The organism is Duganella sp. S19_KUP01_CR8, from assembly GCF_036688705.1.
Classification (GTDB): Bacteria; Pseudomonadota; Gammaproteobacteria; order Burkholderiales; family Burkholderiaceae_D; genus Rugamonas.
Genome location: NZ_JAQQPR010000015.1, coordinates 1 through 54,781, shown reverse-complemented (window position 1 = coordinate 54,781; position 54,781 = coordinate 1). Strand labels below are relative to the sequence as shown.

The following is a 54,781-nucleotide window of genomic DNA, read 5'->3' as shown; positions in this document are numbered from 1 at the left end:
AGCAAACCCAGCAGCAAGTATCGCAACTCCTGGCCCAGAACCGTCTGGGCGAAGTGCTGCTCAAACGCTACAGCAAGGCGCACGACCTGCGCACCGACAAGGCACTCTACCAGTATGTGCAAGATTTGAAAAATGAACATTTGCGCAACGCCGAGCCGATCAACAAGGTCGAGTACGACAGCAAGATCCACGTGATCAATCACGCGCTGGGCCTGCACACCTCCATCTCGCGCGTACAGGGCGGCAAGCTGAAGGCCAAGCATGAAATCCGCGTGGCGACCATGTTCAAGGAAGTGCCGCAGGAGTTCCTGACCATGATCGCGGTCCACGAACTGGCCCACGTGAAGGAAAAGCAGCACGACAAGGCGTTCTACAAGCTGTGCACCTACATGGAGCCGAACTACCACCAGTACGAGTTCGACCTGCGCCTCTACCTGACCCACCTGGACACCGGCGCGCCCCGCCTGTGGACCTAACGCATCCAGTCGTGCAGGCCGTAGGCCTTCATGATGCGCTCCAGTTGGCCGGACTCATGCAGCTTGGCCATGCCTTCATCGAACGCCTTGGCCAGCGCCCTGGACTCCGGCAGCGCCGGCGACAAGGCGAAATAGGAATAGCTGACCGGCGCACAGCCGGCCTGGCGTAGCCGCACATCGGCATGCATGGCCATGGTGTAGCTGACCAGGTTTTCATCCTCGACAAAGCTGTCCAGGCGCCCCAGCAGCAGCTTGCGCGCCAGCCGGTAGGTCAGGTCCTCGCCGTAGTTGAGCTCGAATGCCGCCGTTTTTTGCGCGACGGCCTGGTCGATTTCCTTGCCATAGGTATAGCCCTGGACGATGCCCACCCGCTGCCCCGTCAGCGAGGCGGCGTTCTTGTAGAGCCAATGACTGTCCGGCGCCGTATAAAAACAGTAGCGGTTGCGCGAGATCGGCGTGGCGGGATAGATGAAGTCCGGCGCCTCGTCCTTGTAGGTCGGCGAGGTCGCGGTGTAGCGGCCGGTGCGCACGCCGAGCAGCGCGCGCGCATAGTTCAGGTTCTCGTAGTTGACCTGCCGGCCCAGCGGGGTGAAGATGGCCCGCAGAATATCGATGGTGAAACCCTCATGCGCGGCGCCCGCCTTGCAGCTGAACGGACACCAGTAGTCCGGCGCCACCACGACGATGGCCTCCGCCCCGCCCGCAGGCTGCGCCGCGCAGGCCGCGCCCATCGCGGCGAGCCATACACGGCGGCGCACTGGGGACGGGAGCATGATCCTAACCGTCCCGGGCGCCGGGACTAAGCCTTCAACAGCTGCAGCAAGGCCTGGGGTTCCGGCGCGGACATCATCAACGCCGCGTGCTGCGGACGGATGAAGCCCTGCGCGCTGGCGTGCTCGATGAAGCCGGTCAAGCCGTCATAGAAGCCGTCCACATTCAGCAGGCCGATCGGCTTGGCGTGAATACCCAGCTGCGACCAGGTCAGCATTTCAAACAATTCTTCCAGCGTGCCCATGCCGCCCGGCATGGCGATGAAGCCGTCGGCCAGCTCGGCCATCATGGCTTTGCGCTCGTGCATGTCCTTGACGATGAACTGGCGCGTCAGGCCGGTGTGGCCCACTTCCCGCTCGACCAGCGCGGTCGGGATCACGCCCGTCACCTCGCCGCCCATGCGCAGCACTTCATCGGCGATGATGCCCATCAGGCCCACATTGCCGCCGCCGTACACCAGCGACAGGTTGTCCGCCACCAGGGCCCGGCCCAGGGCGCGGGCCGCTTCGGCATACACAGGATTGACGCCGGCGTTGGCGCCGCAATACACACAAATGGCTTTCACTACTGTTTTTCCTCTTCCAGTTCACGTTTGGCCGCGTCCGAATCGAGCCGTTCCATCGCATCGTGGATGGCGCCGCGGGCGGCTTGCTCGCACAGGCCGATCGCTTCGGCCTGCTTCCTTTTACCTTCCAGCATCATCATCGCGCGCGCATAGCGGACCTTGGCGATCGCCGAATCCGGCGTCAGCGCCAGCGCGGCCTGAAACTGTTTATAACATTCTTCTTTTTTCACGCCGTAGGTCAGGCCGCCGATCATGGCGCCCACCTTGTCGAGGATCTCGGCGTGGTAGACGCCCAGCGCGATGTGGGCGTCGGAGCGTTGCGGCGCCAGGCGGATCGCCGTGTCCAGGCTGTTGCGCACCTTGGCGCCCAGGCCCTGCGCCAGCGCCTTGACCACCGAAATCCCTTGCGAATACTGGCCCAGCGCATACGCATGCCAGTAGTAGCCGGACGAATTATTGGGTTGCTCCAGCTGCTGGCGTTCGCAGCGCTCGGCCACGCATTCGAAGGTGGCCAGCTTTTTTTGCGGACTGCGCTCCAGGTAATGGGCGTAGATGCAGATGGCCTTGTGCGCCACCGAGTAGCCGTTCACGCCGACGTCCAGGCCCAGCCGGGCGGCCCGTTCGAACTCGCCGGCATGGAAGGCGATCCAGGCCTGCACCAGCAGCGGGTTGACCGGGAACGGCTCCTGGTCGCCGCCATGCAGTACCGGCCAGGCTGCCTCCAGGCTGGCCGGCGTGTACAGGTATGCGGGATCAGGGTACGGAAAGGGGTTCCATGCCATTGCAGTCTCCGTCAGCTTACTTGAGCTTCTTCAGATATTCTTCGGACAGTTTCTGGAACAGCAAACTGGTTTCGTTGCGCAGGTAGGGACCGATCTGCGACAGCACCTGGTAGCAGCCGCGCGCCAGCGCGTCGGCCATCGATTGCTGCTCGCTGTATTTGCGCGGGTTGCGCACGTATTCGTACGACAGCCAGTACGTCGCCACCACCACCATATTGGTGGCCATGGCGTCGATGGCGGTGTCGGAGGCTTCCAGCGATTTTTCGCTGCGCAGGTCTTCGCACAGCTGTTTGGCGACCTTGATCTTGTGCGCCAGGATCTGCTTGAAGTGCAGCTCCAGCTTGCGGTTGCGCGACAGCAGGTCGTTGAGGTCGCGGTAGAAGAAGCGGTAGCGCCAGATCAATTCGAACATCAGGTGCAGGTACAGCCAGACGTCCTCGATGTTGGAGCGGCGGCCGTTGGGCACGGTCAGGATGCGCTCGATCTCGGCTTCAAACTGGACGAAGATCGAGTTGACGATGTCGTCTTTGTTGCGAAAATGGTAATACAGATTCCCCGGCGAGATATTCATCTCTTCAGCGATCACCGTGGTGGTGATGTTCGGTTCGCCGAATTCATTAAACAAGCGCAGCGACAGTTCAAGTATGCGTTCGCGGGTACGGCGGGGTGCTTTTTGTAGCATAGCAAGGAAACCTCTGTTTATTCTCCTGCAAGCATAACACCGATGAGACTATCTTAGAAACATCCGTGCGTGCTTTTACGCGGACATGCCGGGCTGATGCCGCAAGATGCGGCCAAACGCGAGCGTTTTCTAATGCTCGGGCGGCGTGGCCATCCACTTGCGCTGGATTTTCAGCAGGCCGCCGTCCCGTTTCAGCTCGCGCAGCGCGCCGGCCCAGGCCTCGACCAGTTCTTTCGGCGTGCCGTTGGAAAAGGCGAAATACACCTCGGCCGTGCCCAGCCGCAGCGCCACCTCGATCTCGTCCGGCCGGTGGCCGGCCCGCTCCATGGCGCCGGGCATCAGTTCCTCGCCGTCGAACCACAGGTCGAAGCGGCCGCTCATCAGCATCTTGGCGGCGATCTCGGAGGTATTGGTTTCGTCGGTGACGTTGAAGCCCAGCCCGCGCGCCGTGTTGACGAAGATGCTGCCGCGGCGCGCGCCGGCGTGCGACTTGTACAGGCCGGGGTCGCGCCGCTGCAATTCGGCCAGCCGCCCCTTGACCGCGTAGGCCACCACGCGGGAGGTGAAGATCGGGCCGACGAACTGCATCTGGCGCTCGCGCTCCGGGGTGCGCACCACCGTCAGCAACATCACGTTAGGGCCGGCCTCGGCCAGCGTCTGGGCCCGCGCCCACGGCACGATGTCGATCACGTCATGCCGGCCCAGCTTGTCCTGGATGCGGCGCGCCAGCTCGACCGCCATGCCGGCCGGCTGGCCGGTGTCGGTGTAGCTGATCGGCTTGCTGTCCATGCCATAGATTTTCAGCGCAGGCGTGTCCGCTGCGGCGGACGCCATACCGGCGACCAGCAGCAATATGGACAAACTGGACATCATGCGCATCATCAACCCCGGACTCAACCATCACCAAACTTGATAGTAAGCCAGATTTATTGCTGATGCGCTAGCCTATGTGTTGTTCCTGCCTGACGTCGCGGCTCAGAACTCGCGCGCCGTCAGGGCGTCGAACTGGTCCTGGCTGGGGAAGTTGCGCAGGCGGTAGCGGGCCGGGTAGCCCTCCACGCTGTGCGTCAGCTCCTGGATGCTGGCGCGCAGGTCGTCCCAGGCCACCAGCTTGGGGGCGCCGACGCCGTGTTCGCGGCTGTCGTCCGGCCGCACCAGCGCCACCAGGTCCACCTCCGGCAGCAGCGTGTCGACGCCCTCGGTCCAGACCCCGTAGCTGATCAGGTGTCCGCTATCCTTCCTCTGCACCAGCTGGCAGGTGGCGACGAAGATGTCGACCTCGTTCTGCTCGTTGGCTTTGTCCAGCAGCTGCTTTTGCGAGGCGTAATCGTCGGCCAGGTAGATTTTTTTCAGCTGCGCCAGCTGGGCCTGCACCTCCTCGTGCGCCGGCAGGTACTCGACCGCCCTGCCCTGCTCGAAGCGGTACATCAGCGCGGAAATACTGCGGCCCTCGTCGCTGGCGAAGCTGCGCGACAAGGCCAGCATGGTCAGCTGCGCCGCGCTGTCGTTGGACGAGGCCACCAGCAGCCGGTTGCGGGTCGGGATCATGACCACCGGATCGCCGCCCACCTCCAGCCGGAAAAACAGGTCGGCCAGCAGGATGCGCGAGGCTTCATACGAATCGTCCCAGGCCGCCAGCAGCAGGCCGGGCGCCACCTGCACGAAGTTCGCCACCGTCATGTCGCGCAGATTGTCGAGCGCGGCCGACAGCGCCACCTCGAACGAAACGCCCCAGTCCGTCAGCGCGGTCTGCGACAAGGTCTGGATCGAATGCGGGCTGTCGTAGGCCAGCATCAGCACGCTGTCCGCGCTGAACGGCGCCGAGCCGTCCTTGAACGGCTGCGTTGTGGGCAGGCCGGCCTGCATCAGCCGCATGTACTCGAGGATGGAGCGCCCGCGCAGCACCGGGCGCAGGCCGGCGCGCGCCTCGGCAAAGGTGGCCGGCATGGTCGGCGCCTGCATGCTGCGGATGTAGTGGGCCAGCACTTCGGGCCGCTGCTTGCGGCCGGCCTCGCAGTAATCGCGGTAGGCGTTGTGCAGGTTGTAGATCTCGGCACTGCCGCTGTCGCCGACCAGCCGGAATTCGCTGGCGTCATAGCTGAGCGGTCCGGCGTGGCCGCTGTCGGCGAAGGCCTTCAGGGCCAGTCGGGCAAATTTCTCTTCGGTTGGCGTGGACTTGAAAAAATCGAATAGGCCCAAACTCACTCCTTGATGTCTGCGGCAACCGGCTGCACCGGCTGCAGCGGCAGCGCCGGCGCGTGGCCGCCGTGCACCTGCGCATGCAGGCGGAAGCCTTCGCGGATGTTCTCGCGCAGCACCGCACCCTTCCACGGCTTGGTGTAGAAGCGGTCGATGGCGCCGTGGTTGATGGCGGCCATGATAGGCGTCAGGTCGGCGTAGGCCGACAGCATGATGCGGAAGGTGTCCGGCGCCAGGTTCTTGACGCGCTCCATGAACTCGGTGCCGCTCATCAAAGGCATGCACTGGTCGCACAGGATCACCTGCACCCGGTTCTGCGCCAGGATGTCGAAGCCTTCGGCCGCGGTCTGCGCGGTCAGGATGCGGTAGCCGTCCTGCGACAGGAAATCGGTCAGCACGTCGAGCATGAAGGCGTCGTCGTCGACGATCAGCAGGGTCTGCTGCTCGACCACGTTTTCATCGGCCGGCGCCTGCAGGAAGCGGCCTTCGCGCAGCATCGCCTCGAAGTCGTCTTCCGGCAGCGGGCGGCTGAAGTAATAGCCCTGCATCTCGTCGCAGCCGTGGCGGCGCAGATAGGCCAGTTGCGCATCCTTCTCCACGCCCTCGGCGATCACTTCCAGCTTCATGCTGTGCGCCATGTTGATGATGGCCAGCACGATGGCGGCGTCGTCCGGATTGCTGGTCACCTCGCGCACGAAGGCGATGTCGATCTTCAGCTTGTCGATCGGGAAGCGCTTCAGGTAGGCCAGCGAGGAATAGCCGGTGCCGAAATCGTCGATCGAGATCTGGATCCCCAGCGCCTTCAGGTTCTGCAGCACGGTGATGGTCTCTTCCGCGTTGGACATCAGCGAGCTCTCGGTCAGCTCCAGCTCCAGCAGTTCCGGCGCGATGTCGTGTTCCTTGATCGCCTTCAGCACCTCTTCCTCCAGGCCGCCGACGAAGAACTGGATGCCCGAGACGTTGACCGACAGGTGCACCGCGCCCACGCCCGACTTGCCCCACAGCGCGATCTTGCGGCAAGCCTCGTGCAGCACCCAGGTGCCGACCCGCACGATCAGCCCGGTCTCTTCCAGGATGGGGATGAACAGCGCCGGCGACACCATGCCGTGGCCCGGCCGTTTCCAGCGTATCAGCGCCTCGGCGCCGCTGATGCGGCCGGTGCCGATGTGGACCTTGGGCTGGAAGTGCAGCACGAATTCCTCGTTGTCGATGGCCCGGCGCAGCGCGTTTTCCAGGTCCAGCCGCGCCAGCGATTGCGCGTTCATCTCCGAGGTGAAGAAGCGGAAGGCGTCGCGCCCCGCCTCCTTGGCGCGGTACATGGCGGTGTCGGCGTACTGGATCAACGTGTCGGGATCGGCGCCGTCGTCCGGGTAGACCGAGATGCCGATACTGGCCGTCACCGTCACTTCATGGCCCTTGAGGTCGAACGGCCGCCGCATCGATTCGCGGATCTTGTCGACCACGGCGATGGCGTTCTGCGCGCCCTCGGGCAGCATCAGGATGGCGGCGAATTCGTCGCCGCCGAAGCGGCCGATGGTGTCGCGCACCCGCAGGCAATCGACCAGCCGGCTCGAGAACTGCCGCAGCAGCTCGTCGCCGATGGTGTGGCCCAGCGTGTCGTTGACGTTCTTGAAGCGGTCGACGTCGAGGAACAGCACCGCCAGCGACCACTTGTGATCGTTGGCCTGGCGCAGCGAGTGGCTCAGCGAATCGTAGAACTGGCTGCGGTTGGGCAGGCCGGTCAGCGTGTCGAAGTGGGCCAGCTTGAGCAGGCGCTGCTCGGCCTCCTTGCGTTCGGTGATGTCGCGCGCCACCGCCACCAGGATCCAGCTGGGGCCGGAACGCAGGGTGCGGCGCTGCACTTCCACCGACAGCGGCGAGCCGTCCTTGCGGTACAGCAGCAGCTCGGTCATGGCGCCGCTCTGGTCGCCGGCCAGCAGCTTGTCGTACAGCTCTTCCAGGCGGTTCAGTTCGCCCTCGATGGACTTGTTGGGGCCGACCTTGAGGAAGTCCTCGCGCTCGTAGCCCAGCATGCGGCAGGCGGTGACGTTGACGTCGACAAAGCACATGCCGGCGCGGTCGACCAGGAAGATGGCGTCGGCGGTGGCGTCCATCGCCAGCCGGAAACGGCGCAAGTCTTCGTCGAGGCGGATGCGGGCGTTCATGTCCAGCGTCAACTGGGCGTGGTGGCGCTTGATCTCGTCGTACAGCAGCAGGTTTTCGTAGGCCACCGAAATCTGCGCGGCCACCGTGGCGGCGACCCGCTCGTCGACCTCGGAAAAGCCGTCGGCGCCCAGCTTGTCGACCAGGTACAGCCAGCCGTGGATGCGCTCGCGCGAGGCGATCGGCACGCCGAGGAAGGAATGCACCGGCGGATGGCTGGGCGGCAGGCCGATGCTGGCCGGGTCGCCGTTCAGGTCGTTGATGCGGCAGGCCTGGCGCTGTTCCAGCAGGCCGCGCAGCACGCCGGCGCGCGGCGCCAGCGCGATCTGCCGGGCCGGCACGCCGGCGCCGCAGCTGGCGAAGTAGGCCAGCTCGGCCGCGCCCGGCTCCAGCACGCCGATGCAGGCGTATTTGGAGACGCAGATGTTCTGCGCCACCCGGCAGCCGATCTCCACCAGCGCGCCCGGATCGCGTTCGGCGCCCAGCTCGATGCCCAGCTCGATCAGCGCGGTCAGCCGCAGGCTCACCGCCTGCAGGCTGGACAGTGAACTAGTCAAGCGCTGCGTCATGCGCGTCAGGTTTTCCGGCGCCGTCTCGTCGGTCTCGTGGGCGAACTTGGACAGCAGCTGGCTGCTCGATTCCAGTTCGCCCAGGTATTCGGCCACCTTGTCGTCGATGTTGTGGAAGCGCCCTTCCTGCGGCGGCTCCGGCGCGAACGACGGCATCTGCTCGTCCTCGGCCACTTCGGCCAGGCCCAGCGCCTCGTGCACGGTGCGCAGTATCACCTCGGGATCGGACGGCTTGGGCAGCACCCAGCGCACGCCGCAGGACTGCGCCACCGCCATCGCCTCGCGCTCGCGGTAGGTGGCGGTGTAGAAGATCACCGGCACGTCGGCCGTCTGCGGATCGCTGTGCAGGCGGGTGACGAACTCGTAGCCGTCCATGTTCGGCATCAGGATGTCGGAGATCACCAGGTCGGGTTTTTCGGCCCGCACCATGGTCAGGCCCTCGGCGCCGTTGGCCGCCTCCAGCAGCCGGTGGCCGCCGTAGCCCAGCAGGGTCATCAGGAATTCGCGGTTCAGCACGTGGTCGTCCACGATCAGGATCGTGGCGATGTCGGATTTAGCCGGGGCCGACACCGCCCCGGTCAAGAAAGACTCGATTTGCTTGACGAAGCTGTCCGGCTCGACCGGCTTGCCGATGTAGCCGTCGAAGCCGGCCTCCAGCAGTTTCTCGCGGTCGCCCGCCATCGCCAGCGCCGTCACCGCCAGCGTCGGGATGTGCTTGAGCGCGTCGTCGCCCTTGAGCGCGGCCACCACGCCGTAGCCATCCAGCTTGGGCAGGTGGACGTCGCAGATGATCAGGTCGGGAACTTCCCGCCGCGCCGCGGCCACGCCGGCCTCGCCATCGCTGGCCGACAAGGGCACGTAGCCGAAGGCGCGCAACAGGTACACCATCAACTCCATGTTGGTGGCATTGTCTTCTATGATCAGGATACGTGCCGACACGTTGAGCTCCCCTTATTCATCGTTCCAGCGGTAGCGCCAGGGTGAAGATACTCCCGGCGCCAGATTCACTTTCAAACACAATCTCGCCGTGCAGCAGGGCCGCCAGGCGCTGGCTCAGGTGCAGGCCCAGGCCTGTCCCCTCCAGCTGCCGCACCTTGCAGGCGTCGAGCTGGGAAAACGCCTGGAACAGCGTGGCCTGCTCGTCTTCACCGATGCCGATGCCGCTATCGCTGATGCTGATCGTCGCACAGGCGCGCTCATGAACCGTGCCCTGCTCCAGCCGCACCACGACGCGGCCCTGGTCGGTGAACTTAATCGCATTGTGGAGCAAATTCATCAGTATCTGTTGCAGCGCGCGGCGGTCGGCGACCACGGTCAGGTCGTCCGGCGCGCTGACGAATTCCAGTTCCAGCCCCTTGTGCCGTGCCTGTGGCTCAAACAGCAATAATATCTCGTCGATCACTGCGCGGCAGGGCATGGGCTTCAGGTCGAGCGCCAGGCTGCTGGTTTCAATCTGCGTCAGTTCCAGCAAGTCGTTGATCAAGGATAGCAGATGTCGAGCGCTGCTTTGCACGGTCCGCAACTGTTTTTCCTGGTCATCATTAATTGGTCCAGGCAACTTCATCAACATAGTACCCGTAAAACCGATGATCGCGTTCAACGGCGTGCGCAATTCATGCGACATGCCGGTCAGGAAGCGGTCCTTGGCGGCGTTGGCGCGCGCCAGTTCGGCGTTTTTTTCCTGCAGCGAGCGTTCGATCCGCTGGCGTTCGCTGGTGTCGCGGATCGCGCTCATCACCAGCGTGCCCTCCTCGGTGACGATCGGGCTCAGGCTGATCTCGATCGGGAATTCCACGCCGTCGCTGCGCAGGCCGTACAGCTCGCGGCCGCCGCCCATGGGGCGCGCCAGCGGCCGCTCATGGTAGGCGTTGCGGTGCGCCAGGTGGCCATGCCGGAAGCGCGCCGGCATCAACTGCTCCAGCACCAGGCCGCGCATGCCGCCGCTCGGATAGCCGAACAGCGCCTCGGCCTGCACATTGACCAGCACCACGCGGCCGCCGGCGTTGGCCATGATGATGGCGTCCGGCAGCAACTCCAGCAAGCCGGCGAAGCGCGCCTGCACCAGCTTGGCGTCGCGCAGCACTTTCAACGCGGTGACGTCTTTTTTACTCCACAAAATATATTCGGGCCGGCCCTGGTCGTCATGCACCAGTTTGGACGAGCTGTCGATGTACACCAGCGTGCCGTCCTTGGCGTGGCGCATCGATTCATAGTTGGCGGCGCCGCTCTGCAAGGTTGCCTGCAGCACGGCGCGCTCGTCGTCGAGCAGGCCGGCGGGCACGATCAGCTCGGCAAGCGTGCGGCCCTGCGCCTCGGCGGCGCTGTAGCCGAAGATGGCTTGCGCGCCATTGGTCCAGCAGACGACCTCTCCATCCAGCGACGTCAGCACGACAGCGTCTGGCGTTTCATTCAGGATGAGCGTGCCGAAGTCGGTTGCCATTGCGCCGCCTGTTGTTCATGGGTACACATCGATAAACATACAGTAACGAGCAACGCGAATATTCACACAAAATCACAATCGGGCCACGGAGGCGATTTCGTCCAGGGCGCAGCGCAGGATGACGGGGTGGCGACCCAGCGCCACATGGCCTATGGCGCCGAAAACCAGGTTGCGCGCGCCCGGCAGCGCGCTGGAATCCTGCGGCGCGACGATGTTGTCATGGACAGAATAGATGGAGCTGAACAGGCTGCGTTGCAAATTTGCCTCAGACGCCGCCAGCGCCGCCAGCCACTCGCTGCGGTAACGCATTTGCACGGCGTTGCCGCCCGGTCCGAAATGGGCCAGCGCGGTGCCGTGATGCGGCGTGCCCAGCGTGATCACGCGCGCCACGGCGGCCGCGCCGTAGCGTCGCAACCAGGCGCGCGCCACCAGCCCGCCCATGCTGTGGCCGACGATGATGACTTGCTTGCTGCCAGTCGCCGCGCACAGCCGCTCGATGGCGGCCTGCACCTGCGGCGCGTAGGCGTCGATCGAGGCGCCCGGCGGCTCCAGGTCGATGCCGTAGTGGCTGATGCCGGCCCGCGCCAGCTGCGCGCTCAGCGGCCGCCAGTAGCCGCTGTTGCAGGCGTAGCCGTGGATCAGCAGCACCGGCAGGCCGCGCGCCTGCGGCTGCAACTGCATGCCGAGCGGACGCAGCATGTAGTAGGTCGAGGTCAGCATCGAGGAGCTGAATTCATGCAGGAACAGGCTGGCGGCGCTGGCCGGATTGAGCGCATGCGCGGCCGGCGTCGGGTCGCCCTTGCCGGCGCGCGAACTGAGCAGGAAGTTGTTGACCGACAGCGCCACCCGCACCAGCAGCACCGCAGCCAGGCCGATGCCGACATAGGCCAGCGCCGTCAGCGGCGCATTGAGCGGAGCCTGCCAGGCCGGCCGCCACAGTTGGTACAGGCCGGCCGCCAGCGCCAGCGCGGCGCCGGCTTGCACTGCCAGCAACAGGATAATCCAGCGTTTGATCATGCCGCCATCATACCCTCGCCGCCGGCATCAGGCGCGCAGCGGCCGCGCCGCCGGCTTGCCGGTCAGCTGCTGCGCCAGGCCGCTGGCCAACCGCGCCACCACGCCGAAGATCGACAGCTGCGGATTGGCGCCGATCGAGGTCGGGAACAGCGAGCCGTCGTACACCGACAGGTTGGCCAGGCCGTGATAGCGGCCGTCGGCGCCGCACACGCCCTGGCGCTCGTCGTCCGACATGGTGCAGCCGCCCATCACGTGGGCCGACACCACCCGCGTCGCCAGCAGCTTGAGCGGCAGCGCGGCGATACCGGCCCTGGCCTGCGCCCAGCTGGTGTAGCGCGGCGCCGACTCGTGCACCGGCGACACATCCTGCGCGCCGGCGGCGAACTGGATCTCGGCCATCGTCAGGAAGGCGCGGCGCGCGCCGTCCCACAGGAAATCGCTGATCGGATAATCGAGCACCGGCGCGCCGCGGCTGTCGAGCGCCACGCTGCCGCCGGGCGCGTCGGCGTGGAAGCCGTCGCGCAGCAGCGCCAGGATCGCCTGCTTGTGCGGGAATTGCGCCATGTCGCCGGCGTGCTGGGCTCCGAAGCCGGCGGTGGTGGTGGCCAGCAGCAGCGGATGCAGCGGCGGCACTTCCAGCTTGTAGCCGATAGGGCCGTCGATCGGGCTGTTGTGCAGGAAGTGGTCGGAGTACACGGTCTGCGGCGCGCCGGCGTAGCCGTCCACGCGCTGCTCGAAGGTGCCGGCCGAGATCACCACCGGATGCAGGAAGGTGCGCTTGCCCAGCAGGCCGTGCGGATCGGGCGCGCCCGAGCGCAGCAGCAGCGCCGGCGAATTGATGGCGCCGCCGGCGACGATGTAGTGTTTGGCGCGCAAGGTGATGCGGCGCCCGGTCGCAAGCTTGCCGGCGTCGTCCAGCGCCACGCAATCGAGCTGCGCCACCTTGTCGCCCTGGATGACGAAGCGCTCGGCGCGGGCGCGCGTCAGCAGCGTCGCGCCCTGGGTCAGCGCGCCGGGGATGGTGGTGACCAGCATCGACTGCTTGGCGTTGGTCGGGCAACCCATGCCGCAGTAGCCCAGGTTCCAGCAGCCGTTGACGTTGCGGCGTATCAGCCCGGTCGGGATGCCGAGCTTGGCGGCGCCGCGGCGCAGCAGGTCGTTGTTCTCGTTGGGCGCGGCGGCCCAGTCGCTGATGTTGAGGCGCTGCTCCATCATGCCGAACCACGGCGCCAGTTTTTCCGGCGTGTAGTCCTTCAAGCCAAACTGCTTGGTCCAATACGCCAGCGTGATGTCGGGCGTGCGGAAGCTGCTGGTCCAGTTGACGGTGGTGGTGCCGCCGACGGTGCGGCCCTGCAGGATGTTGATGCCCTTGTCGCGCGTCTTGCGCGCCGCCGATTCCTGGTACAGCTGCGGGTAGGCTTCGGCCTCCTTCATGTTGAAGTCGGACGAGGAGCGCAGCGCGCCCTCCTCGACGATCAGCACGCGCAGGCCGGACAGCGCCAGGATCTCGGCGCTGACGCCGCCGCCGGCGCCGCTGCCGACGATGATCACGTCGGCTTCCAGCGTCAGGTCGGCGTCCAGCCGCGCGCAGTCGGTGACGCGCCAGCCGGCGGCCAGCCCGGCCCGTATCGGGTCGGGTATCGGACCTTTGGCGGCGGCGATCGGGATATTGGTGTTGGTCATTTCTGCAGCTCCTTCAGCGGACCGGGATAGCCGATCGCGGCCCACGAGGACGGCTCCGCATACCACGGGCCGAGGATCAGGTCATGCAAGGCCAGGTAGGCCGTTTGCAGCGCGTCGAGGCGGTGATGGCGCCAGCTTTCCAGGAAGGCCGCGACCTGCTGCGGCGCGGCCTGCTCCCAGCTGCCGGACACGCCGGCCAGCCAGCGCCGCGCGGGCGCCAGCGCCAGCAGGCCGAACAGGTCCTGCACTTCTTTTTGCGTGCCCAGCGGCAGGCCGTGGATGGCCGCCAGCGTGCGCGTCATGGCGGCCTCCAGCGCCGCCGCGCGCGCGGCCGTCTCGGCCGGCAGCACCGGGCCCAGCATCGCCGGCACGATGGCGGCCAGCACGGCCTTGGCGTCGCCGTCCAGCGTGAAGGGATGGGGCAGCGCCGGCGGGTTCGCCAGGCGATAGATGACGCCGCCGACTGCGAGGGTAATCGCAGCGGCCGCGCCGATCTTGAGGAAAGATCTGCGGGTAGTCATGTCTCCGTCCGTCTCGTTTTTTTAATCCAGCTAGTGTACGTGAACGGGCGGACAACCTTGCGCGCAAAAAATAGAGTAAGGCGTCTAGTCGGCGGCACGGCGCCAAGCGACGCCTCAGTCCTTGCGCTTGCCCACCATGTGGCGGGCGATGCCGCGCAGGATGTTGACTTCCTCGGTTTCCAGCTGGGCGCGGGCGAACATGCGCTTGAGGCGCGGCATCAGTTTGCGTGGGTTGCCGGCGTCGAGGAAGCCGATCTCCACCAGCGACTGCTCCAGGTGCTGGTACATGCCCTCGATCTGCGCGGCGCTGGCGGCCTCGCCCTGGAAGCCGATCTCGTTGGCGTCGCCGCTCGGCTGGCGCGTATTCATGGCCGGCGGCGCGCCGTCCAGCAGCGCCATCCGGCATTCGTAGGCCAACACCTGCGCCGCCTGCGACAGGTTCAGCGACGAGTAGTCCGGGTTGGCCGGAATATTGATCAAAACATTACATTTCTCGACGATCTGGTTCGGCAGGCCGAAGCGTTCGTTGCCGAAAATCAGGGCCGCGCGCAGCTCGGGCTGGGCCGCCAGCTGCCCCGCCACCTCGCGCGGGGTCAGCACCGGCGGCGAATATTCGCGCAGCCGGGCCGACACGGCGGCGGCGAAATTGATGCCGTCCAGCGCCTCGGCCATGCTGCCGACCACCCGCGCGCCGGCCAGGATGTCGCCGGCGCCGCTGGCGAAGGCCACCGCCTCAGGGTCTTCCAGCGCGTGCTCGAAACGGGGCGTCACCAGCACCAGGTCGCTGAAACCCATGGTTTTCATGGCCCGCGCCACGGCGCCGATATTGCCGGCGCGGCTGGTCTCGACCAGGATGAATCGCAGCTGTTTGAAAAGATTGGTGTTGATTTGAGGCAGGTTCATTTAAATGGCGTATGGTTCAATATCGATACACAAGGGATGGCGGCACGCCCCACAAGCCCGAATTCTAACCCGCCCCCTCCCCGGCGGCCTAACTCCCGGGCGCGCCAAACCGCATTTGTGCACGTATCCAGTTCAGGAAGGCCGATCGCCGCGGATCGGCCTCGAACGGCAGCATCGACAGCAAACAATATTCGGAGCCATCGCGCACAAAGCCGAACGGCGCCACCAGGCGCCCGCTGTCGATCTCCTCTTGCGCCATGAAGACCGAACCGATGGCGACCCCGAGTCCGGCGCCGGCCGCTTGCAGCGTCAGGTAGAAATGCTCGTAGGTCTGGCTGCCGGTGTGCGCGGCCGTGGTTTTGGTGACGGCGCGCCAGCTGGCCCAGGCGTTCTTGCGCGAGGACGTATGCAGGATTCTTTGCGCCGGCAACGACAGCTGCTTGCGCTTTAATAACGCAGGCGCGCAGAGCGGGCCCACCCATTCGTCGCACACCTTTTCCGCATGCACGCTGGCGTCCCACTTGAAGTCGTTCCTGCGCAAAGCCACATCGACGCCATCGCGCTGGAACGCCACCGGTCCTCCGGACGCGAAGATATGCAACTGGATGTCGGGATGCCGACGATAGAAATCGCCGAGCCTCGGTATCAGCCATTTCATCGAGATGGTCGGTTCGCAGGAGACCACCAGGGGCAGGTGGTGCACGGGTTTGCGCAACGACTCCAGCGCCGCGTTGAGGTGCTCGAAAGCGTACTGCGCGGCGGCCGACAATTGTTCGCCCTGCGGCGTCAAAAACACGCCGCGGTTGCGGCGCTCGAACAAGTCCACGCCCAGCGATTGCTCCAGCAGACGAATCTGCCGGCTGACCGCCCCGTGCGTGAGCCGCAGCTCGTCCCCGGCCTTCACAAAACTGCCCAGCCTGGCGGCGGCCTCAAAGAAACGCAAGGAATTCAAGGGCGGCTGTCTGCTCATTATCTGTCAGTTTTCCTCACATGTTATCGAAAGTATAAATCGCTTTTTTCTTATCATGAATATATCGATAATTAAAAGGCAATGCAAGCCTGTCGTCCGCCACCTGTGGTTGGTCGATGATTTTTCACTGATAACCCTGCGTCGAACGATGCATGACTGGAAACTACAAACATGACTATTCTATTGGATGAAGGCCATATTTCTGCGCCGGACATGGCCATTGACCATCTCTGCAATCTGCTCACCCGCAAGGACCGGAGTTTCATTCCGGCCGAGCGGATGAAGCAATACCTGTCCGACGGCGCCATCGAGCCCATGACGGATTTGGCGGCCTTCCAGGACAGCTGGAACAATCTGCCGTGCGACGAATACATGGCCGACGGCGGCCGCTACCGCTCGCGCCGGCATGCCACCTTGCGGGCCCTGCCGTCGAGCCACGTGGTCTATGTGGAGCCGCACCAGCCGCACTATCAGAGCCTGAGCTACAACAATCTGAACGGCGGCATCGCGCGCCACTACCAGCCGATCGAGCCGCATATCCTGCACGGCTCGACGATGACGGCGATCCTGCGGTTCTGCTGCGGCGTTTTCGGGCGCTTGTCGCCATACGCCCATTGGCACATCGAAGCACATCAGTTCCGCATCGACGCGAAACTGGCCGCCGAGGGCAAGCCTACGCCGGAGGGGATACATCGCGACGGCGTCAATTTCGTCCTGATGCTCATGGTCAACCGCAAGAACGTGGTCAACGGTTGCACGCAAATCTATGATCTGGACCGCCAGAGGATAGACAGTTTCACCCTGGCCGACACCTTCGACGCGGCCATCGTCAACGATCACCACGTGCTGCACGGCGTCACCCCGATTGTTCAGCTTGACGTCGATCAGCCCGGCAGTCGCGACGTGCTGGTCGTGACGTTCCGCAAAAAATAACTACCCCGCGTGTCGCGCGGCACCGTGTCCCGCGACCTCTCCCGCTTTCAGAAAGCAGAAAAACATGACTGAACTTATCGCCGTCGCCTTGATCACCATACTCGCCACCATCAGCCCGGGCCCGGATTTCGCGATGGTCACGCGGAACAGCTATCTCTATGGCCGCAACGCCGGCTTGCTGGCCGCGCTGGGCATCGCGCTCGGGGTACAGGTCCATGTGTTCTATACGATGTTCGGCGTGGCACTGGTCATCGCGCATTCGCCCGCGCTGTTCACCGCCATCAAAATTGCCGGCGCGCTGTATTTGATTGTCATCGGCTGGAAAACGTTCGCCAACAAGGCCAAGCTGACGATCGACCTGAGCCAGGAGCGCGCCGTCTCCCCGCTCGCCATGCTCGGCAATGGCTTCCTGACCAACGCACTGAATCCGAAAACGACGATGTTCGTGGTCAGCACCTACACCCAGGTGGTGCATCCGGCGACGCCGCTGTCGACCCAGTTTGGCTACGGCCTGTTCATGTCGTTCACCCACTTTTTCTGGTTTGGCCTGGTTGCGCTGTTCTTTTCGCGGCAGCTGCTGCGCTCGCGGATCGTCAATCTTCAAGGCGCGATCGACAAGTCCATCGGCTCGATTCTGATGGCATTGGGCGTTTCGCTGGCGTTTGCCAATCTCAGCCACTGAAAAGGAACAGCAGATGACGAACATCGCGTGTGTCGACCTGGAGGGCGTGCTGGCGCCGGAGATGTGGCCGTTCATCGGATCGGTCGCCGGCATCCCCGGCTTGAAAATTACGACAAGGGAAGAGCCGGATTACTACAGCCTCATGGTTCATCGCATCGCCCTGCTGCGCAAGCACGGCTTGAAACTGATGGATGTCCAGGCGATTGTCGCCGCGCTCCCGGCACTCGACGGGGCCGCCGATTTTCTGGCAACGTTGCGGTCGCGCTATCGCGTGCTGATTGTTTCGGACGCCTTTATCGAATTCGCGGCCCATTTTGCCTCCCTGCTGGGATCGCCCGAACTGCAATGCCACCGTTTGTCCGTCGATGCCGACGGCTTTATCGACAGCTGTCTGTTCCTCCCCAGGCGCGGCAAGGAGGAAACCGTCCAACGACTGCAGCAGGGCGGACACCGCGTCCTGGCCATCGGCGACGCCTTCAATGATCTGGCCATGCTGCGGGCCGCCGATCGGGGCTTCCTGTTCCGGCCATCGCGGCAAACCCTCGATTCGGCGCAAGACCTGTGCGTGGTGCGGCACTACGGCGATATTTTGCGGCAGCTGCGGCAAGACAGCGTTCCGCAGTGGATTTGCGAAGAAATAGCGAAATAAATCCGCCTGCCCGAAAAGATTCATGTTGATTTCGGGCAGGTTCATTTAAAATAGCGCTATTGCGCGGCATCGACACACAAATTCCCCGGGATTTTACCTGTCGTCGCCGCTCCGCTCTTTAATTCACTCTTGTACACTAATGTGCTGCCGGGCAGGCTGAGGCCCCCGGTGGGCGTTAGCGTTCTTTTAACGGAAAAGCTTACATGCACCCAATGCTCAACACGGCGATCAAAGCCGCCCGCCGCGCCGCCGCCGTCATCAACCGCGCGTCGTTCGACCTCGACCGCGTCATCGTCACCGAGAAAAACCACAAGGACTTCGTCACCGACGTCGACCAGGCGGCCGAACAGGCCATCGTTGAGGTGCTGTCCAAAGCTTATCCCGACCACGCCTTCCTGTGCGAAGAGTCGGGCCCGTCCAAGAACGCCAACGACGAGACTGAATTCACCTGGATCATCGACCCGCTCGATGGCACCACCAACTTCATGCACGGCTTCCCGCAATACTCGATCTCGATCGCGCTGTCGCAGCGCGGCGTGATCACCCAGGCCGTGATCTACGACCCGGTCCGCAACGACCTGTTCACCGCCACCAAGGGCGCCGGCGCCTACCTGAACGACAAGCGCATCCGCGTCACCAAGCTGGACCGCATCGCCAACGCGCTGCTGTCGACCGGCTACGTGGCCGGCAACGCCAAGGCGCTGGACGAATACCTGAAGATGTACGGCATCATGGCCGAACGCTGCCACGGCGTGCGCCGTCCGGGCAGCGCCGCGCTGGACCTGGCCTACGTGGCCGCCGGCCGCCTGGACGGTTTCTACGAAAAAGGCCTGAAGCCTTGGGATATCGCCGCCGGCGCCTTGATGGTGACGGAATCGGGCGGCATCGTCGGCGAGTTCAGCGGCGAATCCGATTACCTGTACAAGGGCGACATCATCGCCGCCAGCCCGAAGATCTTCAGCCAGATGGTTGGCTTGCTGTCGCCGTTCGGTGAGCAGCCGAAAGCCTGAGCAACAAAAAAATAGAATGTTTGTTACAAAAAAAAGGGGCCTTACGGCCCTTTTTCATTTCCTATATGAAACATGAGTTGACCTTAGCTGTTATACTCAGGCCTGCGGCGCTCTGACCAGTCCTTTAGCCGCAGTGTCATCCACTCTGATTGCCTGCGACTGGCGCTTCAAATGCGACAGGCCTATCTTAACAAAAAGTCATCATGTCATTCTCTTCCCTCGGTTTGTCCGACGCTATCGTCCGCGCTGTTACCGAAGCCGGCTACACCTCGCCCACTCCTATTCAACAGCAGGCGATCCCTGCCGTTCTGAATGGCGGCGACCTGCTGGCAGGCGCACAAACCGGCACCGGCAAGACCGCCGGCTTCACCCTGCCCATCCTGCACCGCCTGTCGACCGACGCCAAAGGCGCGGCGATCACCAGCAACACCACTGCCCGCCCGATCCGCGCGCTGATCCTGACCCCGACCCGCGAACTCGCGGCCCAGGTCGAGGAAAGCGTCCGCATCTACGGCAAGTACACCAAGCTGAACTCCACCGTGATCTTCGGCGGCGTCGGCATCAATCCGCAGATCAAGCAGCTCAAGCACGGCGTCGACATCCTGGTCGCCACCCCGGGCCGCCTGCTGGACCACATGGAACAGCGCACCGTCAACCTGTCGCACGTGGAAATCCTGATCCTGGACGAAGCCGACCGCATGCTGGACATGGGCTTCATCCGCGACATCAAGAAAGTGCTGGCCGCGCTGCCGCCCAAGCGCCAGAACCTGCTGTTCTCGGCCACCTTCTCGGACGAGATCAAGGCCCTGGCCGACGGCCTGCTGAACAAGCCGGCCATGATCGAAGTGGCGCGCCGCAATTCGGCGGTCGAAGTGATCGCCCAGTTGATCCACCCGGTCGACCGCGACAAGAAGCATCCGATGCTGTCGCACCTGATCAAATCGAACAACTGGTCGCAGGTGCTGGTATTCACCCGCACCAAGCACGGCGCCAACAAGCTGGTTGAACAGCTGGGCGGCGACGGCATCGGCGCGATGGCGATCCACGGCAACAAGAGCCAGTCGGCGCGCACCAAGGCGCTGTCCGAGTTCAAGGACAACAAGCTGCAAGTGCTGGTCGCCACCGACATCGCCGCGCGCGGTATCGACATCGACCAGCTGCCGCACGTGGTCAACTACGACCTGCCGAACATTCCTGAAGACTATGTGCACCGCATCGGCCGTACCGGCCGCGCCGGCGCCACCGGCGAAGCGGTATCGCTGGTCTGCGTGGACGAGCACGACATGCTGAAGGACATCGAGAAGCTGATCAAGCAAACCCTGCCGCGTGAAGTGATCCCTGGCTTCGAGCCGGACCTGAACGCGCGTCCACAGCCAGTGCAACTGCGCAGCGGCGGCCCTGGCCATCGCAACGGCGGTGGCGGCGGTGGCCGTAACGGCGGCGGCGGACGCGGCAAGCCTGCCGCAGCCGGCGCCAAGCCAGGTGGCGGCGGCGGCAACGGCGGCGGCAAGCCACGCGCGCCAGGCGCGCCGGCCGGCGGCGGTCCACGCACCGGCACCAGCGCCCCGCGCTCGGCAGCCCAGCACCGCTCCGGCGGCCGCGGCCGATAAGCTCCAGGAAAACCACCCTCGCGGTGGTTTTTTTTCGCCCCGCCACAGCGGGGTCTGACCCCGTACGGGGTCAGACCCCAGGCGGAGCGGCGTGCGGGGTGTCGGCATTTGCGGTTACGATAGCGGCTGCCAGCTATTTCCCCGGAGCCTGCCATGCCCAAATTCGCCGCCAACCTGTCCATGCTGTTCAACGAAGCGCCCTTCCTGGAACGCTTCGCGCTGGCCCGCGAGGCCTGCTTCGACGGCGTCGAATTCCTGTTCCCCTACGCCTACGAAGCCGAGCAACTGGCCGAGCGCCTGCGCCGCCACCAGCTGCAACTGGTGCTGTTCAACCTGCCCTGCGGCGACTGGAACGCGGGCGACCGCGGCATGGCCTGCGATCCGCGCCGCCAGGACGAATTCCGCGCCGGCGTGCAAAGCGCGCTGGAATACGCCACCGAACTGGGCGCCCCGCGCCTGCACTGCATGGCCGGCAAGCTCCCGGCCGGCGTGGCGCCGGAGCGCGCCCACGCCACCTACGTCGACAACCTGCGCTACGCCGCCGCCGCGCTGGCGCCGCACGGCATCGAACTGCTGATCGAGCCGATCAACCACTACGACATGCCGGGCTACTTCCTCAACCACAGCAAGCAGGCGCTGGACATCATCGCCGAGACCGGCAGCCCGAATCTGTTCCTGCAGTACGACATCTATCACATGCAGCGCATGGAGGGCGAACTGAGCAACACGATCCGCGCCCACCTGACTATGATCAAGCACATGCAGATCGCCGACACTCCCGGCCGCCACGAACCGGGCAGCGGCGAGATCAATTACCGCCACCTGTTCCGCCACATCGACGCCATCGGCTACGACGGCTGGCTGGGCTGCGAATACCTGCCGGCCGGCGACACCACGGCCGGCCTGGGCTGGCGCCAGGCACTGGCCACCTGATCTGCGCATTCGCAACACGGAGCTATTCAGCCGGGACAAAAATAGCTACACACTTTGTGGAGCGCGCCCATGAAACTCACCCGTGCATTGCTGATCCTCGGATTGCTGGCCCTGCTTGGCGGTTGCGCCAGCAGCACGCCCCGGATGGCGGAGGTACGCGCCTTCGCCGCCCAGTCGCCCAAGCTGGGCGCCTACCATGAACTGACCGAGCGCTACCGCCACACCTACCAGCGCGAACAACCCTTCCTGAATCCCGCCGCCGACGCCCGCGAGCGCCAGCTCGACAGCCAGCGCCAGGCCGCCTGCGACGACTTCGTCAAGCTGCAGGCCGGCGTGCAAGCCTATATGCAGGCGCTGGGCCAGCTGGCCGGCGACCACCAGTACGACCTCGAGGACCAGGTCAAGTCCATGAGCGGCGGCATCAAGGCCTGGCCGGACAACGGCATCGACGACCGCCACGTCAACGCCTACGCCGGCCTGACGCGGCTGCTGGCGCGCGCACTCACCCGGCCGGCGCAGGAAGCCGCCGTGCAGGAACTGATGCGCGACGGCCACCAGGCGATGCAGGAACTGCTGGGCGCCATGCGCACGCTGCTGCGCCTGTACGGCAAGACCAGCGACAACGAGGAAAAAATCGTGCTCGGCATGCTGGAGACCGAAATCCCCTTCCTCGACAGCCGCCGCGACCGCCTGCTGCTGGCGCTGGCCAAGGCCCAGCAGCACGACCGCCAGGCCGAATACCACCTGTTCGGCCTGCGCAACACGCTGGCGCAAAACAACCTGGCCGCCATCGAGCAAAGCCACCGCGCGCTGCTCGGCCAGATCCCGCAACAATAAACCCGGCAAGGAGTAGCCATGACCGATCAGCACGATATCGAAGCGCTGGGCGACAGCCTGTCCGCCAGCGCCGACGCGTTGCACGCGCAACTGATGCGCGCCCTGCGCAAGCGGGCGCCGGGCGGCGCGCCCGCCATGACGCAGGGCACGGCGCAGGCGCTGTTTGAAAACGAAGTGCTGCTGCGCCAGCGCGCCAACAGCCTGTACCTGGACAGCGCCAAGCTGGCCGCCAACGGCCTGGGCGGCGCCCAGCAGCAGCTGCTGGAGCAAACCCGCCGCGCCCAGGAAGCCGTCGCCCGCATCGACAAGGTGAAGGACCTGGTCGACCTCTGCGCCGAGCTGCTGTCGCTGGGCGCGGCGGTCGCCGCCGGCAAGCCGGAACGCATCGTCACGCCGCTGGAAAAACTCAAGCACCACCTGGACGCGCTGGCCCCGCCGCCTTAAGGCCGAGGTCCAAGCCGGCCCGCGCCGAACAAAATCGCGCCGCGCAGGTCCAATGCCGTAAGGAGTGCGCGGCATGAATGGACTCGATGACAATCAATGGACGGCGTTGCAGGCGCGGCTGGAGCGCGCGCGGGCTGCCCTGCTGAGCCAGTTGGCGGACGATCTCGACCGCAGCGCCGACGTGCGCGCGCCGCCGCCGCACGAGGCCGAAGCGTCGCCGGCCGACAACGCCAGCCAGCGCACCCTCAACGCGCTGGTGCACGAGGCGGCCGAGCACACGGCGCGCCAGCTGCACATCGTGCGCCATGCGCTGGCCAAGTTCGACGAGCACAGTTATGGATTGTGCGAGAGCTGCGGCGAGCTGATCGGCTACTCGCGCCTGAACGCGCGGCCGGAAGCGCGGCTGTGCATCACCTGCCAGACGCGCCAGGAACAGCGCCGCCGCTAAGCCCGCAAGCCCGGTTCAACCAGCCTCCAGCCAGGGTTGGCTGCGGATCTTGGCCACCTGCCGCTGCGCCAGCAAGCGCCACAGTTGCAGCGCGTCGGCCTGCGCCAGCGCCGTCATCACGCGCGGGCCGGCCAGGGCGATTTCGCAATCGCGGTCCGACCATTCGGCAAAGCGCACCCGGCCGCCGGTGGACACCTCGACCTCATACATCAAGCCGTCGTCATAACCGAAACGCAGCACGGCGCTGCCGGGGCCGCCGTCGGGACTGGCGGTCTTGCCGCTGTAGACATCCGCCAGCACCGCCGCCATCTGCGCTTCGGACGGCGCCGCCACGTCGCGGCCGTCTGGACGAGTGAGCACTACCCATGCCTGTGCCATTGCCGCATCCCCCTATCAAAACGCGTTAGTCCGACGGGTGCCAGGTTTTTTTATTGTAGCGACTATCATACCCAAAATTGCCGCCAGCGCTGGCTTAGTCCCCAATAAGCAACAATGGCGCGCAAATCGGCGGGCGGCAAAAAAAGGCGGCCGGCGTACACGCCACAAAACTGGTGTGGCCGTATAATCAATTCGGGTTTTCGATATCCAGAAGCTATTAATTCGCTAGGCGCGCCCATGCATGCAGCCACGCAAACGCACGATGTCCCACCCGTGATGCCCGCCCCGGACCAGCCGTTTCTCAGCGCGCTGGAACAGGCGCTGGCGCAGGACGAGCTGCGCCTGCTGTACCAGCCGCTGGTGGACTTGCAGAGCGGCGCCGTGGTCAGCCTGGAGGCGCTGGTGCGCTGGCAACATCCGGAACACGGCCTGCTGTCGGCCCACGCCTTCCTGCCGCAGGCCGAGGCGGCCGGCATGACGGCCGCCATCGGCCACTGGGTGCTGCGGCGCGCCTGCGGCGACCTGCAAGCCTGGCGCCGCGGCGGCCAGAACGACTTGCGGGTGGCGATCAATGTCGCGCCCAGCCAGTTCCGCGACCCCGGCTTCGGCGCCGCCGTCGCCGCCATGCTGGACGACTACGCCATCACCCCCGCCGCGCTGACCTTGGAAATCACCGAGACCGCGCTCAACGAGGCCGGCGCCGCCTGCGACGACCTGCTGGCCGGCTTCAAGACGCGCGGCCTGAACCTGACGCTGGACGACTTCGGCACCGGCCACGGCTCGCTCAGCAGCCTGAAGCGCTATCCCTTCGACGCCATCAAGATCGACGCCGACTTCATCCGCAACGTGGTGGCCGACAGCCACGACGCCGCCATGGCCAAGAGCATCATCGCCATGGGCCACAACCTGGGCATGAAGGTGGTGGCCGAGGGCGTGGAGACGGAAGCCCAGTGCGACTTCCTGCGCCGCAATATGTGCGACCAGATCCAGGGCTATTTCTTCGCGCCGCCGCTGGCCTCGACCGACCTGCACCAGCTGCTGGCCAGCGGCCGCGCGCTGCCGGGCCACCTGCTGCGCATGCACCGGCCGCAGCGCCGCCTGCTGCTGGTGGACGACGAGCCCAACATCCTGGCCGCGCTCAAGCGCCTGCTGCGCGGCGACCACTACCAGATCTACACCGCCAACGACGGCCCACAGGGCCTGGCCGTGCTGGCCGAGCATCCGGTCGACGTCATCGTCTCCGACCAGCGCATGCCCGGCATGCTGGGCGCCGACTTCCTGCGCAAGGCCAGGGAGCTGGTGCCCGACACCATACGCATCATGCTGTCCGGCTACACCGAGCTGCAGTCGGTGACCGACGCCGTCAACGAAGGCGCGATCTACAAATTCCTGACCAAGCCGTGGGACGACGAGCAGCTGCGCGGCCACATCGCCGACGCCTTCCGGGTCAAGGAAATTGCCGACGACAACCAGCGCCTGCACCTGGAAGTGCGCAGCGCCAACCAGGAGCTGGCCGCCGCCAACCGCCGCATGGAACAGCTGCTGCAGGAAAAGCAGCGCCAGATCAGCCGCGACGAGATCAGCCTGAACGTCGCGCGCGAACTGCTGCAGCACCTGCCGCTGGCGGTGATCGGCATGGACGACTCCGGCATGATCGCCTTCATCAACGGCGCCGCCGCCGGCCTGTTCCGCCACAGCGGCGCACTGCTCGGCAACGAGGCCTGCCACGTGCTGCCCGCGCTGTTCCCGGCCGACGGCGCCGAGGACCAGGCTGGCAGCGGCCAACCCCACCACCACCTGGCCGACATCGACGGCCAGCGCTATGCCGTGATGTGCTACCCGATGGGCGAGCACTCGGCTTCACGCGGCAGCCTGATCACCCTTAGCATCATGGAGACCAATCGATGAGCGTCACCGCCCACCGCAATGAAATCGGCCTGGAGCAAGCCGTCGAAGGCATGACCCTGGCCGCCGCCCTGCTGGACGCCCACGGCGGCGTGCTGCTGCCGCAGGACGCCACGCTGACCACCGCCACGCTGGCCTCGCTGCGCCGGCGCGGCATCGAGCGCTGCGTGGTCTGGAGCGAGGCCGACGCGCCCGATCCGGCCGAACTGGCGCGCGCCCGCGCGCTGCAACTGGCGCGGCTGGAGCGCCTGTTCCGCCACAGCGCCGACAGCGACGGCGGCGCCGTGCTGCTGCAGCGCCTGCGCGCCTACCGCGAAGGACCGCCCGCATGACCGCCGACGACATCATCAAGGCGGTGCGCGACCTGCCCTCGCTGCCGGCGGTGGTCAACGAACTGCTGGCCAGCATGGACCAGGACGACATCGACACCCACGCGCTGGCCGCCAAGATCACGCTCGACCAGGCGCTCACCGCCAAGACGCTGCGCCTGGCCAACTCCTCGTTCTACGGCATGCCGTCCAAGGTCACCTCGATCCAGCAGGCGATCTCGGTGCTGGGCTTCCACGCCATCCGCACGCTGGTGACGGCCTGCTCGGTGACCGAGAGCTTCAAGCCCGCGCCCGGCAACCAGTTCGACTTCCCGGCCTTCTGGCGCCACTCGATCGCCAGCGCGGTGTGCGCGCGCGTGCTGGCGCCGCATGTGCGCGTGAACCCGGACACCGCCTTCACCGCCGGCCTGCTGCACGACCTCGGCACGCTGGTGCTGGCCACCCGCTTCCCCGAAGACTACCGCCGCGTGCACGACTACCGCCGCCAGCACGACTGCAGCGCCGCGCCGGCCCAGCTGGCCGTGTTCGGCATCGACCACGCCAGCGTCGGCAGCGCGCTGGCCAAGCACTGGAAGTTCCCGCCTCCGATCCAGGCCGCCGTGGCCGACCACCACCGCGCCGCCGACGGCAAGCCGGCCACGCTGTCGAGCGTGATCTACGCGGCCAACATCCTGGCCCACGCGCTCGACCTGTCGGGCCAGGAGGACGACCAGGTGCCGCCGCTGTCGCTGGCCGCGTGGCAGGCGCTGGGCCTGAGCGACGCCGCCTGGGCCGGCGTGTTCGGCGAGACCGAACAGCTGTTCGAAACCATGTGCAAGATGCTGACGACATGAACACCGCCGCCCCCGCCACCCCAAGCGCCGCCGCCATCCCGCCGCTGCCGGACGCCGAAGCGCCGGCGCACGCCGCGTTCGCGCTGTCCGAGTTCTTCGACGGCCATCCGGTGGCCACCTTCGCCATCGACACCCGGCATGTGATCACGCACTGGAACCGCGCCTGCGAGCACCTGCTGGGCTGGAGCAAGCTGGCCATGATAGGCACCAGCAACCACTGGCAAGCCTTCTACCCCAAGCAGCGCCCGGTGCTGGCCGACCTGATCGTGGCCGGCGACGACCACCTGCTGGAAAAGCACTACCCCGGCAAGTACCGCGCCTCGGCGCTGATCCCGGGCGCCTACGAGGCCGAGGACTTCTTCCCCAACATCGGCGCCAGCGGCCACTGGCTGCACTTCACGGCGGCGCCGCTGCGCGACCACCAGGGCCAGATCGTCGGCGCGATCGAAACGCTGCGCGACGTCACCGAGCGGCGGGTGGCCGAGAACGCGCTGCGGCGCGCCCACGACAACCTGGAAAACGTGGTCGAGAAACGCACCGCCCAGCTGGCCGACATGAACGAGCAGCTGCAGGAAGACATCCGCCAGCGCCACCTGGCCGAGGCCGAACTGCGCCGCAGCAACCTGGAGTTGACCGAACTGAACAGCCAACTGTCGCGCGCCCAGCAGCAGCTGGTGCAGGCCGACAAGCTGGCCTCGATCGGCCAGCTGGCGGCCGGCGTGGCGCATGAGATCAACAACCCGATCGGCTACATCTTTTCCAACTTCACCACCCTGCAGACCTACCTGGACCAGCTGTTCGAGATGCTCGACGCCTACCAGCAGGCCGAGGCCGACATCGGCGCCCCGGCCGCCGCGGCCGCGCTGCGCGCCCGCCGCGAGCAGATCGACCTGGACTTCCTGCGCGAGGACATCCCGTCGCTGATGGCCGAGTCGCGCGAGGGCATCGTACGGGTGCGCCACATCGTCCAGGACCTGAAGGACTTCTCGCGGGTCGACGCCAACCAGGACTGGGTCTGGTCCAATCTGCACCGGGGCATAGACTCCACCCTCAACATCGTCGGCAACGAGGTCAAGTACAAGGCCGACGTGGTCAAGGAATACGGCGACATTCCCGACATCCAGTGCCTGCCGCTGCAGATCAACCAGGTGGTGATGAACCTGGTGGTCAACGCCGCCCACGCCATCGGCGAGCAGCGCGGCCGCATCACCGTGCGCACCGGCACCGACGGCGACAACGTGTGGATCGACGTCGCCGACAACGGCAGCGGCATTTCGCCCGACACGCTGTCGCGCATCTTCGACCCCTTCTTCACCACCAAGGCGGTCGGCAAGGGCACCGGGCTGGGGCTGTCGCTGGCCTACGGCATCGTGCAGAAGCACGGCGGCCACATCGACGTCGAAACCGAACTCGGCAAAGGTACCCGCTTCCGCGTGCGGCTGCCGATCAACCAGCCGGAAGCGGCCAGCGACGACGGGAGCGCGCCATGAGCAGCGCGCTGTCCGCCGCGGCCGTGCCGGCCAGCATCGCCACACTGCTGTGCGTGGACGACGAGCCCAACATCCTGTCCTCGCTGCGGCGCCTGTTCCGCCCGGCCGGCTACCGGGTGCTGCTGGCCGAGAGCGGCGCCCTGGGCCTGGAAATTCTGGAGAAGGAACCGGTCGACCTGGTGATCTCCGACATGCGCATGCCGGAAATGAACGGCGCCCAGTTCCTGGCGCAGGTGCGGACGCGCTGGCCGGACACCATGCGCCTGCTGCTGACCGGCTATTCCGACATCCAGTCGATCCAGGACGCCATCAACTGCGGCGAGATCTACCGCTACATCACCAAGCCGTGGGAAGACGGCGACATGCTGCTGCTGGTGCGCCACGCGCTGGAGCGGCGCCAGCTGGAGCAGGAGAAAGTGCGGCTGGAAGCGCTGACCCTGCGCCAGAACGAGGAGCTGAAGACGCTCAACCAGAGCCTGGAGGCCAAGGTCGAGGCGCGCACCCGCCAGCTGAAGGCCGAGCACGAGGCGACCACCACCGCCAACGGCAAGCTCAAGAGCAACTTCGTCACCACCATCAAGATTTTCTCCAGCATGATCGAACTGCGCGCGCACAACCGGCCCGGCCACGCGCGCCTGGTGGCCGAGCTGGCGCGCCAGCTGGCGGTGCGGCTGGAGCTGGACGCGCGCGCCACCCAGGAAATCTTCATCGCCGCGCTGCTGCACGACATCGGCAAGATCGGCTTTTCCGACGAACTGCTGCAAACCCCGCTGACCATGCTGCACGGCGAATCGCTGGGCCTGTTCCGCAAGCATCCGCAGCGCGCCGCCGAGCTGTTGATGCCGCTGGAGGACTTGCGCGGCAGCGCCACCATCCTGCGCGGCCAGCTGGAGCGCTTCGACGGCAACGGCTTCCCGGACGGCCTGGCCGGCCTGGCGATCCCGCTCGGCGCGCGCATCCTGGCGCTGGCGGCCGACTACTACAACCTGCAACAGGGGGCGATGGTGCAGCGCCACCTGCGGCCGGACGAAGCCAAGACGCTGATCCTCGACGCCAGCGGCAAGCGCTACGATCCCAACGTGGTGACGGCCTTCCGCCAGATCATCGACGGCGGCGCCGACACCGGCGCCGGAGTCGAAGTGCTGTCCGGCGAGCTGCTGCCCGGCATGGTGCTGGCGCGCGACCTGATCAGCCGCGACGGCCTGATGCTGCTGTCGATCGAGCACGTGCTGGACGCCCGCATGATCCAGCAGGTGCAGGACTTCGAGACCAAGGCCGGCGGCCGGCTGTCGATCTGGATCCGCAATCCCAAGGGGGACGCATGAGCAAGATCCTGCTGGTCGACGACGAGATCAACGTGCTCAACGCCCTGCAGCGCGCCCTGCTGCAAATGTTGCGCGAGGCGCCGCCACAGATCGAGACCTGCCTCGATCCCTACGACGCGCTCAAGCGCATCTGCTATTGCGACTACGACCTGATCATCTGCGACTACAACATGCCGCAGATGACCGGCGGCGAGCTGCTGCAAGCGCTGCGGGACGTGGCGCCCAACACGGTGCGCATCATGCTCAGCGCCTCGACCGAGTACACCACGGTGCTGAGCGCCATCAACCAGGCGCAGGCGTTCCGTTTCATGAGCAAGCCCTGGGACGCCGCCGAGCTGGAGCAGGTCGTGCGGCAGGCGCTGGCGCAGCGCGCGGCGCTGGTGGCGCCGCCGCCGCTGTCGCCGCAGGAGCTGGAGGCGCAGCGGCTGGAGGCCGAGGAACCGGGCCTGCTGGACGTCAAGCGCGACGACGACGGCGCCGTGATCCTGTAGCCGTCATGCGGGCGCCGCCGCCTGCGGCGGCTGCACCGGCAGGTGCACCGTGAAGCGCGTGCCCTGGCCGACCACCGAGGCCACCTCGATGCGGCCGCCGTGGCGGTTGACGATCCCGTACGACAAGGACAAGCCCAGCCCGGTGCCGCTGCCGACCGGCTTGGTGGTGAAGAACGGTTCGAAGATGCGGTGCAGGTTTTCCGGCGCGATGCCGCAGCCGTTGTCGCCCACCTCGATCCACACCCAGCCGTCGGCGGCGCCGGTGCGCAGCGTGATCACGCCCTGCTCGCGCAATGCGTGGGCGGCGTTGACCAGCAGATTCATGAACACCTGGTTCAGCTGCGAGGCCAGGCAGGTGACCGGCGGCAGCGTGCCGTATTGCTTGTCGACCCGGGCCTTGTACTTGATCTCGTTGCTGACGATGTTGAGCGTGCTGTCGAGGCCGTGATGCAGGTCGGCCACCTGCCACTCGGTCTCGCCGACGTGGGAAAAATCCTTCAGCGCCTGGACGATGTCCTTGACCCGCTTCAGGCCGTCCATCGATTCGCGCACCAGGTCGGTCACGTCTTCCTTGAGGAATTCCAGGTCGGCCTGTTCGCGCAGCGCCGCCAGTTGCGCCGCCAGCGCCGGATGCGGCTGGGCCGCCTGCTCGTAGCGCTCGATCACGCCGAGCAAGGTGCCGACGTAGTTCTTCAGCGAGCCCATGTTCGAGTTGACGAAGCCCACCGGGTTGTTGATCTCGTGCGCGATGCCGGCCGCCAGCTGGCCGATCGAGGCCATTTTTTCCGATTGCAGCAATTGCTCGTGGGCGTTGCGCAGTTCGCCGATCAGCGCCTGCTGCTCGACGCCCTTGGCCTGCAGCGTCTCCTCCATGCGCTTGCGCGCCGTGATGTCGGTCAGCGAGCCGATCACCTCCAGCGGCACGCCCTTGTCGTCGCGGATCAGGCGCAGCGTGTCGTGCATCCACAGATAGCTGCCGTCGCTGACGCGGAAGCGGTACTCGTAGGCGCGCTGGCCTTCGCTGAACACCAGCGCCAGGCTGGAAAAGATGCTGGGGGCGTCGTCGGGATGGATGTGGTCGAACCAGAAGTTGGGGTCGGCCACCATCTGCTCGGGATGGTAGCCCAGCACGTTCAGGGCGTTGTTGCTGACGAAGGTCATCTTGAAGTCGCCGCTGGGCACGGTGCAATAGATGATGGCCGGCGTGTTGTCGACCAGGTACTGCAAGCGCACCAGCGGCGACGCCGCCTCGGGTGCGGGCGCCGCTACGGCGGGCGCGCCGGTGGCATCGGAGGAAAAGAATTCGAATTCGTCAAATTGCATATTGATAGCCTCGCGACAGCGTTCTGTCCTGCGCAGATCGCGCAGGCGGACGGCATGCATCAGCGTGCGCGGCTGAATCGATTATGCACTAGTTCCAGCATTGATGGTGTTCAATGCGACCAGCTGGACTCCCAGCCGTAGGCGGGTTCGGGCGGCGGTGGCGGCGGCGCCATCCACGCGCGCGGATCGACCCGGTAGTACTTGAGGAATTCGGCGTACAGCTCGGCGTGGTGCTCGGCCATCTGGTACGGCTTTTCGAAAAATGTTTCGGTGGCGACGGCGAAGAATTCGGCCGGATTGGTGGCGCCGTAGTGGTCCATCACGCTGTGCTGGCGGTACATGGCGCTGTGGCGCAGGTTGTGGAAATCGCGCTCCAGCACTTCCGACCATTCGCGGTAGCTGGCCGGATTGCCCAGATACGGCGCGCCGTTGGCGCGGCCCGACTCGCTGTCGAGCTGGTGCGCGAATTCATGCAGCACGACGTTGTGGCCGCGGCCGGGGCCGGATATGACATCGTCCCAGGACAGGATCACCCGGCCGTCGTCCCAGGATTCGCCCAGCATGCTGTGGTGGCCCGGCGTGACCACCCCGCCCGGCCCGATCTCGGCGCGCTGCGCCACGAAGGCGCTGGGGTAGACCAGGATGGTGTGCAACGCCGGATAGACTTTGGAGGGGCGGTTCAGCAACAACAGGCAAGCCTGGCCGGCGATGGTGACGGCCATTTCGTCGCTCACTTCCAGGCCTTCGCAGCCGATGAATTTTTTCTGGTGCAGGAACTGCACCACCATGCGCTGCAGCTGCTGCTGCAGATCGGGCGCCATGCGGCGGTAGACCGGGATGTTGCGCTGCAGGATGGCCTGCGCCTCGGCCGGCAAAGGCTGCGCCAGCACCCGCCGCAAACGCCAGCGCGGGTAGTAAAAAGGCAGCGCTATCAACAGCGCCGTCAGGCCGATCCAGGTCAAAGCTTCCATATGCCGCGCGTCCGTTGAGATGTCCAGTCAAGGCTAGTTGGGGGGCCTTGTCGACATTTCAATATGCAAACAGCCGGGGTATGCCCGGCCGTTCCATCATACGCGTGCGCAACCGGTCGCGCTTAGACGGTTTCTTCTTTTTGCATCGACGGCGCCGAGCCGAACAGCGCTGCCACCAGCGGATCGCGCATCACCGGGCCGCGGTTGACGCGGATCGCATAGTGCGTGTCGTCGGCCAGGATGTGGAAATGGCGGCCGCTGCCGGCCATCGCCTGTTCGCGCAGGCCGGGACGTTCCTTGCGCGGCGGCGCGCCTTCGCGCTTCGGCTGGACGATGGCGGCCAGGAAGGCGCTGACGCGTTCCGGGTCGGGGGTCAGCTGGTAGACGGCCTTGCCCAGGTAGGTGGCTGTGCCTTCGACATAGCGCGCCAGCTCGATCACGCCGGCTTCGCGCAGGTCGCGGATGTATTTGCGGGCGCCGGACGGCGAAAACTTCAGGAACCAGGCGATTTCATCGGCCAGCATTTCGTGCAGTTGCAATTCGCCGATCAGCTTTTGCATGTTTTCGATGCGGCGCAGCGTGGCCGAGGTCGAGCGGACCCGCTCGATAGAGGCCATCGACAGCGCAGGCTTCCGGTCCAGAGGCGCCGGGACCGGACGTTCCACCAGCATCAGCTTGGCTGTGGTGGCGTGCATTTCCGGCGAGGCTTTCATCTCGTTCTGGACCAGATGTTGAGGTTGTCTAACTGCATGCATGGGAACACTCCTTATAACAATTGCCGAGATTAGTGGCAGCGGATGGCGTGGCGGGCGGCGGGCATCTCGCTACGTTCTCTGCATCTGGCTCAAGAATGCCTTTTCGCAGCGCATTGGTCTGTGCGGCAACGAACATTAGCGATCATCCTTGGCACTTAAGGTGTGACAAGGGGCGCGGAACTAAGTTTCGGGAACTGTGCCGGATTTGATACATCACAAGCTTAGGTACGCCAGCGCACAGAAGAGCTGCACCAATATCCCTAATCTTCGGTCCAACAGCGGTGCCTCAACATTGCTGGCAATGAAACACATCCAATCAATAAATCGGGAGCAAACCTGTGAACCAAACTAAAAAAATCGCCCTCGCCGCCGCTGTTCTCTGCGCGTCGTTTTCCGCCCTGGCCCAGGATGCGGTCGTCAATCCATCGTGGTACATCCAGCCCAGCCTGAACGCCATGAAGCCCGATTCGGACTTCGGCGTGGACAAGCGCGGCTACGGCGCCGGCCTCAAATTCGGCAAGGCCATCAACCAGGACTGGGATGTACAGCTCGGCACCACCTATGCCCGCTCCCGTGAAAACGGCCAGCGCTACCAGCAAAACACGCTGGGCGTGGACGGTCTGTATATGTTCTCCCGTAAAACCTTCCGTCCCTTCCTGCTGGTCGGTATCGGCGCCGAACACGACAAGTCGAACCTGAACGTCATCGGCCAGCGCAGCAAGACCTCGCCCTACCTGAGCGCCGGCCTGGGCTTCCAGGCCGACATCAACGACCAGGTCGCCTTCCAGGCCGACATCCGCGACGTGCATGGCTTCATTCGCGGCAATGAGTTCCCGAACAGCAAGAGCAATAACTACTACGCAACGGTTGGCCTGAACATCGCCTTCAACGCGCCGCCGAAAGCCGCGCCGGCAGCGCCGCCGCCACCGCCGCCACGCGCCATGGAACCAGCGCCGCAGCCGGCCCCGGCCGTGGTGCCGCCACCGCCGCCACCGGCCCGCTTTGAGAAAGTGACGATGTCGGCGACCGAGCTGTTCGGCTTCGACAGCGCCAAGCTGGCGCCCGGCCAACCCAAGCTGGACGACATCGCCAACGTGCTGAACGCCAACTCCGGCATCGACAACGTGGTCATCTCCGGCTACACCGACCGCCTGGGCAGCGACAAGTACAACCTCAAGCTGTCCGAGCGCCGCGCCAACGCGGTCAAGGACTACCTGGTCAGCAAGGGCGTCGCCGCCAACCGCCTGAACGCCGTCGGCAAGGGCGAATCCAATCCTGTGACGGAGTGCAACGACAAGAAGCAGAAACGTGCCGACCTGATCAAGTGCCTGGAACCTAACCGTCGCGTCGAAGTCGAGCAGATCACCATCGAACGCCGCGTGCAGTAAGCAACACAAGCCCCGCTCTGCTAGCGGGGCTTTTTTCTGATGAAGCCAAGTTTAGTGTCAGTGCTGCGATGCACAGTTACCGAATGGTTTGAACACCGCGCCAGCAGCAAGGGCGCGGCTTTGGCGTTTTACACGCTGTTTTCGATGGCGCCCATCCTGGTGCTGGTGTTGGCCATCGCCGGCTGGTTCTACGGTCCGCAGGCGGCGCAGGGCCAGTTGTTCAGCGAGCTGCGCGGCCTGGTCGGCGCCCAGGGCGCGCAGGCGCTGCAACTGGTGCTGGCCGGCGCCCGCAACAAGGAGGAAGGCCAGCTCGCCACCCTGCTGGCCGGCGCCCTGCTGCTGTTCGGCGCGACCAGCGTGTTTGCCGAGCTCAAGGCCAGCCTGGACGAGATCTGGCAAGTCCCGCCGCTCACCCACGGCACCGCCTGGGACGTGATACGCACCCGCCTGCTTTCGTTTGGCATGATACTGGTGCTGGCCTTCCTGCTGATGGTGTCGCTGGTGGTCAGCGCCGCGCTGGCCCTGCTGGAAAACCTGTGGGGCGCTTACTGGCGCGACGCCGGCCTGGTGCTGTCGGCCATCAATTTCATCATCGGCTTTGTCGTCATCGCCGCCTTGTTCGGCGTGATCTTCAAGATGCTGCCGCGCATACGGCTGTCCTGGCACGACGTGACGATAGGCGCGACCGGCACGGCCGCGCTGTTCACGCTGGGAAAATACCTGATCGGGGTTTACATCGGCAACAGCGGCGTCACCAGCAGCTTCGGCGCGGCCGGTTCGGTGATCGCCTTGCTGCTGTGGGTGTACTACTCGGCGCAGATCTTCTTCCTCGGCGCCGAGTTCGCGCGCCAGTACGCGCTGCAACTGGGCAGCCTGCGCCGGCGCAGCGCCATGCAACGCTAGCGCCGCCTCACACCAGCGTGCGCCGCAGATAGGCGCGCCGCGTGGCGACCGGCAGGTCGGCCACCGGCACCGACTCGGCCAGCGCCTGCTGGTCGGCCTCGCGCACCTGCGCATCGGGCGCCAGCACGCGGCTGATCACCTGCGGGCTGATGCCTATGCTCTGCAAGAACTCCACCGCATTGGCGGTGCCGATGTCGCGCTGCATTTCCAGCGCGTGGCGCACGATAAATTCAAGGGAGTGCCAGCCGGCGGTGTCCGAAGTCCCCGGTCGCTGGCGGCGGTCTTGCTCTGGACTCATGGCGTCCTCCTCAAGGTGTTGGTAATGCTCATGTTAGCCGACCGGCGCATAGAAACAAGGCCGATCGCGCAGGCCTATTCGCCCAGCAGTTCCGCCACCACTTCCATGCCCTCGACGCGCTCGGCCACCACCTTGACGATGACGATCAACGGCACGCCCAGCAGCAAGCCGTACACGCCCCACAGCCAGCCCCAGAACAGCAGGCTGACGAACACCGCCGCCGCGTTCATGCGGGCGAAGCGTCCGGTCATCCAGGTCGCCACCACGGTGCCGACCACCGTCGCGATCGCCAGCGAAGTGCCCATCACCAGTACGCTCATTTGCAGCGACTCGAACTGCATGAAGGCGACCGCGCCGGTGGCCAGCGTAATCAGCAAGGGGCCGAAGTACGGCATCAGGTGCAGCAGCCCGGCCACAATGGCCCAGGCGCCGGCGTTCTCCAGGCCGATCCAGCGCAGCGCCACCCACATCAGCAAGGCCAGCAGGCCGTTGGTGACGAGCAGCATCAGCATGTATTTCTGGATCGACGAATTGATATCGTCGAGGATGTGGACGGTGATTTTTTTCTTGCTCAGCGACGGTCCGGTCAGCTTGACCAGCTTGCGCTTGAAGGTGTCGCCCGACAGCAGCAGGAAGAACACCAGGAAGATCACCATGGTGGCCTGGCCGAGGAAGCCCATCACGCCCATCGAGCCGGCCCAGATCCAGTCCAGCACCGGCAGGCTGCCGCTGTCCGGCGACGGCGGCGCGGCCTTGCGCACGGTGCGGCGTTCCTGGGCGCCGGCGGTGGCTTGCTGCAATTCGGTGGCCACCGCCTGGATGCGCTGGAAGGTACTGGGCCCGCCATGCGCGCGCTCGGTGAGCAGGCGCGACAGTTTATGGCTGACGGTGGGCAGCTCTTCGACAATGGATTGGAACTCGCCCTGCACCTTGTCGATCACGACGAAGACGCCGCCCAGGATGGCGACGGTGACCAGCGTGGCGCCGAGCACGCGCGGCACGCGCCGGCGCTCCAGCCAGCACACGATGGGGCTGAGCATATAGCTGAACAAGATGCCGAGTAATAAGGGGACCAGGAAGTTGCGCGACCATTGCAGCGCATAGAGAAACGCCACGGTGGCGATGACGCCGAGCGCGAGGCCGCGGGCGTGGACATGCAGGGGAATGCGGGGTGGATCGCCATCGGCGGCCACTGCGTTGTCAGGGGGAAGTTCGGCAGCTGGCTGGTTCATGATGGCTCACAAAGAACTCCCGGCGCGGCACGCCCGGTTGGGCATGCCGCGCCGGCAGGTGCAACTTACTTGACGCGGATGTCGTTCTTGACGGCGGTTACGCCTTTGACGCCGCGCGCCACTTCGCCGGCCTTGGCGATATCAGCAGGCTGGGCGACGAAACCGCTCAGCTGCACGGTGCCCTTGAAGGTTTCCACGTTGATCTCGGTGGACTTCAGGCTAGGCTCGTTGAAGATGCTGGCTTTGACTTTGGTGGTGATGACGGAATCGTCGACATATTCGCCCGTGCCTTCTTTGGTCGAGGTCGATGCGCAGCCGGCGGTGGCCAGCAGCGAAACGGTGAACAGGGCAGTAGCGATTTTGTGTGCGATTTTCATAGCATTCTCCTTGGAGGGTGATTAACAGTGGTTTGTCAGCCAGCGGTACTTGATGTCCCCGCTACCGATGTAGAGGTTTTACGCCCCTTCCCCGCCCACCTCTGTACGGTAGCGTACACAGACCGCACATAGCCAGGCTGGGTGCGGAAGCGCACAGACCCCCGCCGCACCGCTGTCTATTCTGGAATCACACATTTTCGGGAGGACAACATGAAACACTCGACCACCATAGCAGCCGTGCTGATCGCAGGAACCGCCGTCCTGAGCGGCTGCGCCAGCACCGGCCAGCAGCAACAAGGCAGTTACACCAACCCGGCGGACACTGCTTCCTACGGCACCATCGAATCGATCCAGATCGTGCAGGCCAAGTCCGGCACCAGCGGCGCCGGCGCCGTCACCGGCGGCCTGGTCGGCGCCCTGCTGGGTAACCAGGTCGGTTCGGGCAGCGGCCGCACCGCCGCCACCGTGGCCGGCGCAGTCGGCGGCGCCGTGGTCGGCAACAAGGTGGAGGAGAACCGCAGCCAGCCGCGCGAGCAATACCAGATCAGCGTGCGCATGGATAACGGCGACTACCGCATCGTCAACCAGGACAGCGTCTACGACCTGCGCGCCGGCAACCGCGTACGCCTGGTCGACGGCCGCCTGTACCGTTATTAATCGTTGTTAATCGTTCTTAATCGCTACTAATCTTGCCGCACCGGCAGTCAAACACTCAACAAGGAGAATTCCATGGGCACCATCATTCTGATCATTCTGGTCCTGGCATTGATCGGCGCGTTGCCGGCCTGGCCGCACAGCCGCAGCTGGGGCTACGCGCCCAGCGGCATCACCGGACTGGTGGTGGTGATCCTGCTGATCATGCTGCTGACCGGCAGGCTGTAACGACACTGGAGGACATCATGGCTCAATTCAAGCACCTCATCATCGGCGCGGCGCTGCTAGGCGCCGCCTTCGCCGCGCAGGCGCGCAGCAACACCACGCCGCCGCAGAACGTCCAGTTGCAGAAGGCGGAAATCGCCAAGGGCGATCCGCCGCGCTGGTACCAGGACGACGCCAGCCCGGCCGCGCAATTGCGCACGCTGCGCAAGGAAATCGGCGCCGCGCTGGCCGAGGCCAACCTCGCCTGCAAACAAGGCCCGGCCGCCGAACGCAGCACCTGCATGAAGGAGGCGCGCGCCACCTATCAGCAGGACATGGCGAACGCCGCGCAGATCCGCGCGGAGAACCACCCCCACTAAGACCTACGCCGCCCGTTCCTGGTCATGCACCGGCTGCCGCAACGGCGGCAGTTCGTGCACGACCAGCGGCGTATCTTCCGTCACAAAGCTCAACCAGCCCGCCGCCGTGATGGCGCGCAGCGCATCCTGATAACCCTGGTCCCAGCGCCATTCAATCGAGCCCTTGGAGAAGTTGATATCCTTGGCCGCCATATTCCAGTCGCGCCCCGCATACGCCAGCCGCACCACGTGCAGCGTGCTGTCGCCGCCCAACCCGGCCAGATCCTGCTTGCCCTGCTCCGACTTCGCCTGCTCCGGCAACGCCGCGTACAGCGCGCGCAGCTTCTGCTTCAGCTTGTGCGTGGCGACGTAGTCCTGCAAGTGGCGCTTGGAACGCGAGGCGAAGGTCACATCCTTTTGCCGCGTCTGCACCTCGTCCAGCGTGGTCGGCTCCGGGCCGTCGGCGTTCCACAAGTCCACCATGAAGCACAGCGTGTCGACATGCTCGTTATCGTCCAGCACGGTCTCCAGCGGCGTGTTGGAATACAGGCCGCCGTCCCAGTACAGGTCGCCGTCGATGCGCACCGGCGGAAAGCCCGGCGGCAAGGCGCCGCTGGCGCACACATGGTCGGCGCACAGCGTCTGCTGGCGATTGTCGAAGCTGCGCAAGGTGCCGCAGGTGACCTTGAGCGCATTGACCGTCAGCCGCATGCCATCCGGCCCGTTCAGGTAATCGAAATCGATCAGGCGCTCGAGCGTTTCACCCAGCTCGCTGGTGTCGTAGAAGCTGGCCTGCTCCGGCGCGACCGCGGTCCCCATGGCGAACGGGCTCATGAAGCGCGGCTTGAAGAAGCCCGGCACGCCGCGCATCACGGTGTCCCAGGTCTGCAGCAGCACGTTGGAGCGCCGCTGCATGTCCGGCACCCGGCTCATGTCGTAGCTGTCGCGGTGGGCCACGCCTTCCCAGAATTCCTTGAGGCGGCTCAGGCGGGTCTCGTAGGGATTGCCGGCCAGGATGGCGGCGTTGATCGCGCCGATCGAGGTGCCGACGATCCAGTCCGGCGCCAGGCCGTGCTCGTGCATCGCCTGGAACACGCCGGCCTGGTAGGCGCCCAGCGCGCCGCCGCCCTGCAACACCAGGACCACGCGCAAGCGCTGGGGATTCAATTCGGGTTTAGCACTGCTCATCTGTGACTCCAATAAAAAAACGCCGCGGTTGCGGCGTCTGGGACTACTCCTGCTCCGGCGCGGGTTTGCGCCGCAGCAGCCACGCCATGCCGAGACCGGCTGCCACGGCCACGCCGATGGCCGGCTTGACCAGCCGCTTGCGGGCGATGAATGAACCCACCGTCAGCGCATACGGCAGCAGCGACTTGAAGTTGATATTCTTCAGGCCGCCCGGCTGCAACAGCCCGCCGAGGCGGGCCTGGGCCATGCCGACGGCCTGCTCGACGGCGCCATGGAACAGCGCGTCCGGCTGCAGGGCATTGCCGACCAGCGCCTTGGCGTGCACCACCTTGATACGATACAGCTCGCCTTCACGGACCAGACGTTGCTTGGCCGCCTCGACGGCCGCGCGTTCAGCTTCTTTGCTCATCTGCTCTCCCGGTTACAACAGCATGTCGCGGTCGGACTTCAGTTCCGCCATCGTCGCCGGCATCGACAGTTTGCCGCTGCGTATCAAGCCGCGCGCGTACACGATCAAACCGATCGCGATCAGCAGGAACACGCCGGTGATGATGGGCAGGATCTTCCAGCCGATCGCGTCCCACGCCAGGTAGGCGATGGTCACCGTGCCGTAGGCCAGCGCGAAGCAGCCCGCCACCACGGCCAGCGCGAACACCAGCACCAGTTGCAGCAGGTGATTGCGCACCTGCGACAATTCCAGCGCGGCCAGCTCCAGCCGGGTCAGCACCAGGCCGATGCTGTTGCGGACAATATTGCCCAGCGACGCGATCAAGCCCGGCGGGCGGTTCATCTCATCGGACACGATGGATTACTTGCGGCCGATGATCACGCCGATCAGCAGGCCGACGCCGGCTGCCGCGGCGATCGAGCGCCATGGGTTTTCCTTGACGTAGACATCGGCCTGCTTGGCCATTTCCTTGCTGGCGGCGAGCGCGCTCTGCTGGGCTTCGTGGGCCTTGGCCAGCGCGGTGTCGAGCGCGCGCATGCCGCGGCCGCGCAGTTCTTCGGCTTTTTCGCCGGTCAGCGCGGTGGCTGCGGTGAACAATGCTTGCGCATCCTTAACCAGAGTTTTCACGTCGTTATTCACGGTACTGATGTTTTGTTCCAGCATGATGGAGCTCCTGTTATGGTTGTGTGAAGTGAAAACCGTACTGCAAACTGCAAAATAGCCACTAATTGATCATTATCCCAGCAAATCGCGCATATCGTCCGCGTGTTCCTCTTCCACCGCCATGATCTTGATCAACAAGTGGCGGGTGGTCGGGTCGGTCGTGCCGATCTGTTCGATCATCTGGCGGTACGACTCAATGGCGACACGCTCGGCGATCAGGTTGGCTTTGATCATCGATTGCACATCGTCAGATGCATCATACTCGGCATGGCTACGTGCGAGCAATGTTGCCGGATTGAAATCAGGCTGGCCGTTCAACTGGATGATACGCTCAGCCAGCCAATCTGCGTGTTCCTGTTCCTGCATCGCGTGCTCCAGGAACTCGGCCTTGACCGAACCGTTGTCGCGGCCGCTGACCGTGTAGTAGTGCCGCTTGTAGCGCAGGATGCAGACCAGCTCGGTGGCCAGCGCATCGTTGAGCATCTTGATGACCGCCGTGCGGTCGCCCTGGTAGCCGGCCGTGACCGGGCCATCCTGCAGGTTGCGCGCGGCCGCGCGGATGGCTTCCTTGTCGATGCCGGTGGGGGTGTATTCAGCCATGATCTGCTTTCCTTTCGTGGTTAGTGACGGGTGGCGATCGGCGCGCCGTTCTGCGACAGCACGATCTCGACGCGGCGGTTCAGCTGGCGGCTGCCGGCATCGCTGTTGCTGGCGACCGGGAAGGCTTCGCCATAGCCGCGGGTGGCGATCTTGTCGCTCTTGACGCCCAGGCCGATCAGCGCGTTGCGCACCGATTCGGCGCGGCGCTGCGACAGCTCCAGGTTGTGCGCGGCGCTGCCGGTGCTGTCGGTAAAGCCTTCGATCAGCACCACGCTTTGCGGTTCCTGCAGCAGCACGTCGGCCATCTTCTGCGCGGTGCGCATGCCTTCGGCGCTCAGCTCGGCGCGGTCGACGTTGAACAGCACGTCGCTCAGCGTGATGACGATGCCGCGCTCGGTCTGCTTGGCTTTCAGGTCGGTCAGCTGCTGTTGCAGCGCGGCGTTCTTGGCCGCTTCGTCGCGGGCGCTGTTGGCGGCGGCGTCGGCCTGGGCGCGGGCGGCGTCGGCGTCAGCCTTGGCCAGGTTGGCTTGCGACTTGGCCTGGTCGGCGCTCATGCGCGCCTGGTTGGCTTCGGCGGTGCGGGCTTCCAGGCGGATCTCGTCGCGCTGGCGGCCGGCGTTGGCCATCTCGTTCTCGGCCTGCTTCTGCTTGGCGACTTCACGCGCGGTGGCGATCTTCTGCTTGGCCAGGTAGGCCAGCTTGTCGATCTCGTCCAGGCTTTCCTTCTTCGCGGCGGCGGCGTTGGCGCGGTCCAGCGCATCGGAGGCGGCCTTGAATTCCAGTGGCGCGTTGGCCGCGACCGACGGCGTGCTTTGCGCGGCCATGAAGTCGCCGCGGGTTTGATCCAGCAGGCTGGTGGTGGTCGGCGTGGTGCTGCAGGCGGCGAACAGCAGGGACAGCGCGAACACGGAAGGAATGAGGTAATGGGATTTCATGGTGGAGCTCCTTATTGTTGGTTGGTGGCGTTGCTGCGGTTCAGTTCTTCACGCAGGGCGCGTATGCTTTGTTGCAGCTCGTCCGCCGCCATGGTGGCCTTGCTCGAACTGGCCTTGCTCTGCGCCAGCTGGGCGTCGGCCGAAGCCTGGTTGGCCAGGTCCTGCGCGGTCTTGTAATCCTTGGCGGCCAGCGCCTGGTTGGCGCGCATCAGTTTCTCGCGGGCCGATTGCATTTCCGCCGGGGCCAGGTCGGCGGCGCCGGCGCTGGTGGCGTTGGCTACCGCGGCGCGCGACACGGCGACGTCGGCGGTGGCCGGGGTCTTGTTGCTGGCGCAGGCGCTCAGGCCCAGCACGGCGGCCATGGTGCACAACAGGGCGAGACGGTTTTGTATGGTGATCATTATTCTTCTCCTTGAAAATCATTCGGTAGGTTGACGTTATAAGCCCTTGCCGATGCAGCCTCAGTACGGTGCCGCACATAGAACGCTCGCTGCGGGCTAGTAAAATAGCGTCACTCCAATAAGAAAATAGGCCAGTCATGTCCCCTCTCCGCCGCCGCACCCGTATCGCACTTGCCGTCGCCGGCGTCCTGGTCGCCGTGCCCGCCATCGCCGTCATCGTGCTGGTCAATTACGACTGGAACCGGGCGCGCCCATGGCTGAACGACAAAGTCAGCGAAGCCATCGACCGTCCGTTCGCGATCCGCGGCGACCTGTCGCTGACCTGGGAACGCCAGGGCCACGGCGACGCCGACCGCACCTGGAGCGACTACCTGCCGCTGCCGCACCTGGTGGCGCGCGACGTCCACGTCGGCAATCCGGCGGGCTGGCCGGCGCAGATGGAAATGACCAGCGTCAGCCAGTTCTCGTTCTCGATCGACCTGCTGCCGCTGCTGGAGCACAAGCTGTCGATTCCGGTGCTGCGTTTCGACAGTCCGGTGGTGTTGCTGCAGCGTCACGAGGATGGCCGCAACAACTGGACCTTCAAGCCGGCCGACAAGCCGTCGCCGTGGCAGCTGGACCTGCAGCGCGTGGTGTTCACCAAAGGCACGGTGCACTACATCGACGCCATGACCCACGTGGATGCCGTCGCCGAGGTCGACACCTTGAACGCCGATCCGACCTACGGCGTGGCCTGGAAGGTGCGCGGCAAGTGGAACAAGCAAAACATTTCCGGCGGCGGCAAGGCCGGCGCCGTGCTGTCGCTGCAGCAGCAATCGACGCCCTACCCGCTGGCGGCCGACATCAACGTCGGCGGCACCAGCATCGCCGTGGTCGGCACGCTGACCAAGCCGTCGGCGCTGGCCGCGCTCGACATGCGGCTCAAGGTGTCCGGCCCCAGCATGGCGCGCCTGTACGGCCTGACCGGCGTGCTGCTGCCGGAAACCCCGCCGTTCGCCACCGAGGGCCACCTGACCGCCAGCCTCGGCGCCCACGCCAGCCGCTGGACCTACGACCAGTTCACCGGCCGCGTCGGCCATTCCGACATCGGCGGCAAGTTCGAATACCAGTCCGGCCAGGCGCTGGCGCGGCCGCTGTTGACCGGCGCGGTGCAGTCGAAACTGCTGCAGTTTTCCGACCTGGGCCCGCTGATCGGCGCCGACTCCAACGCCAGCAAGGAGGCGCGCGGCGTGGCGCCGGTGCAGCCGGGCGACCGCGTGCTGCCGGTGGAGCCGTTCAAGACCGAGCGCTGGACCGCGCTGGACGCCAAGGTCAGCTACAAGGCCCAGCGCATCACGCGCGACAAGGACCTGCCGATCGCCAACCTCGACACCATGATCAATATGCGGGACGGCGTGCTGTCGCTGACGCCGATGAACTTCGACATCGCCGGCGGCCGCTTCACCTCCAACGTGCTGCTGGACGGCAGCGGCAAGCTCAACCCCAACGCCATCCGCGCCGAGCTGAAGGCCGGCGCGCGCCACCTCAAGCTGCGCCAGCTGTTCCCGCGCATCGAGGAAATGCAGGCCACGGTGGGCGAAGTCAACGCGGACATCTCGCTGTCGGCCACCGGCAACTCGGTGGCCGGCCTGCTGGCCTCGTCGAACGGCGAGCTCAAAGGCGTGATCAACGAAGGCAGCGTCAGCAAACTGCTGCTGGAAGAGATGGGCCTGAACATCGGCAACGTGGTGCTGACCAAGGTGATCGGCGACAAGCAGGTCAAGCTCAACTGCATGGTGACGGATTTCGGCGTGACCAACGGCTTGATGCAGTCGCGCCTGTTCGTGGTCGACACCTCGGACGCCAAGATCGACATCTCCGGCACGGTCAACCTGGGCAACGAGAAAATGGACCTGACCATGCGGCCCGACGCCAAGGGCTTGCGGGTGATTTCGCTGCGGGCGCCGATCTACGTGCGCGGCACCTTCAAGGATCCGGCCATCAGCGTCGACAAGGGTGTGCTGGCCTTGCGCGCCGGCGGCGCGCTGGCGCTGGCCGTGGTGGCGCCGGTGGCGGCCATCCTGCCGCTGATCAACGCCGGCCCCGGCGAAACCACCGGCTGCGCCACCCTGCTGGCCCAGCAAGGCGGCAAGCCGGTGGCGCCGCCGCCGGGCAAGACGCTGGCGCCGAAGCCGCCACGCAAGCACTGACGGCCAGCGCGGCTCTGTGTGCGCTGCCGAACGGAACGGCCCTGGATTCTTGCGTACGCTGAGGTCATTGGTGCAGGCATTCCCTGCCGCGCCTCAATCAGTTGCAAGGAGAAAATCATGAACAACATCAAACAGCTGGTATCGACCGCCGCCATCGTCGCGGCCACCCTGGGCCTGAGCGCATGCGCGGGCATGTCCAACCAGGACAAGAACACCGCCATCGGCGCCGGCGTCGGCGCGGTGGCCGGCTCGGTCCTGACCGGCGGCAGCCCTGTCGGCACCGTGGGCGGCGCAGCCGTCGGCGGCGTGATCGGCAACCAGGTCAGCAAGCCGCCGCGTTAATCGGCCGTGGCCTCAAAGGAAAAGCGGACCACGCGTGGTCCGCTTTTTTTCGTTTAACTTTTGTAGATCACAGAAACACGTTGGCCATGCCGATGGCGCCGTCGTCCTTGACCAGCTCGTAGCAGCGGCAGGACGCCGCCTCCAGCCCGGCCGAATCGAGGATCTCGATATTGCCCCGGCTGTAGCTGATCAGCTTGTGGTTTTGCAACGCGCTGGCGGCCTTGGTCACGCCGACGCGGCGCACGCCCAGCGCATGCGCCAGGAACTCGTGGGTCAGGTGGAATTTCTCCGATTGCAGGCGGTCGCGCGTGATCAGCAGCGAGCGCGCCAGGCGCGCCTCCAGCACATGAAAGCGGCTGCACACGGCGATCTGGATCGCCTGCGCCAGCAAGGTGTCGGTGTAGCGGTACAGCAGCCGTTGCAGCGAGGCGGTGCGCTTGAACTCGGCGCGAAAGGATGCCGCGTCGATGCGGTTGGCGCGGCCGGCGCGCTGCACCACGGCGCGCACCTGCGCCTGCCCATGGCCCAGCGCCACCGACGCGCCTATCATGCCCTCCTGCCCCACCGAGCCCACCTCCAGCGTCATGCGGCCTTCGGCCACCGCCAGCAGCGAGATCAGGCAGCCGACCGGAAAGTAAATGTGGTCGACAGTCTGGCCAGGCTCATACAGCACCTGGCCCGCGTCCAGCCGGACCGTGTCGCACAGCGCCAATAGTCTTGCGCGGTCGTCGTCTGGCAGGCCGGACACCAAGCGGTTCAGCACGGGCCTGGCCTGCGCCCTGTCGTCGTCGGAAAAAATGGAGGGATGGGTATGCATGGGACCAGCGTAAAGGCTGCGAATTACCCTGTATGTACGGTGACGCACGGAAGCAGGACAAGTCTTGAGGGAAAATCCGGGCTGCAATCCACAACTCCAACCAAAAACAGGACATACATCATGGACACCCCAACCAGCAAGCCAACACTCCACCCCATCATGGTCATCGCCGCCGTCGCGGTGGTGCTGTTCTGCGGCGTCGGCAGCGCCGCCATCATGGGCTGGCTGCCGACCTCCAGCGCCACCGTGCCGGGCGCCGCGCCTATGCCGGGCCAGCTGTCGTCGGTGCCGCCGGCTGAACAGCCGCTGCCGTCGCAGCAATCGCAGCAATCGCAACCGGCCGGCTACGCCAACAACGCCGCGCCGGCCCAGGGCCAATATCCGGCGCAGCAGCAGCAGCAGCAGCAGCAGCAAGAGCAGGTGGCGCAACAGCGCCCGGCCGTCTGCAGCAGCTGCGGCGTGGTGGAGTCGGTGCGCTCGATCGAACATCGCGGCCAGGGTACTGGCGTGGGCGCGGCAGGCGGCGCCATCCTGGGCGGCCTGCTGGGCAACCAGGTCGGTAGCGGCCACGGCCGTCAACTGGCTACCGTGGCCGGTGCGGTCGGCGGCGCAGTGGCCGGCAACCAGGTCGAAGGCAATATGAAAACCACGCACAGCTGGGAGATCGTGGTGCGCATGGACAATGGCAAGAAGCGCGTGCTGCACCAGTCGGCGCAGCCGCAATGGCGCTCGGGCGACCAGGTCAAGGTCGTCAACGGCCAGTTGCATTCGGCTTAAGTACGATACCGTACAGAAGGCCCGTCAAGCTTTGCAGATAATGGCTACAAGATACGAACATGGCAACAGGGTTGCAGGTTCGAGATCGCAATCGATGACCAACATGGACGTCGCATAACAACCTGAGGAGAGAATCATGCTCTATACCATCGCTGTCGTTTTGCTTATCCTGTGGCTGCTCGGCCTGGTCACTTCCTACACCATCGGCGGATTCATCCACATCCTGCTGGTAGTTGCTATCATCATGGTGCTGCTGCGCCTGATTAGCGGACGCGGCGTGTAGCGCCACCTCTGTAAGCCTTTGAAGCGGCGCTCCACTTAACGGTGGCGCGCCGTTTTTCATTTTAAGGAGACCCTATGAAGCGACTGATAATTTCCCTGGCCATGCTGGCCGCCGTGCAGGCATCGGCCCAGAACATCAAGCCGGGCTTGTGGGAGCTGAGCAACAAGGTCAAGACCGGCAACGCGCAAACCGACCAGGCCATGAGCATGGCGCTCAAGCAGCTGGCCAACATGCCGCCCGAGCAGCGCGCGCAGATCGAGGCGATGATGAAGCAGAACGGCGCCTCCATGCCCACCGCCGGCGGCGACGGCGCCATGGTCATCACGGCCTGCGTCACGCCCGAGATGGCGGCGAAAAAAGAGCTGCCGATGAATCAAAAAGGAAAATGCACGTCCAAGAGCGATCCGGTGGCCGGTGGCATGAACATCTCGTTCAGCTGCACCGACCCGGTCTCCAGCGGCACCGGCACGCTGCGCTACAACGGCGACAGCAGCTACCTGATGAACATGAACATCAGCAGCGAGGCCGGCGGCAGGCCGCAGAACGTGCAGGTGGAATCGACCGGACGCTGGCTGGGCGCCAGCTGCCCGGCCCGGTCCAACTGAACTGATTACTCGCTGTCGGAGAACGCCATGTAGCGCTGGAAGGCCAGCGTGGCGATCGGCCCCACCGGCAGGCTGCGCGCCTCGTAGCGGATGCACGGCGTGACCTTGCCGTAGTTGCCGGTGTTGAAGATCTCGATGGCCGTCTCCAGTTCTTCGGGACGCACCGAACGTTCCTCGACCGCGCCCCCCTCCTTCGCCAGCAAGGCGATCACGCGCGCGCGGGTGATGCCGGACAAGAAGGTGCCGTTGGCCACCGGCGTCACCACCTTGCCTTCCGGCGTGACCAGGAACAGATTGGCCGATGCGAACTCGGCCACGTTGCCGGCGTTGTCGCACACCACCGCGTTGTCAAAGCCGCGCTGCTGCGCTTCGCGGATGGCCTTGCTGGTGTTGGCGTACAGCGCCGACGCCTTGGCGTCGGTCGGCGCCATCGACGGATCGGGACGGCGCAGCGCCGTCAGGCAGGCCGAGAAGCCGGTGAACGGCGGCATCGGCGCGTCGAACAGGGTCAGCGCGAAGGCGCTCTTGTCCGGCAGCGGCACCAGCAGGCCGTCGGTGCCGAACACCAGCGGACGCACGTACAGCTCGGCGTCGGCCGGGAACTTGGCCACGCCTTCGCGCACCAGTTTTTCCATCTCGTCGACGCTCAAGGGGCACACCAGGCCGACCCGTTCCGACGAGGTGATCACGCGTTGCAGGTGCAGGCGCAGGTCCGGCATGTGGCCGCGTATCGAGCGCGCGCCGTCGAACACGGACGAGCCCAGCCATACGCTGTGGTCCATCGCGCCAAACAAAGGGGTGTTGCCTTCGGACCAGCCGCCGTTGAAGTAAGTCAGATACATGCTTGTTCCTGATGATCAGTAAAACAAGCAATTTATCACGGATCAGAAGGAGTGGCGCAGGCCGACGGTGATGGCGCGGTCGCCGCGCCCCGGGCTGCTGGCGTTGCCGACCGTGTAGCCGGCGCCGTTGCGGTTCTGGATGCGCGCGAACGAGGCGTAGAAGTCGGTGCGGCGCGACAGCGCATAACTGGCGCCGACGGCGAACTGGTTGGCGTCGCGGTTGGCGCCGCTGCGGTCGTCCTTGTGGATCCAGGACGCCAGCCAGGTGGTGGCGCCCATCGGCACGGCGACGCCGAACAGCACATCGCGGCTGTTGTTGGACGGCGTGCTCTGCACCACCGCGCCGTAGGGATTGGTCATGTCCCACGGCGCGCTGCCGTCGCCCCGGCTGTGGCCGTACGCGGCATAGGCGACGAAGCGGCCGAAATCGATATTGGCCGCCACCAGCGTATTGCTGGCCGACTGGTCGACCGCCGGCGTGGTGCCGCTGGCGTCCAGCAGGTTGTTCTTGCGCTGGTGCGTGACGCGCAGCGTGGCGGCGCCGTTGGCATAGCCGATGGTGGCGCCGTAAGCGCGGTTGACCTTGCTGTTGTAGGGCGATTCGCCAAAGCTGTAGATGGCCGCGCCGGTCCAGCCGCCCCGGCTGCGCGGCGACTGGTACTTGATCGTGTTGTCGTAGCGCTGGATGGTGGTGCCGACCAGGTTGGCCGCGCTGCCCGCCATGCCGCCGTGGAAGGGATCGGCGACGTCGGTCAGCGTTTCGTAGACCAGGTTGTACTGCCGGCCCAGCGTGACGATGCCCAGCGGCCCGTCCAGCCCGACATAGGCCTGGCGGCCGAACAGCTTGCCGTTCTGGTCGGAGGCGCCGGTATCGTTGAGAATACCCGCCTCCAGCGTGTAGACCGCCGCCGTGCCGCCGCCCAGCTCCTCGCGCCCGCGCAGGCCCAGCCGCGAACCGGACGCCACACCGCTGTCGAGCCGGGTGCGCGCGCAATCGCCGCCGCAGCCGCGTTCCGCCACCACGCCGGCGTCCAGCAGGCCGTACACCTCCACCGGCGGCGCCGTTTGCGCCGCCGCGGACAGGGGGCCGATCAAGGCCAGGGCGTAGAGGTTGAGTTTCATAGCCCCATCCTAGGACAGCGGACGCAACATCTCTGTGCGCAGCAGCACGTTTCCGACATATTTTGCAGCTACTTGGTTTATAGTGACATTTCATCATGCGAAAGGCGGTCACCATGCAAGCCCTGTATGACGGCAAGCGCTGCTCCCCCGGCGAAGCACTGGACCTGCTGCGCGACGGCGACACCATCATCGTGCCCTGCGGCGCCGGCGAGCCGCCCGCGCTGCTGCACGCCTTGTCCGACCAGCGCACCCGCTTCCACGACGTCAAGGTGGCGCAGATCCTGGCGATGCGCAAATACGCCTACTTCGATTGCGACACCGCCCACCACGTGCGCCACGTCGCGCTGTTCTTCGGCGGCGCCTCGCGCGCGGCCGGCCAGGCGGGCTGGGCCGATTTCGTTCCCGCCTATTTCTCCGAGCTGCCGGCGCTGATCGAGCGCGAACTGCTGCCGGCCGACGTGGTGTTCTCGATGGCCGCGCCGATGGACGAGCACGGCAACTTCGCGCTCAGCCTGGGCGCCGACTACACCATGGCCGCCATCCTCAAGGCGCGCGCGATCGTGCTGGAGGTCAATCCCAACGTGCCTTACGCACACGGCCAGTGCCACGTGCACATCTCGCAGGTGACGGCGCTGGTGGAGAGCAGCGAGCCGGTGATCGAAGTCGGCCTGCCCAAGATCGGCCCGGTGCAGGAAGCCATCGGCCGCCACGTGGCGGCGATGATCGAGGACGGCTCGACGCTGCAGATCGGCTACGGCGGCATCCCCGACGCGGTGGTGATGCAGCTGACCGGCAAGCGCGACCTCGGCATCCACACCGAGATGATCGGCGACGGCATCCTCAAGCTGGTCGAATCCGGCGCCGTCAACAACAGCCGCAAGAGCTGGCTGCCGGGCCGCATGGTGGCCACCTTCGCGCTCGGCTCGCGCAAGCTGTACGACTTCATGCACCGGAATCCGATGCTGGAAATGCACCCGGTCAGCTACACCAACGATCCCTACCTGGCCGGCCAGAACAACCAGCTGGTGGCCATCAACGCCAGCCTGCAGGTCGACCTGCTGGGCCAGTGCGGCTCCGAGAGCCTGGCCCACCTGCCCTATTCCGGCACCGGCGGCCAGGTCGACTTCGTGCGCGCCGCCAACCGCTCGCGCGGCGGCAAGGCCTTCATCGTGCTGCCGTCCACCGCCAAGGAAGGCTCGATCTCGCGCATCGTGCCGACGCTGACGCCGGGCACCCACGTCACCACCGGCAAGAACGACGTCAACTACGTGGTCACCGAATACGGCGTGGCCCAGCTGCGCGGCAAATCCGCCCACCAGCGGGCCGAGGCGCTGATCGCCATCGCCCATCCCGACTTCCGCGCCGAACTGCGCCAGGCGGCCCGCAAGATCTTGCTGTGTAGCTAGCAGGATTTCCGGGTGGACAGGCAATGTTCGCCAGCGTACATACTTGCCAGACTTATACGTCTATACTGCGTTTTTGTCACACTACGCGGTCCGCCCGCCTTACGCATGCTAGAAATCCTCGAACGCATCGATGCAGACAGCAGCGACATCGGCCTGATGGTCGAGCTGTTCAATACCCTGCGTCCCCAGCGCGCCACCGACGGCGCGCGCGCCACCGCCAATGTCCGCACGCTGTGCCAACTGTTGAAAGGCAATCCGGCGCACGCGCTGGCGTTGCGCCAGTACGCGTGCAAGCTGCTGGCCAGCCGCCGCCACGCCAGCCTGTACACCGAGATCGGCGTGCTGTCGAACGACGGCTTCTTCACCGAACTCAAGCGTCGCATCGCCTACCGCATTTTGCCGCCCGCACTGGGCGAGATCTACCTGAGCGATGCGCTCGACCAGGTGGTCTACCAGCGCACCGACCACATCTGGATCGCCGCCGTGCCGGCCGCCGACTGGCTGGCCCTGGTCGACGTGGTCGGCCTGCATGACGTGGCGGATGCCGGTCCCAACCTGATGCTGCCGGGCCTGCTGGAATCGATACGCACGCTGTCCTACCGCGTCAGCGCCATCGGCCTGGAACCCAAGCTGACCAATTTCCATACCGAGATCGAAACCTACGAGTCGCCCTTCATGGTGCAGAACTACGAGGTCAACGCCTATCTCGACAGCTACCAGCGCATGCTGGCCGGCGACGACGTGCCGCTGGAAGACGCGCGCCACCTGCTGGTGATGCTGGACCAGTGCGACGTGGTGGTGGCCAAGATCCGCAAGAAGGCGCTGAGCCAGGGCACCAGCATCGCCCTGACCTACCTGCTGGTGGCGCTGACGCAAAGCATAGACCGGCTGCGCAAGCTGCTGTTCCTGGTCGACGTCAGCGGCGAGCTGCAAGCGGCGCCGCCGGCCGACATCAACCTGCTGGCCGCCACCCACGCGCCGCACCAGCAGGAAGGCCCGCCCAGCCCGCGCCGCGGCGCCGCCGTCGGCCTGGCGCTGGAGTTGATCGAAGCGCACAACAACAAGTACATGGTGCGCGACCTGATGCGCGACAATATCGACCTGTTGGCGCGCAACGTCACCGAGAACGCCAGCCACACCGGCGAGCACTACGTGGCCGACAGCCGCAAGGAACTGGGCGGCATGTTCGTGTCCTCGGCCGGCGCCGGCCTGGTGATCGGCTTCATGGCGCTGTTCAAGATCCTGATGTCCTACCTGCGCGCCGCGCCGCTGGTGGAGGCCTTCCTGTTCAGCATGAACTATTCGCTGGGCTTCATGTTCATCCACCTGCTGCACTTCACGGTGGCCACCAAGCAGCCGGCGATGACCGCCTCGCGCATCGCCGCCGGCCTGCACAGCAAGGACGGCCGCAACATCGACATCGACAGCATGGCCGAGCTGTGCAACAAGGTGATCCGCACGCAGAACATGGCGGTGCTGGGCAACCTGGCCACCGCCATTCCGACCGCCTGGCTGATCGCCATGGCCTGGCCGCTGATCACCGGCCACCACCTGGTATCGCCGGACAAGGCCATGCACCTGCTGCAGGACATCGATCCGATCCACGGGCCGACGCTGGTGTACGCGGCCATCGCCGGCGTCTGCCTGTTCGTGGCCGGCCTGATCTCGGGCTACTACGACAACAAGGCGCTGTACACCCGCTGGGCGCAGCGCATCGCGCAGCTGCGCGGCCTGCGCTGGCTGCTGGGCCAGCAGCGCCTGGACCGTCTGGGCGTCTACATGGAGAACAACCTGGGCGGCCTGATGGGGAACTTCTTCTTCGGTATTTTGCTCGGCGTGATGCCGCTGCTGGGCTTCCTGCTGGGCATGCCGCTCGACATCCGCCACGTCACCTTCTCGTCCGCCAATTTTGCGACAGCGATGGTCGGACTGGACTACCATGTCACTTGGGAACTAGTGCTGACCTCGGTGGCTGGCTTCCTGGCGATCGGCTCGGTCAACCTGCTGGTCAGCTTCGGGCTGGCGCTGTGGGTGGCGCTGCGTTCGCGCCAGGTGCGCTTCAAGCACGGCTGGCTGCTGGTGAAGGCGCTGGGCCGCCGCTTCCTTCAGGGACCGGTGTCGTTCCTGTTCGGCTCGGCGGCGGAAGAAGCGGCGCAGTTGGCGTCGCCCGATGAATCGCTCACTCCTGAAAAGACACTCAAATGAAAATCACGCGCATGCGTTGCTGGCTTCCCCTCTGCCTGATGTGCTGGGGCCTGCTGGGCGCATGCGCGTCGCTGCCCAACGTGACGGCGATGAGCAGCCAGCTGGAGCCGGCCGCCGCGCCCAGCGTCAAGGGCGTCAACGGCGACCTCAGCGCGGCGCGCGGCAAGGCCTTGCTGGCCAAGCGCTGGCCGAAAGGCTCGCTGGACATGCAGGCGCAAGCCGCGCTGGAGGAAGCCGCCACCGGCGTGCCCCTGATCGCCGGCAACAAGTGCACCTTGCTGTTCGACGGCCCGCAGACCATGGCCGAGATGCTCAAGGCCATCAACGGCGCCCGCAACAACATCAACCTGGAAACCTATATCTTCGACCAGGACGAGCTGGGGCTGAAGTTCGCCGACGCGCTGATCGAAAAACAGCGGCAAGGCGTGACCGTCAACATCCTGTACGACAGCGTCGGCACCCTGGGCGTGCCGGCCGAGTTCTTCAAGCGCATGCGCGACGCCGGCATCCACCTGATCGAATTCAACCCGGTCAATCCGGCCAAGCTGAGCGGCGAAAGCTGGAAACTCAACAACCGCGACCACCGCAAGGTGCTGATCGTCGACGGCAAGACCGCCTTCACCGGCGGCATCAACATCAGCGCGACCTATGCCAAGAGTTCGCTGTTCCGCTCGGCCTCCAGGCCGACCGACAAATCGCAGGTGGGCTGGCGCGACACGCATATCAAGGTCGAAGGGCCGGCGGTGCAGGCCTTCCAGTGGCTGTTCGTGCGCCAGTGGGCCACGCAGGACAAGGACGACCTGACCGAGGCGGACTACTTCCCGCAGCCGGTGATCGCCGGCGACAAGGTGGTGCGCGTGCTGGGCAGCGAGCCGGGCGGCAAGTTCGAGATCTACAAGGCTTACAACCTGGCGATCCAGGAAGCGAAGAAGAGCATCCACATCACCTCGGCCTACTTCGTGCCGGACCGGCAGACGGTGGAAGCGCTGATGGCGGCCGCGCGGCGCGGCGTGGACGTCAAGATCGTACTGCCGGGCGTTTCGGATAGCGGGCTGGTGTTCTACGCCGGCCACGCCTTCTACGACGACCTGCTCGACAGCGGCGTCCAGATCCACCAGTTGAAACTGGCGGTCCTGCACGCCAAGACCGCCGTCATCGACGGCAACTGGTCGACGGTCGGTTCGACCAACATCGACACCCGCAGCTTCCTGCACAACAGCGAGCTGAACGTGGTGATCATGGGCGACGCCTTCGGCGGCGAGATGGAGCGCGCCTTCCAGGAAGACCTGCGCGACTCGGTGCAGATCACGCAGGAAGCCTGGCGCCACCGCCCCTGGGCCGACCGCCTGCGCGAATTCGCAGCCCGCTTCATGAACTATTGGCTGTAAACCCGGGGTCAGGTCCCCCATTTGAGCATGAGCCCGGTTTGTATAACCGGGCTCATGCTCAAATGGGG

At 65.5% G+C, this 54,781-nt stretch carries 59 protein-coding genes (1 of these 59 cut by a window edge); 29 read left to right on the top strand and 30 right to left on the bottom strand.

What is annotated here, in order from left to right:
• Nucleotides 1-476, top strand: the 3' portion of a protein-coding gene (locus V6M89_RS16360) for a M48 family metallopeptidase (RefSeq protein ID WP_332854156.1). It extends 34 nt beyond the left edge of the window; 476 of the gene's 510 nt are visible here — the last part of the coding sequence; its start codon lies off the left edge, out of view; the stop codon is at nt 474-476.
• Here the strand turns inward: V6M89_RS16360 and V6M89_RS16355 are convergent.
• The 13 genes from V6M89_RS16355 to V6M89_RS16295 all read right to left on the bottom strand — a co-directional run bounded on the left by V6M89_RS16355 (nt 473) and on the right by V6M89_RS16295 (nt 15,741).
• On the bottom strand, nt 473-1,249 hold the full coding sequence (locus tag V6M89_RS16355; RefSeq protein WP_332854155.1) for a substrate-binding periplasmic protein: 777 nt from the start codon (nt 1,247-1,249) through the stop codon (nt 473-475). The two genes, V6M89_RS16360 and V6M89_RS16355, sit on opposite strands and share 4 nt — an antisense overlap.
• A gap of 26 nt (nt 1,250-1,275) precedes the next feature.
• The gene (locus tag V6M89_RS16350) at nt 1,276-1,812 is read right to left on the bottom strand and encodes a TIGR00730 family Rossman fold protein (protein WP_332854154.1); all 537 of its coding nucleotides are present in this window, start codon (nt 1,810-1,812) and stop codon (nt 1,276-1,278) included.
• Nucleotides 1,812-2,594 carry a hypothetical protein gene (locus V6M89_RS16345; protein WP_332854153.1) on the bottom strand — a complete coding sequence of 261 codons (783 nt, stop codon included), beginning with the start codon at nt 2,592-2,594 and terminating at the stop codon, nt 1,812-1,814. Before V6M89_RS16345 ends, V6M89_RS16350 begins: the two co-directional genes overlap by 1 nt.
• Before the next feature lie 16 nt (nt 2,595-2,610).
• Nucleotides 2,611-3,276 carry a TetR/AcrR family transcriptional regulator gene (locus tag V6M89_RS16340; RefSeq protein WP_008446927.1) on the bottom strand — a complete coding sequence of 222 codons (666 nt, stop codon included), beginning with the start codon at nt 3,274-3,276 and terminating at the stop codon, nt 2,611-2,613.
• Between the two features lie 129 nt (nt 3,277-3,405).
• The gene (locus tag V6M89_RS16335) at nt 3,406-4,149 is read right to left on the bottom strand and encodes a substrate-binding periplasmic protein (protein WP_332854152.1); all 744 of its coding nucleotides are present in this window, start codon (nt 4,147-4,149) and stop codon (nt 3,406-3,408) included.
• Nucleotides 4,150-4,251: 102 nt separating this feature from the next.
• On the bottom strand, nt 4,252-5,481 hold the full coding sequence (locus V6M89_RS16330) for a hypothetical protein (protein WP_332854151.1): 1,230 nt from the start codon (nt 5,479-5,481) through the stop codon (nt 4,252-4,254).
• The gene (locus V6M89_RS16325; RefSeq protein ID WP_332854150.1) at nt 5,478-9,146 is read right to left on the bottom strand and encodes an EAL domain-containing protein; all 3,669 of its coding nucleotides are present in this window, start codon (nt 9,144-9,146) and stop codon (nt 5,478-5,480) included. Before V6M89_RS16325 ends, V6M89_RS16330 begins: the two co-directional genes overlap by 4 nt.
• A gap of 16 nt (nt 9,147-9,162) precedes the next feature.
• Nucleotides 9,163-10,647 carry a PAS domain-containing sensor histidine kinase gene (locus tag V6M89_RS16320; protein WP_332854149.1) on the bottom strand — a complete coding sequence of 495 codons (1,485 nt, stop codon included), beginning with the start codon at nt 10,645-10,647 and terminating at the stop codon, nt 9,163-9,165.
• A gap of 72 nt (nt 10,648-10,719) precedes the next feature.
• Complete coding sequence (locus V6M89_RS16315) at nt 10,720-11,664, bottom strand: esterase/lipase family protein (protein WP_332854148.1); 945 nt, start codon at nt 11,662-11,664, stop codon at nt 10,720-10,722.
• 27 nt (nt 11,665-11,691) lie between these two features.
• On the bottom strand, nt 11,692-13,347 hold the full coding sequence (locus V6M89_RS16310) for a GMC family oxidoreductase (RefSeq protein WP_332854147.1): 1,656 nt from the start codon (nt 13,345-13,347) through the stop codon (nt 11,692-11,694).
• Complete coding sequence (locus V6M89_RS16305) at nt 13,344-13,868, bottom strand: twin-arginine translocation signal domain-containing protein (RefSeq protein ID WP_332854146.1); 525 nt, start codon at nt 13,866-13,868, stop codon at nt 13,344-13,346. The genes V6M89_RS16310 and V6M89_RS16305 overlap by 4 nt, the downstream gene beginning before the upstream one ends.
• A gap of 114 nt (nt 13,869-13,982) precedes the next feature.
• The gene (locus V6M89_RS16300) at nt 13,983-14,771 is read right to left on the bottom strand and encodes an RNA methyltransferase (protein WP_332854145.1); all 789 of its coding nucleotides are present in this window, start codon (nt 14,769-14,771) and stop codon (nt 13,983-13,985) included.
• 88 nt (nt 14,772-14,859) lie between these two features.
• Entirely contained in the window at nt 14,860-15,741 is an 882-nt protein-coding gene (locus V6M89_RS16295; RefSeq protein ID WP_332854144.1) for a LysR substrate-binding domain-containing protein, read from the bottom strand.
• 171 nt (nt 15,742-15,912) lie between these two features.
• Here V6M89_RS16295 and V6M89_RS16290 point away from each other — a divergent pair, with 171 nt between their 5' ends.
• The 9 genes from V6M89_RS16290 (at nt 15,913) to V6M89_RS16250 (ending at nt 23,287) form a co-directional block, all read left to right on the top strand.
• Nucleotides 15,913-16,674: a 2OG-Fe dioxygenase family protein gene (locus V6M89_RS16290; protein ID WP_332854143.1), complete on the top strand. Its 762-nt coding sequence runs from the start codon at nt 15,913-15,915 to the stop codon at nt 16,672-16,674.
• A 64-nt stretch (nt 16,675-16,738) separates the two neighbouring features.
• On the top strand, nt 16,739-17,356 hold the full coding sequence (locus V6M89_RS16285) for a LysE family translocator (protein ID WP_332854142.1): 618 nt from the start codon (nt 16,739-16,741) through the stop codon (nt 17,354-17,356).
• A 13-nt stretch (nt 17,357-17,369) separates the two neighbouring features.
• Entirely contained in the window at nt 17,370-18,005 is a 636-nt protein-coding gene (thrH, locus tag V6M89_RS16280) for a bifunctional phosphoserine phosphatase/homoserine phosphotransferase ThrH (RefSeq protein ID WP_332854141.1), read from the top strand.
• A 212-nt stretch (nt 18,006-18,217) separates the two neighbouring features.
• A complete protein-coding gene (locus V6M89_RS16275; RefSeq protein ID WP_332854270.1) occupies nt 18,218-19,015 on the top strand; it encodes an inositol monophosphatase family protein in 798 nt (265 codons plus the stop codon).
• A gap of 203 nt (nt 19,016-19,218) precedes the next feature.
• The gene (locus V6M89_RS16270) at nt 19,219-20,625 is read left to right on the top strand and encodes a DEAD/DEAH box helicase (protein WP_332854140.1); all 1,407 of its coding nucleotides are present in this window, start codon (nt 19,219-19,221) and stop codon (nt 20,623-20,625) included.
• 153 nt (nt 20,626-20,778) lie between these two features.
• Nucleotides 20,779-21,558 carry a 2-oxo-tetronate isomerase gene (gene otnI, locus V6M89_RS16265; RefSeq protein ID WP_332854139.1) on the top strand — a complete coding sequence of 260 codons (780 nt, stop codon included), beginning with the start codon at nt 20,779-20,781 and terminating at the stop codon, nt 21,556-21,558.
• A 69-nt stretch (nt 21,559-21,627) separates the two neighbouring features.
• A complete protein-coding gene (locus tag V6M89_RS16260) occupies nt 21,628-22,395 on the top strand; it encodes a hypothetical protein (RefSeq protein ID WP_332854138.1) in 768 nt (255 codons plus the stop codon).
• A gap of 18 nt (nt 22,396-22,413) precedes the next feature.
• Entirely contained in the window at nt 22,414-22,839 is a 426-nt protein-coding gene (locus V6M89_RS16255) for a hypothetical protein (protein ID WP_332854137.1), read from the top strand.
• A 73-nt stretch (nt 22,840-22,912) separates the two neighbouring features.
• The gene (locus V6M89_RS16250; protein ID WP_332854136.1) at nt 22,913-23,287 is read left to right on the top strand and encodes a TraR/DksA family transcriptional regulator; all 375 of its coding nucleotides are present in this window, start codon (nt 22,913-22,915) and stop codon (nt 23,285-23,287) included.
• Nucleotides 23,288-23,302: 15 nt separating this feature from the next.
• Here the strand turns inward: V6M89_RS16250 and V6M89_RS16245 are convergent, their stop codons facing one another.
• On the bottom strand, nt 23,303-23,665 hold the full coding sequence (locus V6M89_RS16245; protein WP_332854135.1) for a hypothetical protein: 363 nt from the start codon (nt 23,663-23,665) through the stop codon (nt 23,303-23,305).
• 237 nt (nt 23,666-23,902) lie between these two features.
• On the opposite strand from V6M89_RS16245, the gene V6M89_RS16240 reads away from it, so the two are divergent.
• From V6M89_RS16240 to V6M89_RS16215, 6 genes are read left to right on the top strand one after another with little or no spacing between them, the layout of a single operon-like run.
• Nucleotides 23,903-25,573 (top strand): EAL domain-containing protein, encoded by a 1,671-nt coding sequence (locus V6M89_RS16240; RefSeq protein ID WP_332854134.1) that lies wholly within the window; start codon nt 23,903-23,905, stop codon nt 25,571-25,573.
• A complete protein-coding gene (locus V6M89_RS16235; protein WP_332854133.1) occupies nt 25,570-25,902 on the top strand; it encodes a hypothetical protein in 333 nt (110 codons plus the stop codon). The genes V6M89_RS16240 and V6M89_RS16235 overlap by 4 nt, the downstream gene beginning before the upstream one ends.
• Nucleotides 25,899-26,732, top strand: coding sequence for an HDOD domain-containing protein (locus tag V6M89_RS16230; protein ID WP_332854132.1), 834 nt, complete (start codon nt 25,899-25,901; stop codon nt 26,730-26,732). The genes V6M89_RS16235 and V6M89_RS16230 overlap by 4 nt, the downstream gene beginning before the upstream one ends.
• The gene (locus V6M89_RS16225; protein ID WP_332854131.1) at nt 26,729-28,222 is read left to right on the top strand and encodes an ATP-binding protein; all 1,494 of its coding nucleotides are present in this window, start codon (nt 26,729-26,731) and stop codon (nt 28,220-28,222) included. Before V6M89_RS16230 ends, V6M89_RS16225 begins: the two co-directional genes overlap by 4 nt.
• On the top strand, nt 28,219-29,547 hold the full coding sequence (locus V6M89_RS16220; protein ID WP_332854130.1) for an HD domain-containing phosphohydrolase: 1,329 nt from the start codon (nt 28,219-28,221) through the stop codon (nt 29,545-29,547). Before V6M89_RS16225 ends, V6M89_RS16220 begins: the two co-directional genes overlap by 4 nt.
• Nucleotides 29,544-30,038: a response regulator gene (locus V6M89_RS16215; protein WP_332854129.1), complete on the top strand. Its 495-nt coding sequence runs from the start codon at nt 29,544-29,546 to the stop codon at nt 30,036-30,038. Before V6M89_RS16220 ends, V6M89_RS16215 begins: the two co-directional genes overlap by 4 nt.
• 3 nt (nt 30,039-30,041) lie before the next feature.
• On the opposite strand, the gene V6M89_RS16210 is transcribed toward V6M89_RS16215, so the two are convergent.
• The 3 genes from V6M89_RS16210 to V6M89_RS16200 form a co-directional block, all read right to left on the bottom strand.
• The gene (locus V6M89_RS16210; RefSeq protein ID WP_332854128.1) at nt 30,042-31,361 is read right to left on the bottom strand and encodes an ATP-binding protein; all 1,320 of its coding nucleotides are present in this window, start codon (nt 31,359-31,361) and stop codon (nt 30,042-30,044) included.
• A 110-nt stretch (nt 31,362-31,471) separates the two neighbouring features.
• Nucleotides 31,472-32,332, bottom strand: a complete 861-nt coding sequence (locus V6M89_RS16205) for a zinc-dependent peptidase (RefSeq protein WP_332854127.1) — start codon at nt 32,330-32,332, stop codon at nt 31,472-31,474.
• A gap of 122 nt (nt 32,333-32,454) precedes the next feature.
• Nucleotides 32,455-33,045 (bottom strand): winged helix-turn-helix domain-containing protein, encoded by a 591-nt coding sequence (locus V6M89_RS16200; protein WP_442881981.1) that lies wholly within the window; start codon nt 33,043-33,045, stop codon nt 32,455-32,457.
• A gap of 380 nt (nt 33,046-33,425) precedes the next feature.
• Here V6M89_RS16200 and V6M89_RS16195 point away from each other — a divergent pair, with 380 nt between their 5' ends.
• Together V6M89_RS16195 and V6M89_RS16190 are read left to right on the top strand one after the other, a co-directional pair.
• Nucleotides 33,426-34,475, top strand: a complete 1,050-nt coding sequence (locus V6M89_RS16195; RefSeq protein WP_332854125.1) for an OmpA family protein — start codon at nt 33,426-33,428, stop codon at nt 34,473-34,475.
• A gap of 39 nt (nt 34,476-34,514) precedes the next feature.
• Nucleotides 34,515-35,378 carry a YihY/virulence factor BrkB family protein gene (locus V6M89_RS16190; protein WP_332854124.1) on the top strand — a complete coding sequence of 288 codons (864 nt, stop codon included), beginning with the start codon at nt 34,515-34,517 and terminating at the stop codon, nt 35,376-35,378.
• Nucleotides 35,379-35,385: 7 nt separating this feature from the next.
• On the opposite strand, the gene V6M89_RS16185 is transcribed toward V6M89_RS16190, so the two are convergent.
• The 3 genes from V6M89_RS16185 to V6M89_RS16175 all read right to left on the bottom strand — a co-directional run bounded on the left by V6M89_RS16185 (nt 35,386) and on the right by V6M89_RS16175 (nt 37,285).
• Nucleotides 35,386-35,676: a hypothetical protein gene (locus tag V6M89_RS16185; RefSeq protein ID WP_332854123.1), complete on the bottom strand. Its 291-nt coding sequence runs from the start codon at nt 35,674-35,676 to the stop codon at nt 35,386-35,388.
• Between the two features lie 74 nt (nt 35,677-35,750).
• On the bottom strand, nt 35,751-36,908 hold the full coding sequence (locus V6M89_RS16180) for an AI-2E family transporter (RefSeq protein WP_332854122.1): 1,158 nt from the start codon (nt 36,906-36,908) through the stop codon (nt 35,751-35,753).
• Nucleotides 36,909-36,973: 65 nt separating this feature from the next.
• Nucleotides 36,974-37,285, bottom strand: a complete 312-nt coding sequence (locus V6M89_RS16175; protein ID WP_332854121.1) for a BON domain-containing protein — start codon at nt 37,283-37,285, stop codon at nt 36,974-36,976.
• 210 nt (nt 37,286-37,495) lie between these two features.
• Between V6M89_RS16175 and V6M89_RS16170 the strand changes: the two genes are divergently transcribed.
• From V6M89_RS16170 to V6M89_RS16160, 3 genes are all read left to right on the top strand, one after another.
• Nucleotides 37,496-37,942: a glycine zipper 2TM domain-containing protein gene (locus V6M89_RS16170; RefSeq protein WP_332854120.1), complete on the top strand. Its 447-nt coding sequence runs from the start codon at nt 37,496-37,498 to the stop codon at nt 37,940-37,942.
• A 72-nt stretch (nt 37,943-38,014) separates the two neighbouring features.
• The gene (locus tag V6M89_RS16165; protein WP_332854119.1) at nt 38,015-38,167 is read left to right on the top strand and encodes a DUF3309 domain-containing protein; all 153 of its coding nucleotides are present in this window, start codon (nt 38,015-38,017) and stop codon (nt 38,165-38,167) included.
• A gap of 17 nt (nt 38,168-38,184) precedes the next feature.
• A complete protein-coding gene (locus V6M89_RS16160) occupies nt 38,185-38,523 on the top strand; it encodes a hypothetical protein (protein ID WP_332854118.1) in 339 nt (112 codons plus the stop codon).
• Nucleotides 38,524-38,526: 3 nt separating this feature from the next.
• Here V6M89_RS16160 and V6M89_RS16155 read toward each other — a convergent pair whose 3' ends face one another.
• From V6M89_RS16155 to V6M89_RS16125, 7 genes are all read right to left on the bottom strand, one after another.
• Nucleotides 38,527-39,690, bottom strand: coding sequence for a patatin-like phospholipase family protein (locus V6M89_RS16155; RefSeq protein ID WP_332854117.1), 1,164 nt, complete (start codon nt 39,688-39,690; stop codon nt 38,527-38,529).
• A gap of 43 nt (nt 39,691-39,733) precedes the next feature.
• Nucleotides 39,734-40,099 carry a hypothetical protein gene (locus tag V6M89_RS16150; protein WP_332854116.1) on the bottom strand — a complete coding sequence of 122 codons (366 nt, stop codon included), beginning with the start codon at nt 40,097-40,099 and terminating at the stop codon, nt 39,734-39,736.
• A 12-nt stretch (nt 40,100-40,111) separates the two neighbouring features.
• Nucleotides 40,112-40,480, bottom strand: coding sequence for a phage holin family protein (locus V6M89_RS16145; RefSeq protein WP_332854269.1), 369 nt, complete (start codon nt 40,478-40,480; stop codon nt 40,112-40,114).
• 18 nt (nt 40,481-40,498) lie between these two features.
• On the bottom strand, nt 40,499-40,801 hold the full coding sequence (locus V6M89_RS16140; RefSeq protein WP_161098957.1) for a DUF883 family protein: 303 nt from the start codon (nt 40,799-40,801) through the stop codon (nt 40,499-40,501).
• A 72-nt stretch (nt 40,802-40,873) separates the two neighbouring features.
• Nucleotides 40,874-41,401 (bottom strand): ferritin-like domain-containing protein, encoded by a 528-nt coding sequence (locus tag V6M89_RS16135; RefSeq protein ID WP_332854115.1) that lies wholly within the window; start codon nt 41,399-41,401, stop codon nt 40,874-40,876.
• Nucleotides 41,402-41,421: 20 nt separating this feature from the next.
• Nucleotides 41,422-42,336 carry an OmpA family protein gene (locus V6M89_RS16130; RefSeq protein WP_332854114.1) on the bottom strand — a complete coding sequence of 305 codons (915 nt, stop codon included), beginning with the start codon at nt 42,334-42,336 and terminating at the stop codon, nt 41,422-41,424.
• Nucleotides 42,337-42,347: 11 nt separating this feature from the next.
• Nucleotides 42,348-42,737 carry a DUF4398 domain-containing protein gene (locus V6M89_RS16125; RefSeq protein WP_332854113.1) on the bottom strand — a complete coding sequence of 130 codons (390 nt, stop codon included), beginning with the start codon at nt 42,735-42,737 and terminating at the stop codon, nt 42,348-42,350.
• Between the two features lie 137 nt (nt 42,738-42,874).
• Here V6M89_RS16125 and V6M89_RS16120 point away from each other — a divergent pair, with 137 nt between their 5' ends.
• Together V6M89_RS16120 and V6M89_RS16115 are read left to right on the top strand one after the other, a co-directional pair.
• Entirely contained in the window at nt 42,875-44,926 is a 2,052-nt protein-coding gene (locus V6M89_RS16120) for an AsmA family protein (protein ID WP_332854112.1), read from the top strand.
• A 117-nt stretch (nt 44,927-45,043) separates the two neighbouring features.
• Complete coding sequence (locus V6M89_RS16115) at nt 45,044-45,268, top strand: glycine zipper 2TM domain-containing protein (RefSeq protein ID WP_332854111.1); 225 nt, start codon at nt 45,044-45,046, stop codon at nt 45,266-45,268.
• A 67-nt stretch (nt 45,269-45,335) separates the two neighbouring features.
• Here the strand turns inward: V6M89_RS16115 and V6M89_RS16110 are convergent, their stop codons facing one another.
• Nucleotides 45,336-46,085, bottom strand: coding sequence for a Crp/Fnr family transcriptional regulator (locus V6M89_RS16110; RefSeq protein WP_332854110.1), 750 nt, complete (start codon nt 46,083-46,085; stop codon nt 45,336-45,338).
• A 120-nt stretch (nt 46,086-46,205) separates the two neighbouring features.
• On the opposite strand from V6M89_RS16110, the gene V6M89_RS16105 reads away from it, so the two are divergent.
• The 3 genes from V6M89_RS16105 to V6M89_RS16095 all read left to right on the top strand — a co-directional run bounded on the left by V6M89_RS16105 (nt 46,206) and on the right by V6M89_RS16095 (nt 47,750).
• Nucleotides 46,206-46,862 (top strand): glycine zipper 2TM domain-containing protein, encoded by a 657-nt coding sequence (locus tag V6M89_RS16105; protein WP_332854109.1) that lies wholly within the window; start codon nt 46,206-46,208, stop codon nt 46,860-46,862.
• Nucleotides 46,863-46,998: 136 nt separating this feature from the next.
• Complete coding sequence (locus V6M89_RS16100; RefSeq protein ID WP_008446864.1) at nt 46,999-47,145, top strand: lmo0937 family membrane protein; 147 nt, start codon at nt 46,999-47,001, stop codon at nt 47,143-47,145.
• A 74-nt stretch (nt 47,146-47,219) separates the two neighbouring features.
• Nucleotides 47,220-47,750 carry a DUF3617 domain-containing protein gene (locus V6M89_RS16095; protein ID WP_332854108.1) on the top strand — a complete coding sequence of 177 codons (531 nt, stop codon included), beginning with the start codon at nt 47,220-47,222 and terminating at the stop codon, nt 47,748-47,750.
• Nucleotides 47,751-47,755: 5 nt separating this feature from the next.
• Here the strand turns inward: V6M89_RS16095 and V6M89_RS16090 are convergent, their stop codons facing one another.
• Nucleotides 47,756-48,592: a branched-chain amino acid aminotransferase gene (locus V6M89_RS16090; protein WP_332854107.1), complete on the bottom strand. Its 837-nt coding sequence runs from the start codon at nt 48,590-48,592 to the stop codon at nt 47,756-47,758.
• Between the two features lie 42 nt (nt 48,593-48,634).
• Entirely contained in the window at nt 48,635-49,714 is a 1,080-nt protein-coding gene (locus V6M89_RS16085) for a porin (RefSeq protein ID WP_332854106.1), read from the bottom strand.
• 113 nt (nt 49,715-49,827) lie between these two features.
• Here V6M89_RS16085 and V6M89_RS16080 point away from each other — a divergent pair, with 113 nt between their 5' ends.
• The 3 genes from V6M89_RS16080 to cls all read left to right on the top strand — a co-directional run bounded on the left by V6M89_RS16080 (nt 49,828) and on the right by cls (nt 54,713).
• Nucleotides 49,828-51,120 (top strand): acetyl-CoA hydrolase/transferase family protein, encoded by a 1,293-nt coding sequence (locus V6M89_RS16080; protein ID WP_332854105.1) that lies wholly within the window; start codon nt 49,828-49,830, stop codon nt 51,118-51,120.
• A gap of 105 nt (nt 51,121-51,225) precedes the next feature.
• Entirely contained in the window at nt 51,226-53,325 is a 2,100-nt protein-coding gene (locus V6M89_RS16075) for a site-specific recombinase (RefSeq protein WP_332854104.1), read from the top strand.
• A complete protein-coding gene (gene cls, locus V6M89_RS16070; protein ID WP_332854103.1) occupies nt 53,322-54,713 on the top strand; it encodes a cardiolipin synthase in 1,392 nt (463 codons plus the stop codon). Before V6M89_RS16075 ends, cls begins: the two co-directional genes overlap by 4 nt.
• The last annotated feature ends 68 nt before the right edge of the window (nt 54,714-54,781 follow it).

Coding starts and splice junctions, on each gene's coding strand:
- V6M89_RS16345 (WP_332854153.1), bottom strand. CDS start 2,594: ATGGCATGGAACCCCTTTCCGTACCCTGATCCCGCATACCTGTACACG.
- V6M89_RS16230 (WP_332854132.1), top strand. CDS start 25,899: ATGACCGCCGACGACATCATCAAGGCGGTGCGCGACCTGCCCTCGCTG.
- V6M89_RS16270 (WP_332854140.1), top strand. CDS start 19,219: ATGTCATTCTCTTCCCTCGGTTTGTCCGACGCTATCGTCCGCGCTGTT.
- V6M89_RS16260 (WP_332854138.1), top strand. CDS start 21,628: ATGAAACTCACCCGTGCATTGCTGATCCTCGGATTGCTGGCCCTGCTT.
- V6M89_RS16320 (WP_332854149.1), bottom strand. CDS start 10,647: ATGGCAACCGACTTCGGCACGCTCATCCTGAATGAAACGCCAGACGCT.
- V6M89_RS16300 (WP_332854145.1), bottom strand. CDS start 14,771: ATGAACCTGCCTCAAATCAACACCAATCTTTTCAAACAGCTGCGATTC.
- V6M89_RS16305 (WP_332854146.1), bottom strand. CDS start 13,868: ATGACTACCCGCAGATCTTTCCTCAAGATCGGCGCGGCCGCTGCGATT.
- V6M89_RS16175 (WP_332854121.1), bottom strand. CDS start 37,285: ATGAAAATCGCACACAAAATCGCTACTGCCCTGTTCACCGTTTCGCTG.
- V6M89_RS16155 (WP_332854117.1), bottom strand. CDS start 39,690: ATGAGCAGTGCTAAACCCGAATTGAATCCCCAGCGCTTGCGCGTGGTC.
- V6M89_RS16105 (WP_332854109.1), top strand. CDS start 46,206: ATGGACACCCCAACCAGCAAGCCAACACTCCACCCCATCATGGTCATC.
- V6M89_RS16205 (WP_332854127.1), bottom strand. CDS start 32,332: ATGGAAGCTTTGACCTGGATCGGCCTGACGGCGCTGTTGATAGCGCTG.
- thrH (WP_332854141.1), top strand. CDS start 17,370: ATGACGAACATCGCGTGTGTCGACCTGGAGGGCGTGCTGGCGCCGGAG.
- V6M89_RS16235 (WP_332854133.1), top strand. CDS start 25,570: ATGAGCGTCACCGCCCACCGCAATGAAATCGGCCTGGAGCAAGCCGTC.
- V6M89_RS16310 (WP_332854147.1), bottom strand. CDS start 13,347: ATGACCAACACCAATATCCCGATCGCCGCCGCCAAAGGTCCGATACCC.
- V6M89_RS16125 (WP_332854113.1), bottom strand. CDS start 42,737: ATGATCACCATACAAAACCGTCTCGCCCTGTTGTGCACCATGGCCGCC.
- V6M89_RS16355 (WP_332854155.1), bottom strand. CDS start 1,249: ATGCTCCCGTCCCCAGTGCGCCGCCGTGTATGGCTCGCCGCGATGGGC.
- cls (WP_332854103.1), top strand. CDS start 53,322: ATGAAAATCACGCGCATGCGTTGCTGGCTTCCCCTCTGCCTGATGTGC.
- V6M89_RS16090 (WP_332854107.1), bottom strand. CDS start 48,592: ATGTATCTGACTTACTTCAACGGCGGCTGGTCCGAAGGCAACACCCCT.
- V6M89_RS16085 (WP_332854106.1), bottom strand. CDS start 49,714: ATGAAACTCAACCTCTACGCCCTGGCCTTGATCGGCCCCCTGTCCGCG.
- V6M89_RS16255 (WP_332854137.1), top strand. CDS start 22,414: ATGACCGATCAGCACGATATCGAAGCGCTGGGCGACAGCCTGTCCGCC.
- V6M89_RS16225 (WP_332854131.1), top strand. CDS start 26,729: ATGAACACCGCCGCCCCCGCCACCCCAAGCGCCGCCGCCATCCCGCCG.
- otnI (WP_332854139.1), top strand. CDS start 20,779: ATGCCCAAATTCGCCGCCAACCTGTCCATGCTGTTCAACGAAGCGCCC.
- V6M89_RS16210 (WP_332854128.1), bottom strand. CDS start 31,361: ATGCAATTTGACGAATTCGAATTCTTTTCCTCCGATGCCACCGGCGCG.
- V6M89_RS16140 (WP_161098957.1), bottom strand. CDS start 40,801: ATGCTGGAACAAAACATCAGTACCGTGAATAACGACGTGAAAACTCTG.
- V6M89_RS16215 (WP_332854129.1), top strand. CDS start 29,544: ATGAGCAAGATCCTGCTGGTCGACGACGAGATCAACGTGCTCAACGCC.
- V6M89_RS16165 (WP_332854119.1), top strand. CDS start 38,015: ATGGGCACCATCATTCTGATCATTCTGGTCCTGGCATTGATCGGCGCG.
- V6M89_RS16295 (WP_332854144.1), bottom strand. CDS start 15,741: ATGAGCAGACAGCCGCCCTTGAATTCCTTGCGTTTCTTTGAGGCCGCC.
- V6M89_RS16185 (WP_332854123.1), bottom strand. CDS start 35,676: ATGAGTCCAGAGCAAGACCGCCGCCAGCGACCGGGGACTTCGGACACC.
- V6M89_RS16115 (WP_332854111.1), top strand. CDS start 45,044: ATGAACAACATCAAACAGCTGGTATCGACCGCCGCCATCGTCGCGGCC.
- V6M89_RS16150 (WP_332854116.1), bottom strand. CDS start 40,099: ATGAGCAAAGAAGCTGAACGCGCGGCCGTCGAGGCGGCCAAGCAACGT.
- V6M89_RS16120 (WP_332854112.1), top strand. CDS start 42,875: ATGTCCCCTCTCCGCCGCCGCACCCGTATCGCACTTGCCGTCGCCGGC.
- V6M89_RS16080 (WP_332854105.1), top strand. CDS start 49,828: ATGCAAGCCCTGTATGACGGCAAGCGCTGCTCCCCCGGCGAAGCACTG.
- V6M89_RS16290 (WP_332854143.1), top strand. CDS start 15,913: ATGACTATTCTATTGGATGAAGGCCATATTTCTGCGCCGGACATGGCC.
- V6M89_RS16275 (WP_332854270.1), top strand. CDS start 18,218: ATGCTCAACACGGCGATCAAAGCCGCCCGCCGCGCCGCCGCCGTCATC.
- V6M89_RS16340 (WP_008446927.1), bottom strand. CDS start 3,276: ATGCTACAAAAAGCACCCCGCCGTACCCGCGAACGCATACTTGAACTG.
- V6M89_RS16190 (WP_332854124.1), top strand. CDS start 34,515: ATGAAGCCAAGTTTAGTGTCAGTGCTGCGATGCACAGTTACCGAATGG.
- V6M89_RS16245 (WP_332854135.1), bottom strand. CDS start 23,665: ATGGCACAGGCATGGGTAGTGCTCACTCGTCCAGACGGCCGCGACGTG.
- V6M89_RS16075 (WP_332854104.1), top strand. CDS start 51,226: ATGCTAGAAATCCTCGAACGCATCGATGCAGACAGCAGCGACATCGGC.
- V6M89_RS16285 (WP_332854142.1), top strand. CDS start 16,739: ATGACTGAACTTATCGCCGTCGCCTTGATCACCATACTCGCCACCATC.
- V6M89_RS16100 (WP_008446864.1), top strand. CDS start 46,999: ATGCTCTATACCATCGCTGTCGTTTTGCTTATCCTGTGGCTGCTCGGC.
- V6M89_RS16145 (WP_332854269.1), bottom strand. CDS start 40,480: ATGAACCGCCCGCCGGGCTTGATCGCGTCGCTGGGCAATATTGTCCGC.
- V6M89_RS16095 (WP_332854108.1), top strand. CDS start 47,220: ATGAAGCGACTGATAATTTCCCTGGCCATGCTGGCCGCCGTGCAGGCA.
- V6M89_RS16130 (WP_332854114.1), bottom strand. CDS start 42,336: ATGAAATCCCATTACCTCATTCCTTCCGTGTTCGCGCTGTCCCTGCTG.
- V6M89_RS16220 (WP_332854130.1), top strand. CDS start 28,219: ATGAGCAGCGCGCTGTCCGCCGCGGCCGTGCCGGCCAGCATCGCCACA.
- V6M89_RS16180 (WP_332854122.1), bottom strand. CDS start 36,908: ATGAACCAGCCAGCTGCCGAACTTCCCCCTGACAACGCAGTGGCCGCC.
- V6M89_RS16170 (WP_332854120.1), top strand. CDS start 37,496: ATGAAACACTCGACCACCATAGCAGCCGTGCTGATCGCAGGAACCGCC.
- V6M89_RS16240 (WP_332854134.1), top strand. CDS start 23,903: ATGCATGCAGCCACGCAAACGCACGATGTCCCACCCGTGATGCCCGCC.
- V6M89_RS16160 (WP_332854118.1), top strand. CDS start 38,185: ATGGCTCAATTCAAGCACCTCATCATCGGCGCGGCGCTGCTAGGCGCC.
- V6M89_RS16315 (WP_332854148.1), bottom strand. CDS start 11,664: ATGATCAAACGCTGGATTATCCTGTTGCTGGCAGTGCAAGCCGGCGCC.
- V6M89_RS16335 (WP_332854152.1), bottom strand. CDS start 4,149: ATGATGTCCAGTTTGTCCATATTGCTGCTGGTCGCCGGTATGGCGTCC.
- V6M89_RS16110 (WP_332854110.1), bottom strand. CDS start 46,085: ATGCATACCCATCCCTCCATTTTTTCCGACGACGACAGGGCGCAGGCC.
- V6M89_RS16200 (WP_442881981.1), bottom strand. CDS start 33,045: ATGAAAGCCTCGCCGGAAATGCACGCCACCACAGCCAAGCTGATGCTG.
- V6M89_RS16250 (WP_332854136.1), top strand. CDS start 22,913: ATGAATGGACTCGATGACAATCAATGGACGGCGTTGCAGGCGCGGCTG.
- V6M89_RS16135 (WP_332854115.1), bottom strand. CDS start 41,401: ATGGCTGAATACACCCCCACCGGCATCGACAAGGAAGCCATCCGCGCG.